The sequence below is a fragment of the Actinopolyspora lacussalsi subsp. righensis genome (assembly GCF_900116555.1).
In the GTDB taxonomy this organism is placed as follows: domain Bacteria; phylum Actinomycetota; class Actinomycetes; order Mycobacteriales; family Pseudonocardiaceae; genus Actinopolyspora; species Actinopolyspora lacussalsi.
Genome location: NZ_FPAT01000016.1, coordinates 1 through 57,671 on the forward strand (window position 1 = coordinate 1; position 57,671 = coordinate 57,671).

At 68.1% G+C, this 57,671-nt stretch carries 55 protein-coding genes and 1 pseudogene (1 of these 56 running past the window's edge); 7 read left to right on the forward strand and 49 right to left on the reverse strand.

The annotated features are described in order from the left end of the window. From BM394_RS21205 to pyrR, 12 genes are all read right to left on the reverse strand, one after another. On the reverse strand, positions 1 to 404 hold a 404-nt coding region (locus BM394_RS21205), incomplete at its 3' end, for an S-adenosylmethionine synthetase N-terminal domain-containing protein (protein WP_281246469.1). A gap of 107 nt (positions 405 to 511) precedes the next feature. Continuing rightward, entirely contained in the window at positions 512 to 1,780 is a 1,269-nt protein-coding gene (gene coaBC / locus BM394_RS21210) for a bifunctional phosphopantothenoylcysteine decarboxylase/phosphopantothenate--cysteine ligase CoaBC (protein WP_092981366.1), read from the reverse strand. After that, positions 1,777 to 2,043 carry a DNA-directed RNA polymerase subunit omega gene (gene rpoZ / locus BM394_RS21215; RefSeq protein ID WP_342752576.1) on the reverse strand — a complete coding sequence of 89 codons (267 nt, stop codon included), beginning with the start codon at positions 2,041 to 2,043 and terminating at the stop codon, positions 1,777 to 1,779. Before rpoZ ends, coaBC begins: the two co-directional genes overlap by 4 nt. A 215-nt stretch (positions 2,044 to 2,258) precedes the next feature. Further along, the gene (gene gmk / locus BM394_RS21220) at positions 2,259 to 2,846 is read right to left on the reverse strand and encodes a guanylate kinase (protein WP_092981539.1); all 588 of its coding nucleotides are present in this window, start codon (positions 2,844 to 2,846) and stop codon (positions 2,259 to 2,261) included. A gap of 38 nt (positions 2,847 to 2,884) precedes the next feature. Then, positions 2,885 to 3,202 carry an integration host factor, actinobacterial type gene (mihF, locus tag BM394_RS21225; protein WP_092628730.1) on the reverse strand — a complete coding sequence of 106 codons (318 nt, stop codon included), beginning with the start codon at positions 3,200 to 3,202 and terminating at the stop codon, positions 2,885 to 2,887. A 939-nt stretch (positions 3,203 to 4,141) separates the two neighbouring features. After that, complete coding sequence (gene pyrF / locus BM394_RS21230) at positions 4,142 to 4,987, reverse strand: orotidine-5'-phosphate decarboxylase (protein WP_092981368.1); 846 nt, start codon at positions 4,985 to 4,987, stop codon at positions 4,142 to 4,144. After that, positions 4,984 to 8,361: a carbamoyl-phosphate synthase large subunit gene (gene carB, locus BM394_RS21235; RefSeq protein WP_092981370.1), complete on the reverse strand. Its 3,378-nt coding sequence runs from the start codon at positions 8,359 to 8,361 to the stop codon at positions 4,984 to 4,986. Before carB ends, pyrF begins: the two co-directional genes overlap by 4 nt. Then, positions 8,361 to 9,482, reverse strand: coding sequence for a glutamine-hydrolyzing carbamoyl-phosphate synthase small subunit (gene carA, locus BM394_RS21240; protein ID WP_092981372.1), 1,122 nt, complete (start codon positions 9,480 to 9,482; stop codon positions 8,361 to 8,363). The genes carB and carA overlap by 1 nt, the downstream gene beginning before the upstream one ends. Next, positions 9,479 to 10,057: a PH-like domain-containing protein gene (locus tag BM394_RS21245; protein ID WP_092981374.1), complete on the reverse strand. Its 579-nt coding sequence runs from the start codon at positions 10,055 to 10,057 to the stop codon at positions 9,479 to 9,481. The genes carA and BM394_RS21245 overlap by 4 nt, the downstream gene beginning before the upstream one ends. Continuing rightward, positions 10,057 to 11,403, reverse strand: coding sequence for a dihydroorotase (locus BM394_RS21250; protein WP_092981376.1), 1,347 nt, complete (start codon positions 11,401 to 11,403; stop codon positions 10,057 to 10,059). The genes BM394_RS21245 and BM394_RS21250 overlap by 1 nt, the downstream gene beginning before the upstream one ends. Further along, positions 11,400 to 12,332, reverse strand: a complete 933-nt coding sequence (locus BM394_RS21255; protein ID WP_092981541.1) for an aspartate carbamoyltransferase catalytic subunit — start codon at positions 12,330 to 12,332, stop codon at positions 11,400 to 11,402. The genes BM394_RS21250 and BM394_RS21255 overlap by 4 nt, the downstream gene beginning before the upstream one ends. Then, positions 12,332 to 12,994, reverse strand: a complete 663-nt coding sequence (gene pyrR, locus BM394_RS21260; protein ID WP_092981378.1) for a bifunctional pyr operon transcriptional regulator/uracil phosphoribosyltransferase PyrR — start codon at positions 12,992 to 12,994, stop codon at positions 12,332 to 12,334. Before pyrR ends, BM394_RS21255 begins: the two co-directional genes overlap by 1 nt. Positions 12,995 to 13,257: 263 nt before the next feature. On the opposite strand from pyrR, the gene bldD reads away from it, so the two are divergent. Then, on the forward strand, positions 13,258 to 13,746 hold the full coding sequence (gene bldD, locus BM394_RS21265) for a transcriptional regulator BldD (protein WP_043574581.1): 489 nt from the start codon (positions 13,258 to 13,260) through the stop codon (positions 13,744 to 13,746). Positions 13,747 to 14,124: 378 nt separating this feature from the next. Here the strand turns inward: bldD and nusB are convergent. The 15 genes and pseudogenes from nusB to BM394_RS21340 form a co-directional block, all read right to left on the reverse strand. Continuing rightward, positions 14,125 to 14,565 (reverse strand): annotated as a pseudogene (nusB, locus tag BM394_RS21270) (transcription antitermination factor NusB); the annotation flags it as partial. A 75-nt stretch (positions 14,566 to 14,640) separates the two neighbouring features. Next, positions 14,641 to 15,201 (reverse strand): elongation factor P, encoded by a 561-nt coding sequence (gene efp / locus BM394_RS21275; RefSeq protein WP_092981382.1) that lies wholly within the window; start codon positions 15,199 to 15,201, stop codon positions 14,641 to 14,643. A gap of 92 nt (positions 15,202 to 15,293) precedes the next feature. Continuing rightward, positions 15,294 to 16,403 (reverse strand): M24 family metallopeptidase, encoded by a 1,110-nt coding sequence (locus BM394_RS21280; protein WP_092981384.1) that lies wholly within the window; start codon positions 16,401 to 16,403, stop codon positions 15,294 to 15,296. 198 nt (positions 16,404 to 16,601) lie between these two features. After that, positions 16,602 to 16,814 carry a DUF397 domain-containing protein gene (locus BM394_RS21285; protein ID WP_092981386.1) on the reverse strand — a complete coding sequence of 71 codons (213 nt, stop codon included), beginning with the start codon at positions 16,812 to 16,814 and terminating at the stop codon, positions 16,602 to 16,604. Then, positions 16,811 to 17,122, reverse strand: coding sequence for a Scr1 family TA system antitoxin-like transcriptional regulator (locus BM394_RS21290; RefSeq protein ID WP_092981388.1), 312 nt, complete (start codon positions 17,120 to 17,122; stop codon positions 16,811 to 16,813). Before BM394_RS21290 ends, BM394_RS21285 begins: the two co-directional genes overlap by 4 nt. Continuing rightward, complete coding sequence (locus BM394_RS21295) at positions 17,119 to 17,808, reverse strand: formylglycine-generating enzyme family protein (protein ID WP_092981545.1); 690 nt, start codon at positions 17,806 to 17,808, stop codon at positions 17,119 to 17,121. The genes BM394_RS21290 and BM394_RS21295 overlap by 4 nt, the downstream gene beginning before the upstream one ends. A gap of 205 nt (positions 17,809 to 18,013) precedes the next feature. Continuing rightward, entirely contained in the window at positions 18,014 to 19,108 is a 1,095-nt protein-coding gene (locus tag BM394_RS21300; RefSeq protein WP_092981390.1) for an ABC transporter ATP-binding protein, read from the reverse strand. 75 nt (positions 19,109 to 19,183) lie between these two features. Beyond that, positions 19,184 to 20,617: a xylulokinase gene (xylB, locus tag BM394_RS21305; protein WP_092981392.1), complete on the reverse strand. Its 1,434-nt coding sequence runs from the start codon at positions 20,615 to 20,617 to the stop codon at positions 19,184 to 19,186. Next, complete coding sequence (locus tag BM394_RS21310) at positions 20,614 to 21,639, reverse strand: zinc-dependent alcohol dehydrogenase family protein (protein ID WP_092981394.1); 1,026 nt, start codon at positions 21,637 to 21,639, stop codon at positions 20,614 to 20,616. Before BM394_RS21310 ends, xylB begins: the two co-directional genes overlap by 4 nt. Before the next feature lie 16 nt (positions 21,640 to 21,655). Then, positions 21,656 to 22,480, reverse strand: coding sequence for a DeoR/GlpR family DNA-binding transcription regulator (locus BM394_RS21315; protein ID WP_092981396.1), 825 nt, complete (start codon positions 22,478 to 22,480; stop codon positions 21,656 to 21,658). A gap of 286 nt (positions 22,481 to 22,766) precedes the next feature. Further along, positions 22,767 to 23,801, reverse strand: coding sequence for an NAD(P)-dependent alcohol dehydrogenase (locus tag BM394_RS21320; RefSeq protein WP_245780365.1), 1,035 nt, complete (start codon positions 23,799 to 23,801; stop codon positions 22,767 to 22,769). Next, the gene (locus tag BM394_RS21325) at positions 23,798 to 24,742 is read right to left on the reverse strand and encodes a carbohydrate ABC transporter permease (protein WP_092981398.1); all 945 of its coding nucleotides are present in this window, start codon (positions 24,740 to 24,742) and stop codon (positions 23,798 to 23,800) included. Before BM394_RS21325 ends, BM394_RS21320 begins: the two co-directional genes overlap by 4 nt. Further along, positions 24,739 to 25,665, reverse strand: coding sequence for a carbohydrate ABC transporter permease (locus BM394_RS21330; protein WP_092981552.1), 927 nt, complete (start codon positions 25,663 to 25,665; stop codon positions 24,739 to 24,741). Before BM394_RS21330 ends, BM394_RS21325 begins: the two co-directional genes overlap by 4 nt. Continuing rightward, positions 25,662 to 27,131 carry an extracellular solute-binding protein gene (locus BM394_RS21335; protein ID WP_092981400.1) on the reverse strand — a complete coding sequence of 490 codons (1,470 nt, stop codon included), beginning with the start codon at positions 27,129 to 27,131 and terminating at the stop codon, positions 25,662 to 25,664. Before BM394_RS21335 ends, BM394_RS21330 begins: the two co-directional genes overlap by 4 nt. Positions 27,132 to 27,401: 270 nt before the next feature. Further along, positions 27,402 to 28,028: a TetR/AcrR family transcriptional regulator gene (locus tag BM394_RS21340; protein WP_092981402.1), complete on the reverse strand. Its 627-nt coding sequence runs from the start codon at positions 28,026 to 28,028 to the stop codon at positions 27,402 to 27,404. An 80-nt stretch (positions 28,029 to 28,108) separates the two neighbouring features. Here BM394_RS21340 and BM394_RS21345 point away from each other — a divergent pair, with 80 nt between their 5' ends. Then, the gene (locus BM394_RS21345) at positions 28,109 to 28,978 is read left to right on the forward strand and encodes an alpha/beta fold hydrolase (protein WP_092981404.1); all 870 of its coding nucleotides are present in this window, start codon (positions 28,109 to 28,111) and stop codon (positions 28,976 to 28,978) included. 55 nt (positions 28,979 to 29,033) lie between these two features. Here BM394_RS21345 and aroQ read toward each other — a convergent pair whose 3' ends face one another. From aroQ to BM394_RS21380, 7 genes are all read right to left on the reverse strand, one after another. Beyond that, positions 29,034 to 29,465 carry a type II 3-dehydroquinate dehydratase gene (gene aroQ / locus BM394_RS21350; protein WP_092981406.1) on the reverse strand — a complete coding sequence of 144 codons (432 nt, stop codon included), beginning with the start codon at positions 29,463 to 29,465 and terminating at the stop codon, positions 29,034 to 29,036. Further along, positions 29,462 to 30,571, reverse strand: a complete 1,110-nt coding sequence (gene aroB / locus BM394_RS21355; RefSeq protein ID WP_092981408.1) for a 3-dehydroquinate synthase — start codon at positions 30,569 to 30,571, stop codon at positions 29,462 to 29,464. Before aroB ends, aroQ begins: the two co-directional genes overlap by 4 nt. An 80-nt stretch (positions 30,572 to 30,651) precedes the next feature. Then, positions 30,652 to 31,185, reverse strand: a complete 534-nt coding sequence (locus tag BM394_RS21360) for a shikimate kinase (protein ID WP_092981411.1) — start codon at positions 31,183 to 31,185, stop codon at positions 30,652 to 30,654. Further along, positions 31,182 to 32,390, reverse strand: coding sequence for a chorismate synthase (gene aroC / locus BM394_RS21365; RefSeq protein WP_092981415.1), 1,209 nt, complete (start codon positions 32,388 to 32,390; stop codon positions 31,182 to 31,184). Before aroC ends, BM394_RS21360 begins: the two co-directional genes overlap by 4 nt. Positions 32,391 to 32,493: 103 nt before the next feature. Next, positions 32,494 to 33,183: a prepilin peptidase gene (locus tag BM394_RS21370; RefSeq protein WP_092981421.1), complete on the reverse strand. Its 690-nt coding sequence runs from the start codon at positions 33,181 to 33,183 to the stop codon at positions 32,494 to 32,496. 129 nt (positions 33,184 to 33,312) lie between these two features. Then, on the reverse strand, positions 33,313 to 33,768 hold the full coding sequence (locus BM394_RS21375) for a PTS sugar transporter subunit IIA (RefSeq protein WP_092981424.1): 456 nt from the start codon (positions 33,766 to 33,768) through the stop codon (positions 33,313 to 33,315). After that, positions 33,765 to 34,001, reverse strand: coding sequence for a PTS sugar transporter subunit IIB (locus BM394_RS21380; protein ID WP_092628458.1), 237 nt, complete (start codon positions 33,999 to 34,001; stop codon positions 33,765 to 33,767). The genes BM394_RS21375 and BM394_RS21380 overlap by 4 nt, the downstream gene beginning before the upstream one ends. A gap of 306 nt (positions 34,002 to 34,307) precedes the next feature. Here BM394_RS21380 and BM394_RS21385 point away from each other — a divergent pair, with 306 nt between their 5' ends. Both BM394_RS21385 and BM394_RS21390 read left to right on the forward strand, forming a co-directional pair. Next, a complete protein-coding gene (locus BM394_RS21385) occupies positions 34,308 to 35,576 on the forward strand; it encodes a PTS transporter subunit EIIC (protein ID WP_092981428.1) in 1,269 nt (422 codons plus the stop codon). 51 nt (positions 35,577 to 35,627) lie between these two features. Continuing rightward, positions 35,628 to 35,900: an HPr family phosphocarrier protein gene (locus BM394_RS21390; protein ID WP_092981429.1), complete on the forward strand. Its 273-nt coding sequence runs from the start codon at positions 35,628 to 35,630 to the stop codon at positions 35,898 to 35,900. Between the two features lie 285 nt (positions 35,901 to 36,185). Here the strand turns inward: BM394_RS21390 and BM394_RS21395 are convergent, their stop codons facing one another. The 6 genes from BM394_RS21395 to BM394_RS21420 form a co-directional block, all read right to left on the reverse strand. Next, the gene (locus tag BM394_RS21395) at positions 36,186 to 37,079 is read right to left on the reverse strand and encodes a shikimate dehydrogenase (protein ID WP_092981434.1); all 894 of its coding nucleotides are present in this window, start codon (positions 37,077 to 37,079) and stop codon (positions 36,186 to 36,188) included. 66 nt (positions 37,080 to 37,145) lie between these two features. Further along, positions 37,146 to 38,357 (reverse strand): endolytic transglycosylase MltG, encoded by a 1,212-nt coding sequence (gene mltG, locus BM394_RS21400; protein WP_092981437.1) that lies wholly within the window; start codon positions 38,355 to 38,357, stop codon positions 37,146 to 37,148. Between the two features lie 12 nt (positions 38,358 to 38,369). Next, positions 38,370 to 38,867, reverse strand: a complete 498-nt coding sequence (gene ruvX, locus BM394_RS21405) for a Holliday junction resolvase RuvX (RefSeq protein WP_092981439.1) — start codon at positions 38,865 to 38,867, stop codon at positions 38,370 to 38,372. After that, positions 38,864 to 41,542 (reverse strand): alanine--tRNA ligase, encoded by a 2,679-nt coding sequence (gene alaS, locus BM394_RS21410; protein WP_092981442.1) that lies wholly within the window; start codon positions 41,540 to 41,542, stop codon positions 38,864 to 38,866. Before alaS ends, ruvX begins: the two co-directional genes overlap by 4 nt. 85 nt (positions 41,543 to 41,627) lie before the next feature. Continuing rightward, on the reverse strand, positions 41,628 to 41,984 hold the full coding sequence (locus tag BM394_RS21415; protein ID WP_092981444.1) for a hypothetical protein: 357 nt from the start codon (positions 41,982 to 41,984) through the stop codon (positions 41,628 to 41,630). Next, positions 41,981 to 42,385: a DUF948 domain-containing protein gene (locus tag BM394_RS21420; RefSeq protein ID WP_092927392.1), complete on the reverse strand. Its 405-nt coding sequence runs from the start codon at positions 42,383 to 42,385 to the stop codon at positions 41,981 to 41,983. Before BM394_RS21420 ends, BM394_RS21415 begins: the two co-directional genes overlap by 4 nt. 150 nt (positions 42,386 to 42,535) lie before the next feature. Here BM394_RS21420 and BM394_RS21425 point away from each other — a divergent pair, with 150 nt between their 5' ends. Continuing rightward, positions 42,536 to 43,792: a hypothetical protein gene (locus BM394_RS21425; RefSeq protein WP_245780366.1), complete on the forward strand. Its 1,257-nt coding sequence runs from the start codon at positions 42,536 to 42,538 to the stop codon at positions 43,790 to 43,792. A 77-nt stretch (positions 43,793 to 43,869) separates the two neighbouring features. Here BM394_RS21425 and BM394_RS21430 read toward each other — a convergent pair whose 3' ends face one another. The 5 genes from BM394_RS21430 to BM394_RS21455 form a co-directional block, all read right to left on the reverse strand. Beyond that, positions 43,870 to 44,835 (reverse strand): 2-hydroxyacid dehydrogenase, encoded by a 966-nt coding sequence (locus BM394_RS21430; RefSeq protein ID WP_092981448.1) that lies wholly within the window; start codon positions 44,833 to 44,835, stop codon positions 43,870 to 43,872. Positions 44,836 to 44,991: 156 nt separating this feature from the next. Beyond that, the gene (locus BM394_RS21435) at positions 44,992 to 46,380 is read right to left on the reverse strand and encodes a replication-associated recombination protein A (protein ID WP_092981556.1); all 1,389 of its coding nucleotides are present in this window, start codon (positions 46,378 to 46,380) and stop codon (positions 44,992 to 44,994) included. 149 nt (positions 46,381 to 46,529) lie between these two features. Continuing rightward, on the reverse strand, positions 46,530 to 48,047 hold the full coding sequence (locus BM394_RS21440) for a SulP family inorganic anion transporter (protein ID WP_092981450.1): 1,518 nt from the start codon (positions 48,045 to 48,047) through the stop codon (positions 46,530 to 46,532). Between the two features lie 440 nt (positions 48,048 to 48,487). Further along, complete coding sequence (locus BM394_RS21450; RefSeq protein WP_139235285.1) at positions 48,488 to 48,871, reverse strand: hypothetical protein; 384 nt, start codon at positions 48,869 to 48,871, stop codon at positions 48,488 to 48,490. Positions 48,872 to 49,348: 477 nt separating this feature from the next. Then, entirely contained in the window at positions 49,349 to 50,554 is a 1,206-nt protein-coding gene (locus tag BM394_RS21455; RefSeq protein ID WP_092981460.1) for a phosphotransferase family protein, read from the reverse strand. Positions 50,555 to 50,632: 78 nt separating this feature from the next. Between BM394_RS21455 and BM394_RS21460 the strand changes: the two genes are divergently transcribed. Continuing rightward, positions 50,633 to 50,848 (forward strand): hypothetical protein, encoded by a 216-nt coding sequence (locus BM394_RS21460; RefSeq protein WP_092981464.1) that lies wholly within the window; start codon positions 50,633 to 50,635, stop codon positions 50,846 to 50,848. A gap of 351 nt (positions 50,849 to 51,199) precedes the next feature. Here the strand turns inward: BM394_RS21460 and aspS are convergent, their stop codons facing one another. Beyond that, positions 51,200 to 53,008 (reverse strand): aspartate--tRNA ligase, encoded by a 1,809-nt coding sequence (gene aspS, locus BM394_RS21465; protein WP_092981469.1) that lies wholly within the window; start codon positions 53,006 to 53,008, stop codon positions 51,200 to 51,202. A gap of 427 nt (positions 53,009 to 53,435) precedes the next feature. Here aspS and BM394_RS21470 point away from each other — a divergent pair, with 427 nt between their 5' ends. Further along, the gene (locus tag BM394_RS21470; protein WP_245780367.1) at positions 53,436 to 54,428 is read left to right on the forward strand and encodes a hypothetical protein; all 993 of its coding nucleotides are present in this window, start codon (positions 53,436 to 53,438) and stop codon (positions 54,426 to 54,428) included. Positions 54,429 to 54,566: 138 nt separating this feature from the next. Here the strand turns inward: BM394_RS21470 and BM394_RS21475 are convergent, their stop codons facing one another. The 3 genes from BM394_RS21475 to BM394_RS21485 all read right to left on the reverse strand — a co-directional run. Beyond that, on the reverse strand, positions 54,567 to 55,364 hold the full coding sequence (locus BM394_RS21475) for an AfsR/SARP family transcriptional regulator (protein ID WP_245780368.1): 798 nt from the start codon (positions 55,362 to 55,364) through the stop codon (positions 54,567 to 54,569). Between the two features lie 456 nt (positions 55,365 to 55,820). Continuing rightward, positions 55,821 to 56,912: an Rv2578c family radical SAM protein gene (locus BM394_RS21480; protein WP_425427680.1), complete on the reverse strand. Its 1,092-nt coding sequence runs from the start codon at positions 56,910 to 56,912 to the stop codon at positions 55,821 to 55,823. Positions 56,913 to 57,082: 170 nt separating this feature from the next. Next, on the reverse strand, positions 57,083 to 57,671 hold the 3' portion of the coding sequence (locus BM394_RS21485) for an AfsR/SARP family transcriptional regulator (RefSeq protein WP_245780369.1). Its footprint extends 206 nt past the window's final position; only the last 589 of its 795 coding nucleotides appear in the window; the start codon falls outside the window, past its right edge — the gene reads right to left on this strand; the stop codon is at positions 57,083 to 57,085.

Sequence of the window (57,671 nt, forward strand, 5' to 3'; positions counted from 1 at the left end):
AGCCCCTGGTCACCGGCACCCTGCTGGGCGATCTCGTCGATGACACCCTCGACACGGGACTCGTGCGCACTGTCGACACCCTGACCGATGTCCGGCGACTGCGCGTCGATCGAGACGTTGATGCCGCAGGAATCGCCGTCGAAGCCCTTGACCGAGTTGTCGTACCCGATCTCCAGGACCTTCTCCCGCACGATCGCGGGCAGATCCACATAAGCCTCGGTGGTGACCTCACCGGCCAGGTGCACCTGGCCCGTGGTGATCATGGTCTCCATGGCCACACGCGAACGCGGGTCCTGCGCCAGCATCGCGTCCAGGATCGCGTCACTGATCGAGTCGGCCATCTTGTCCGGGTGGCCCTCGGTCACGGACTCACTGCTGAACAATCGACGCTGGTCGGGTCCCATCGACAAACCTCATCGCACCGCGCGGCTGGTGACGTCGGGCATCGGCCCGCGAGTTCAGGAGAGCACCCGCTCACGTGGCCGAGCGATCCGACGTCTCGGTACGAATTCTAGGCTCGGTGATCCGGGGCCGCAGCGAACTGCTCGGCAACGGCGTCCCACACCCTGGAAGCGAGCAACGTCTTGGAGCCGTGCGGCACGGGGTGCTCCGCGCCCGAGGAGGCCAGCAGCCATCCCGCGTTGTCCTCGACCTCGAAAGCACGACCGTCGCCGACCGCGTTGACCACCAGCAGGTCGCACTCCTTGCGCGCGAGCTTCTTGCGGCCGTACTCCAGCACCGTGGTGTCCGGGTCTCCGGTTTCAGCCGCGAATCCGGCGATCACCCCGGCACGCAGTCGACCGCTCGATCGCTGCTCGACCAACTCCCCCAGCACGTCCGGATTGCGCTCGAGACGGACCGATGGTGGTTCGCCCTCGTTCTTCTTGATCTTGTGCTCGGCACTCTCGGAGGGCCGGAAGTCGGCCACGGCCGCCGACATCACCACCGCGTCGGAGCCGTCGGCGACCTCGAGCAGCTCCGAGCGGAGCTCCTCGGCGGTGCCGACCCGCCGGAGTCGGACCCCGGCCGGGACCACGAGATCGGCCGTGTTCGCGGCGACCAGCGTTACATCGGCACCGCGATGCGCCGCGACTCGAGCCAGGGCGAACCCCTGTCTACCGCTGGAACGGTTGCCCAGGTAGCGCACCGGGTCCAGCGGTTCACGTGTCCCACCGGCCGAAACGACGACACGCCGACCCTCGAGATCACGGGGTAGCCCGGCGGGCTCGGCCAGCAGCAACCGCGCGAGATCGACGATCTCACCGGGATCGGGCAGGCGCCCCTTGCCCGAATCGGCCCCGGTCAGTCGCCCGCTGTCCGGTTCGGCGACCACGACTCCCCTGGAACGCAGCAGCTCGACGTTGTGCCGGGTCGCGGGATGTTCCCACATCTCGGTGTGCATGGCGGGCACCAACAGCACCGGACAGTGCGCGGTGAGCAGCGTCGAGGTGAGCAGATCGTCGGCGAGCCCGTTGGCGGCCCGGGCGAGCAGGTCAGCGGTGGCGGGAGCGACCACCGCCAGATCCGCCCGCTGACCCAGCCGCACGTGGGGCACCTCGGGCACGTCGTCGAACACGTCGGTCCGCGCCGGATGCCCGGACAGCGCCTCGAACGTGGCCGCTCCGACGAAGCGCAACGCGGCGGCGGTGGGAGCCACCCGAACGTCGTGCCCGCTCTCGGTCAGCCCGCGCAGCACTTCGCACGCCTTGTAGGCGGCGACGCCACCGCCCACCCCGAGAACGACGCGGGGCGCGTCACGCGCCCCCTGCTCGTCGCTCACGCGCCCTCGGAGTGCTGCAGCACACCCGCGTGGATCTCACGGAGCGCGATGGAAAGCGGCTTCTCCCTCGGACCCGGCTCGACCAGCGGCCCCACGTACTCCAGCAGCCCCTCGCCGAGTTGGGCGTAGTAGTCCTGGATCTGCCTGGCCCGCTTGGCGGCGAAGATGGCCAGCGCGTACTTGGAGCTGACGTTGTGCAGCAGATCGTCGATGGGCGGGTCGGTGATTCCCTCGGCCGCGCCGCTGCTCGACTGGGACTGGATGTTGGCAGACTGGCCGCCGGGGAAGGCGGTCAGCGAGTTGGGGATGCTCACGTGTGTGGCTCCTGTGCTCTCCGACGGCGATCAAATTGGTCGGTCCGAGTCCCCACGGCCCGGCGCGCGGAACCGTATCGAACCACCGGACGGCACTCGAAGGGACCGCTCGAGTGAAACACTCCGTCCCGCGGCGTCGCCGAAGCGACCGGATCGCGCGACGTCTACCGATCGTTCGAGGGCAGCGGCTGCCCGGGAGGGGGACCGACTATCAATCGTACCAACTCGTCCACCGCTTTCCGCACATCGGCGTTGACCACGGTGGCATCGAACTCGGTACGGGCGGCCAGTTCGGCACGGGCCGTTTCCAGGCGCTGGCGCACCACCTCGGAGTCCTCGGTCATCCGCCCGGTGAGCCGATGAACCAGATCGTCCCAGGAGGGTGGCAGCAGCATCACCAGCCGGGCGTCGGGCATGCTCCGCCGCACCTGACGAGCGCCCTGCAGTTCGATCTCCAGCACGGCGGGACGACCGGCCGCGAGCGCACGCTCGACCGGCGCGCGGGGAGTGCCGTAGTAGTTGCCCGCGTACCGGGCGTACTCCAACATCTCGCCCGCCGCGACCATGCGTTCGAACTCGGCACGGTCGACGAAGTGGTAGTGAACCCCGTCGATCTCCCCGGAACGGGCCGGACGGGTTGTCACGGACACGCTGAAGTAGATGTCCGGTGCCTGGTTGCGCAGCTCGTCGAGCACGCTCGACTTGCCCACACCGGAAGGTCCGGATACGACGGTGAGCCGGGGCGTACCCATCGAGGCACGCCCCGGCAGCACGCCGTCGTCCGCGTCGATCACGCCCCGTTGAACTCGGCGAGCAACGCCTTGCGCTGACGCTCACCGAGACCACGAAGCCTGCGGCTGCTAGCGATCTCCAGCCGCTCCATGATCTGTTGCGCGCGGACCTTGCCCACGCCGGGAAGGGCCTCCAACAGCGCGGAGACCTTCATCTTTCCGAGGGTCTCGTCGTTGTCGGCACTGTCCAAGACCTCGGCCAGGCTGGTCCCACCGCGCTTGAGGCGCTCCTTGAGCTCAGCGCGGGCGCGACGGGCGGCAGCCGCCTTTTCGAGTGCCGCAGCCCGCTGCTCCTCGGTCAGCTGGGGAAGGGCCACCATGTCCTCCGTGATGTGGGTTTTCTTGATCGGTGCGGCGACGGTACCGACCCAGGTCAGCTCGCTACAACGCGGGTCCGCCTTTTTCGAGTCGGTTTCATCGGTTCTCCCGTCGCCCGGCCTGTCGGGTGGCTCGCCCACGACGCTGACGACCACCGGCCGTTGCAAGTACTACCAACAACGAGGCTGAAGTGCACTAACCCGGGGCAAAACTGGCCCCAACTGTTCGATTTCCGGGCGGTTGAGCGACGCTGAGCGATTCATCGCAGGTCAGTAACCGCGACGACGGGCAGTCGGCGGAGGCTCGCGCGTGACCGCGAACACCGGAGAACGGGAACCGGCGCGGCGACCTCGAACCACCGCCGGACGGCGGTGGGCCACCCTGCCCGTTCGAGCACCTCCCACCGAAGAGTGGCCGATATCACGCCTCGTCGCGACAGTTCGCGCGACCTGCGATCGAGCGAACGAGTGACATTCACCGCCGAACGGCGGGATCCACGCCCCGGATCCACCACCAGAGCGACAGCAGCGCCACGACCGCGAGCAGCACATAACAATCCCCGATCGAATGCCGCGCCGGCGTCCAGGCCAGTTCGCGGCGTTGTCCGTGCGACAGGAAGTGACAGGGAGGAACCAGGACGAGTTCGGCACGGCCCGCGCCAACGCGCCCATGACCGACTGGTTGCTGTCGCCTCCGCCGAACAGGTAGACGAGGCACACCGCGCTCAGGGCGAGCGGCAGCACCAACGAGGCGAGCACGAGCGAGGCGCGCCGACGCCGAACCACCGGCGCACGGAGGAACTCGGCGACGCGTCGGTTCGGCTGTCGGCGCTTCTCGTTCGAGCGAAACGGTTCGTGCTGTCGAGGGATGGCTGTGTCGGAGGACACGGCCGGGATTCAATCACCACGAACCCCGGGCACGCGGGCGTCCCGCGAGATTCACTGTCCGAACACACCGGACAGATCGGCCCGCATCCGCCGGGTGGCCGCGCGGATCTCCGCGACGTCGGGGCCGTGCCGCAGCAGCTCGCGGGCGGCCGTGGGCAGCACGTTGGGCAGCATTTCACCGAAGACCGAGCGCAGCCCCTGCACGGTGGCCCCCTGCGCGCCCAGCCCGGGAGCGAGCACGGGGCCGTTCAGCGCGGTCAGATCGAGTTCGCCCGGCCGCACCGTGGCACCGGTGACCACACCGACGTGCCCCATCGGCTCCGCCCCGGCGTTGCTCTCCGCGGCGGCGTCCACGATGGACTGCGCCACCGTCTTCCCCTCCGAGGTGACCGAGCGCTGCAACCCGACCGCCTCCGGGTTGGAGGTGCGGGCGAGCACGAAGACGCCCCGACCGGTCTGCGCGGCGATGCCCAGGGCGGGCGCGAGCGATCCGTACCCCAGGTAGGGGGAGACGGTGATCGCGTCCGCCGCCAGCGGTGAGGAGTCGTCGAGGTAGGCGGTGGCGTAGGCGGTCATGGTGGACCCGATGTCGCCACGTTTGACGTCGTGGACGACCAACGTGCCCGTCTGAGCGCACTCGGCCACCACCCGTTCCAGCACCGCGAGCCCGCGGGAGCCGTAGGTCTCGAAGAAGGCGGACTGCGGCTTGACCACAGCGACCTCCTCGCCCACGGCTTCGAGCACGGTCATCGCGAACCGCTCCAACCCGGCGGGTGTCTCCTCCAATCCCCACGCGTGCAGCAGCGCGGGATGGGGATCGATCCCCACGCAGAGCGGCCCCCGAGCGTGCACGGCCTCGGCGAGCCGCTGCCCGAAGGCCGCGTGAACCACTGTCATCGGGTCTCACCACTCCGATCGCTCCGCAGCGCCGCCTGCAACCGCTGCAGCGGCCGCACGCCGATGTTGCCGCGGATGGCGGCCTCCACGCCCTGCACCGCCGCCGCGGCTCCCTGCACGGTGGTGATGCAGGGGACGTCCCGGGAGACGGCGGCGGTCCGGATCTCGTAACCGTCCACCCTGGGCCCTGGGTTGCCGTAGGGGGTGTTGAAGATCATGTCGATCTCGCCCGCCTTGATGAGGTCGATGACGTCGCGGTCCCCTTCGGGGTCGGTCCCGGAGGGCGCGGAGGCGTAGGCCGGATCCTCGTTGTGCTTGCGGACCACGCCGCAGGCGATGTCGTTGCGCCGCAGGATCTCGGCCGTTCCCGAGGTGGCGCAGATGTCGAACCCGAGGTCGGCGAGGCGCTTGACCGGGAACACCATCGAACGCTTGTCCCGGTTGGCCACCGAGACGAACACACGGCCCGAGGTGGGCAGCGAGCCGTAGGCACCGCTCTGGGACTTGGCGAACGCCTGGCCGAACGCGGTGTCGATGCCCATCACCTCGCCGGTGGACTTCATCTCCGGCCCGAGCAGCGAGTCGATGCCGTGTCCCTCCGGGGTGCGGAACCGGTGGAACGGCAGTACGGCTTCCTTGACCGCGACCGGGGCGTGCGGCGGGAGGTCCGCACCGTCGCCGTGCGGCGGCAGTATGCCCTCGGTCCGCAGGTCGGCGATCTTGGCACCGAACATGACCCTGGCAGCGGCCTTGGCCAGCGGAGCGGCCGCCGCCTTGGACACGAACGGCACGGTGCGCGAGGCACGCGGGTTGGCCTCCAGGACGTAGAGCACGTCGTCCTTGAGCGCGTACTGCACGTTGAGCAGCCCGCGCACCCCGATCCCCTCGGCCAGCGCCTCGGTGCAGCGACGGACCTTGTCGATGTCCTGGCGGCCGAGGGTGATGGGCGGCAACGCGCAGGCCGAGTCGCCGGAGTGCACCCCGGCCTCCTCGATGTGCTCCATCACGCCACCGATGTAGACGTCGGTTCCGTCGCACAACGCGTCCACGTCGATCTCGATCGCGTCGTCGAGGAAGTTGTCCACCAGCACCGGGTGTTCCGGTGTGACCTCGGTGGCCCGGGCGATGTAGTTCTCCAGCGAGGTCTCGTCGTAGACGATCTCCATGCCGCGGCCGCCGAGCACGTAGGACGGGCGCACCAGCACGGGGTAGCCGATGTCGTCGGCGATGCGCTTGGCGCCCTCGAAGGAGGTGGCGGTGCCGTAACTCGGGGCGGGCAGTCCCGCCCGGTTGAGCACCTCGCCGAACGAACCGCGGTCCTCGGCCAGGTGGATGGCCTCCGGCGCCGTTCCCACGACGGGCACCCCGGCTTCGGCGAGCTTGCTCGCCAGCCCCAGCGGTGTCTGGCCGCCGAGCTGGACCACCACCCCGGCGACGGTGCCCGATGCCTGCTCGGAGTGCACGACCTCCAGCACGTCCTCGAAGGTCAGCGGCTCGAAGTAGAGCCGGTCCGAGGTGTCGTAGTCGGTGGAGACCGTCTCCGGGTTGCAGTTGACCATGACAGTCTCGTACCCGCTGCCGCCGTTGTCGGGGGCGTCACGCAACCCCATGGCGGCGTGCACGCAGGAGTAGTCGAACTCGATGCCCTGGCCGATCCGGTTGGGGCCGGAACCGAGGATGATCACCTTCGGCTTCTCGCGCTGCCGGGCCACTTCGGACTCGGCGGCGGCATCGGACTCGTAGGCCGAGTAATGGTACGGCGTGGCCGCGGCGAATTCGGCTGCGCAGGTGTCCACGGTCTTGTAGACCGGGCGCACGCCCAGCCGGTGGCGCAGCGAGCGTACCCCGTCCTCGCCAGCGAGTTCGGGGCGCAGCGCCGCGATCTGCCGGTCGGAGATCCCGGCACGCTTGGTGCTGCGCAGCAGCTCGGCGTCCAGCACGGGAGCGGCCAGGATCTGCTCGCGCAGCTCCACCAGTGAGGCGATCTGGTCGATGAACCAGGAGTCGATCCCGGATGCCTCGTGCACCTGGGCCACCGTGGCGCCCATGCGCAACGCCCGCTCGACGGTGTAGAGCCTGCCGTCGTGCCCGTCGCCCAGTTCGTCCAGGGTGGAGTCCAGCGTCACGCCCTCGGGATCCGGGACGGTCCAGAACCCGGCGCGGGAGGACTCCAGCGAGCGCATCGCCTTGCCCAGCGCCTCGGTGAAGTTGCGCCCCAGCGACATGGCCTCGCCCACGCTCTTCATCGTGGTGGTCAGCCGGGTGTCGGCGCCGGGGAACTTCTCGAAGGCGAACCTGGGCGCCTTGACCACGACGTAGTCCAGCGTGGGTTCGAAGCTGGCCGGGGTCTGCTCGGTGATGTCGTTGGGAATCTCGTCCAGCGAGTAGCCGATGGCCAGTTTCGCCGCGATCTTGGCGATCGGGAAGCCGGTGGCCTTGGAGGCCAGCGCCGAGGAGCGCGACACCCGCGGGTTCATCTCGATGACGACCATGCGGCCGGTGCTCGGGTGGATGGCGAATTGGATGTTGCACCCACCGGTGTCCACGCCCACCTCGCGCAGCACGTCGATGCCCACGTCGCGCATGTGCTGGTACTCGCGGTCGGTCAGCGTCATCGACGGGGCCACGGTGACCGAGTCGCCGGTGTGCACGCCCATCGGGTCGACGTTCTCGATGGAGCAGATCACGACCACGTTGTCGGAGTGGTCGCGCATGAGCTCCAGCTCGTACTCCTTCCAGCCGAGCACGCTCTCCTCGATGAGCACCTCGTGCACAGGGGACTCCGTGAGCCCCAGCGAAGCCATGCGCTCCAGTTCCTCGTGGGTGTGCGCCATGCCCGAGCCGAGTCCGCCCATCGTGAAGCTGGGCCGGATCACCACCGGCAGCCCGCGCTCGGTGACGAAGTCGCGCACCTCGTCCATCGAGTTGCACACCTTGCTCTCGGGCACGCCGCCGCCCACCGAGCGCACGATATCCTTGAACCGCTGTCGGTCCTCGCCGCGCTGGATCGCGTCGACGTCGGCGCCGATCAGCTCCACGCCGTACTTCTCGAGCACACCCCGCTCGTACAGCGCCACGGCGGTGTTCAGCGCGGTCTGCCCGCCCAGCGTGGCCAGCAGGGCGTCGGGACGTTCGGCGTCGATCACCTTTTCCACGAACTCCGGGGTGATGGGTTCGATGTAGGTGGCGTCGGCGAACTCCGGATCCGTCATGATCGTGGCCGGGTTGGAGTTGACCAGGCTGACCCGGATCCCCTCGGAACGCAGCACTCGGCAGGCCTGGGTTCCGGAATAGTCGAACTCGCACGCCTGGCCGATCACGATCGGACCGGAGCCGATGACCAGAACGTGGTTGATGTCGGTCCTCTTCGGCATCAGCGTGCCTCGCTCATCAGTCGTACGAAGGAGTCGAACAGGTTTGCCGCGTCGTGCGGCCCGGCGGCGGCCTCGGGGTGGTACTGCACGCTGAACGCGGGGGCGTCCAGCAACCGCAGACCCTCGACGGCGCCGTCGTTGGCGCAGTGGTGGCTGACCACCGCGCGACCGAACTCGGTGTCGAAGTGCTCACCCGGCTCGCCGCGCACGGCGAACCCGTGGTTCTGCGCGGTGATGGCGACCCGACCGCTGTCGGAGTCGATCACCGGGATGTTGATGCCGCGGTGCCCGTAGGGCAACTTGTAGGTTCCCCTGCCGAGCGCGCGCCCCAGGATCTGGTTGCCGAAGCAGATCCCGAACAGCGGCAGGCGCCGCGCCAGGATCTCCTTGGTCACCTCCACCGCGTGGTCGGCGGTGGCCGGGTCTCCGGGACCGTTGGACAGGAACACACCGTCGGGCGCCACGGCCGTGATCTCGGACATCGAGGAGGACAGCGGCAGCACGTGCACCTCGATGCCGCGTTCGGCGAGCATCCGGGGCGTGTTGGACTTGATCCCCATGTCCAGCGCCGCGACCGTGAACCGGCGCTCCCCCACCGCGGGCACCACGTAGGGCTCGGTGGTGGTGACGTCGCCCGCGAGGTCGGCACCCAGCATCCGTTCGCCGGAGACGACCCGGTCGATCATCTCCCGGTCGTCGGCGACCTCCGTTCCGGAGAAGATGCCGGCACGCATCGCGCCCAGTTCCCGGATGTGCCGCGTCAGGGCACGGGTGTCCAGGTTGGCTATGCCCACCACACCCTGGTCGCGCAGCTCGTCCTGCAGCGAGCGGGTGGCACGCCACGAGGACGGCTTGCGCGCGGGGTCGCGTACCGCGTATCCCGCGACCCAGATCCGTCCGGACTCGTCGTCCTCGTCGTTCCAGCCGGTGTTGCCGATCTGCGGCGCGGTGGCCACCACGATCTGCCGGTGGTACGAGGGATCGGTCAACGTCTCCTGATAGCCCGTCATGCCGGTGCTGAAGACGACCTCACCGAAGCAAGAGCCCTCACTGCCGAAGGCCTCGCCGCGAAAGATCCGGCCATCCTCCAACACCAGGGCGGCGGGGGCCTGCGCGGTCATGTTTCCTCCTGCCGCTCAACCGCGGCCTCGTCGTCGTGCTCGGAATCGGAATCGGTGTTCGTGGTGGGCAGCAGCGCCCTGATCGCGTTCACCCACTCGGCGGGGTCGGTCTCGTCGCCGTGGCGGAAGCCGCTGTCGAGCGGCTCGGCCGACGAGGAATGTCCGTCCGGGCGCCACGTGATCACCAGCATGCCGACACCGGGGACCACCTTGTTGGCCAACTTGTGATCGACACGGGCGTCGTGCAGTGCCGAAACCGGTATCCAGAGCGGCTCGTCGCCGGACCTGTCCAGCAGTACCCCGGTGCGGTAGAGCCTGGCGGTGGCGCTCGCCCGGTTGCCGAGCGTCGCCGCGGTGACCCGGTTCTGCCAATCACCGGCGACGGTGGTGCCCACGTACAGCCCCACCGAGGCGGGCAACAGCTCGGGCAGCGAGTCCAGTTCCGACGGAACACCCGGCAACGACCCCGCCAGGTCGTCGTGCCCGCGTTTGCGCTTGTTCCAGCCCTTGCGCATCCCGTAGATGACCAGGACCGCGAGGGCCGCCAGTCCGATCACCCAGAGCGTTCGTGCCATCAGGACCGCCCTTCGACCGGTTCGACCTTGCCGTCGCGCGCGGTGATCCGCCCCTCGGAGATCGTGGCCAGCACGCGTCCCGGCAGCACCATCCCCTCGAAGGGCGTGTTGACCGCGGTACTCGCCAGTTCGGCGCCGCGCACCGTCCACTCGGTGTCCGGATCGACCAGGGTGAGGTTGGCCGGTTCCCCGACCTCGATCGGCCGCCCCTGCCGGGACAGTCCCGCGACACGGGCGGGCGTCTCGCTCAGGACCCGGGCCACACCCCGCCAGTCCAGCAGACCGGGACGGACCATGGTTCGTACCAGCACCGACAGCGCGGTCTGCAACCCGAGCATGCCCGGTCTGGCGGCCGACCACTCGCAGTCCTTGTCCTGGTCGGCGTGCGGTGCGTGATCGGTGGCGACGCAGTCCACGACGCCCTCGGCGAGCGCCGTGCGCAACGCGTGCACGTCCTCGTCCGTGCGCAGCGGCGGATTGACCTTGTAGAGCGGGTCGTAGGTCTCCAGCAGCTCGTCGGTCAGCAGCAGGTGGTGCGGTGTGACCTCCGCCGAGACCGAGCCCGCCGTCGAACGGGACCGCCACCACCGCAGGAACTCCGCGGTACCCGCGCTGGAGACGTGGCAGACGTGCAGCGAGCCGCCGGTGTGCTCGGCGAGCATGCAGTCCCGCGCCACCACGGACTCCTCGGCCGCCGCGGGCCAGCCCGCCAGTCCGAGCCGCGCGGCGTTCGGCCCCTCGTGGGCCTGCGAACCGGGGGTCAGCCTCGGGTCCTGGGCGTGCTGGGCCACCACACCGCCGAAGGCGCGGGTGTACTCCAGCGCCCGCCGCATCAGCAGCGGATCGTCCACGCAGTGCCCGTCGTCGGAGAACACGCGGACCTCGGCGGGGGAACGCGCCATCGAACCGATCTCGGCCAGCCGCTTACCCTCCAGCCCGGCCGTGACCGCGCCGACGGGGCGCACGTCGACCAGACCGACCTCGCGGCCACGGCGCCGCACGTGCTCGACGACCACCGCGTTGTCGGCGACCGGATCGGTGTTGGCCATGGCCAGCACCGCCGTGTAACCACCGAGCGCGGCGGCCGTCGAGCCGCTCTCGACGGTCTCGGCGTCCTCCCCGCCCGGTTCCCGCAGGTGGGTGTGCGGATCCACGAAGCCGGGAAGCAGCACCGCGCCTCCGGCGTGGACGATCTCGTCGGCGTCGGTGGCGGAGTGCTGTCCGATTCCGGCCACGACGCCGTCGTCGATCAACAGGTCCACCGGATCACCGGTGCCGTAGGGGCGTACTTCGCGCAGCAGTACCCGCCGCCCGGAATCGCCCGTGGGGTGTTCGTTCTCGGTCACGCCGTGCTCTCCTCTCCGGCAAGCAGGTGGTACAGCACGGCCATTCGCACGTGGACCCCGTTCCGAACCTGCTGTTCGACGGCAGCGCTGGGCGAGTCGGCCACTCGCGGCGCGATCTCCATTCCGCGCAGCATCGGTCCCGGGTGCAGCACGACCGCGTGCTCGGGCAGTTTCGCGGTGCGCGCGGCGTTGAGGCCGTAACCGATCGAGTACTCCCTGGCCGTCGGGAAGAACCCGCCGTTCATGCGCTCGGACTGCACCCGCAGCGCCATCACCGCGTCGAGAGTGGGCAGCTGCGGATCCAGCTCGTGCGTGACGGTGGCTCCCCAGCTCTCGATCCCGTCGGGAACCAGCGTGGGAGGCGCGATCAGCACCACCTCGGCTCCGAGGGTGCGCAGCAGGTGCACGTTGGAACGCGCCACCCGGCTGTGCAGCAGGTCACCGACGATGCCGACGCGTCTGCCGGACAGCTCGCCGAGTCGCTCCCGCAGTGTGGCGGCGTCCAGCAGCGCCTGGGTGGGGTGTTCGTGCGTCCCGTCGCCCGCGTTGACGACCCTCGTTCCGGTGTGGTCCAGCCACTCCGCGAGACGGTGCGGGGCGCCGGAGGCGCCGTGCCGCAGGATCACGCAGTCCGCGCCCGCCGCCGAGAGCGTGAGCGCGGTGTCCCGCAGCGACTCGCCCTTACCGGTGGACGAGCCCGAGGCCGACACGTTGATCACGTCGGCGCTCATCCACTTGCCCGCCACCTCGAACGAGACCCTGGTGCGGGTCGAGTTCTCGTAGAACATGGTGATCACGGTGCGACCGCGCAGGGTGGGAAGCTTACGCACCTCCCTGCCGAGCAGCGTCTGCTTGAGCGTGTCGGCGGTACCGAGCACCGTGTTCACCGTCTCGCTGTCCAGCCCGTCGGCCGTGAGCAGATGCCGTATCACTGTTTCCCTCCGGCCGAGTCGGCTGTGTCGGTTCCCGGTTCGGTGCCCGGTTCCGGCCCGGGAGTGGCACCCGACGAGGTACCGGGGCGACGCAGCAGCACCGCGTCGGTGTCGTCCACCTCGGTGAGCCGCACCGCGACGTCCTCACTGCGCGCCGTCGGCACGTTCTTTCCCACGTAGTCGGCGCGGATGGGCAGTTCGCGGTGCCCGCGATCCACCAGCACGGCCAGCTGCACCGCACGGGGACGCCCCTGGTCGCGGAGCGCGTCCAGCGCGGAACGAACGGTGCGGCCGGAGAACAGCACGTCGTCGACGAGCACGACCAGCGCGTCGTCGACACCCCCGGTGGGCACGCTGCTCGGTTCCAGCGGCCGGTTCGGTTGCTGGCGCAGGTCGTCGCGGTACAGCGTGATGTCCAACGCCCCGGTGGGAACCGTGACACCGCTGAAGGTGGCGATGCGCTCCGCGATACGTCGGGCGAGCGGCACTCCCCTGGTGGGAACCCCCAGCAGCACGACGTGTTCGGCGCCGCTGTCGAGCGCGGTCTTCTCGATGATCTGATGGGCCATTCGGGCGACGGTGCGCGCGACGTCACCGGCCGAAAGCAATTCGCGCTCTCCGGCCGGAACCGCCGCGTCCGCCGATTGGCGTGACGCCACGGAAGGACCTCCTTCCCCGCCTCACTGGACGGGCCGTTAAAGGACGCCAGGAGCCCGGCAGCTGCCGGGCTTGCCTTGTACGCTATCAGCGTCGGGGGGTCAACCGCCGGGGTGGTGTAACGGGATTCGTGCCACACTCACTCCAAGAGCAGCTTGACCTGGTGACGCTCGCGAGCGAATATTACTCTCCGTATCAATACTGAGCGTTCCTCCCCGGCAACTTGAACTAGGCTGACGGGGCGAATGAAACGGAGAACCGCCACATGGGCGACTACGCCAAGGCGCTGGGCAGCAAGCTCCGCGCTATCCGCCAGCAGCAGGGTCTTTCGCTGCACGGCGTCGAGCAGAAGTCAGGCGGGCGGTGGAAGGCCGTGGTCGTCGGGTCTTATGAACGAGGTGACCGTGCGGTCACTGTGCAGAAACTCGCCGAGCTGGCCGACTTCTACGGTGTTCCGGTAGCCGAACTGCTGCCGGAGGGGCGGGTTCCCTCCAGCGCGGAACCCGCGACGAAGGTTGTGATCAACCTCGAACGGCTGCAACAGCTTCCCGCGGAGAAGGTGGGGCCGCTGGCCCGCTATGCGGCCACGATTCAGAGCCAGCGGGGTGACTACAACGGCAAGGTGCTGTCCATCCGCACCGAGGACCTGCGTTCCCTGGCCATCATCTACGACATGTCGCCGGGGGAACTCACCGAGCAGCTCATCGACTGGGGAGTCCTGCCTCCCGAGGCCCGCCCGGCCCGCGAGGAGTGACGAACCCGTGGTCCGCACTCGTTCCGACACGGGTGCGGACCACACCGATGTCCGCCGATCGTCGGGACGGAAACGTCCACCGACCAGCCCGGTTCTCGTCGAGTGGGAGATGATCCCCGGCCGACGGGAACCGGGCTCGATCGGACGATGTGACAACACGACCCGGCCGGGGAACCATTCGGTCCCGGACCGGGTCGATTTCGTGCCCGCGCCGAGGTTGACGCCCGGTGCGAGCACCACACGACGGCCGCACCGATTGCGGTTCCGTCACTCTCCAGCAGCGGCCGGAACGGGAAAACGCGGTCAGCGCTCCGAAGTCGCGGAGGACTCCGCCTCCGGGGCGGAGTCCCGCTCGGCCGCGACCGTCTCGTCTTCCCCGGCCGAGCTCTCCGTGGAACCACGCAGCGACTCCCGCTGCTGTTCGTCGATACCGGCCAACCTGCCGAGCACCCCGTTGACGAACCGGGGAGTGTCGTCCGTGGAGAGCGCCTTGCCCAGCTGCACGGCTTCGTCGATGACCACGGCCGGGGGAATGTCGTCCCCCCACAACATCTCGAAGAAACCCAGGCGCAGCACGGCCCGGTCCACGACCGGCATCCGGGAGAGCGCCCAGCCCTGCGAGTACTCGACGATCAGCTCGTCGATCCGTTCGCGGTGTTCGGCCACCCCGGAGACGAGCGTGACGGCGTAATCACCGACGACCGGCGCCTCGGTGGAACCGACGCGCTGCCGGAGCAGCGCGTCGGGGGCAAGTTCGCGTAAATCGGCCTCGTAAAGCACTTCCACCGCGCGTTTGCGGGCCTTGCTCCGTTCGCCCAACTCACACCCTCTTTTCGGCAGCGCGCGGTCCTGGACAGCCCAACCGGACCAGCATACCGGCCGACCGTGAGCCGGTCACTTGACGCGTCCCAGATAACGCCCGTCGCGCGGATCCACCCTGATCTTCTCGCCCGACTCGATGAACAACGGGACCTGCACGGTCGCGCCGGTCTCGAGTTCGGCGGGCTTGTTGCCACCGGTGGAACGGTCCCCCTGCACACCGGGGTCGGTGTGGGCGATGGTCAGCTCCACCGAGGCGGGCAGCTCGACGTAGAGCGGCTCGCCCTCGTGGCGGGCCAGGGTGACGGTGCTGTTCTCCAGCATGTAACCGGCCGAGTCGCCCACGGTCTCGGGCGAGACGCTGACCTGGTCGTAGGTGTCGGGGTCCATGAACACGTAGTCGACGCCGTCGTTGTAGAGATAGGTCATCTCACTGCGGTCGACGTTGGCGGTCTCGACTTTGATCCCGGCGTTGAAGGTCTTGTCCACGACCTTGCCGGAGAGCACATTCTTGAGGGTGGTGCGCACGAAGGCACCCCCCTTGCCCGGCTTCACGTGCTGGAAACTCGTGACGGTCCACAGCTGCCCGTCGATGTTGAGCACGATTCCGTTTTTCAGGTCGTTCGTGGTGGCCACGGTCGGAGTCTCTCCTGTGCTAAGGCTACAGATGTTCGCCGATTCGAGCTGGCGCGCGACCGAGAAGCGGGATCGAGCGCACGTTGTCACACCTAGAGAATGACGAACTCCTTCGTCGTCAAGGTGAGCAACTCCGGCGTGTCCGCACGCGCGACCAGCGTGTCCTCGATGCGGACGCCGCCCCGCCCAGGCAGATACACACCGGGCTCGGCGGTGACCGCCATTCCGGCCTCGATGGTACCCGCTCCGCGTTGGGACAACGCCGGTGCCTCGTGGATCTCCAGTCCCACACCGTGCCCCAGACCGTGCGAGAACCGCTCCCCGTAGCCGGCCTCGGTGATGACGTCACGGGCAGCCGTGTCGGCATCGGCCACCTCGGTTCCGAGGCGGATGGCATCCCGCCCGGCCGCCTGCGCCGTCGCGACGAGCTCGTAGATCTCGCGCTGCCAGTCGGCGGGTCGGCCCAGCACGACCGTGCGGGTCATGTCGGAGTGGTAGCCGTCCACGAGCGCGCCGAAGTCCATCTTGACGAAGTCACCCGGGGCGAGTTCGGCATCGGTCGGGCGGTGGTGCGGCACGGCCGAGTTCGCCCCTGTCGCCACGATCGTCTCGAAGGAGGGGCCTGCCGCACCGTGATCGAGCATCCGGCTCTCCAGCTCGCGCGCCACGGCGAGCTCGGTACGGCCCGGACGCAGCCCACCGTGCTCGATCAGCCCGGCCAACGCGCGATCGGCCGCCGCGCACGCCATGCGCAGTGCCTCGATCTCGCTCTCGTCCTTGATCAGGCGCAGCGTTTCCACCAGGCCGGGGGCGCGGACCAGCTCCACCCCGGGGGCGGTGCGGCTCAGCTCGTCCAGCCCGTCCACCGTGACGTGCTGGCTCTCGAAGCCCACCCGCCGGTAGGTCGCGCTCCGCGACTCGGCGCGCCGGGCCAGCTCGGCGACGCTGGCCCGGTCGATGAGGTGCTCCAGCTCGGGGACCTGCGCGGCGGCCTGCGTCTCGTAGCGACCGTCGGTGCAGAACACCGTGCGGGTCTCGTCGGCCGCGGTGTCGGCCGCGTGCACCAGCAGGGCCGCGTTGGAGCCGGTGAAGCCGGTGAGGTACCTGATGTTGAGCAGGTCGCTCACCAGCATCGCGTCCACCTCGCGGTCGCGCAGGTGGCCCCGAAGGGATTCACGGCGATGTACGTGCGATTCGGGCATGCGGGCAGCTTAGTTCCCGACCGGGAACCGCCGCCCGGGCATGTGGGGTGCGGGCTGTGCCGCGAGTCCACCACTCCGCGTGTGCGCTGCCGCGTGTCGACGGCGGGTGGGTCGCGGAGCCGGTGACGAAAAATCCTCCCGGCTCCGGCGAGGGAGCGGGAGGACGTTTCCGCGTTCGAGGACCAAGCGGCCGGCTGGTCAGCCGAACTCGCCGTCCTTCACACCGGCGACGAACGCCTGCCACTCGACCGGCGTGTAGTAGTGCGCGGGCCCGCTGCGGTCCTTGGTGTCACGCAGCCAGCGACCACCGTCGGCGGCCACGGCCACCTCGACGCAAGCCTGCTGGTCAGTGCTGTAGCTACTCTTGTGGAACTCGGCGTCCGGGGGGAAGTCGAGTGGGTACTCGGTCAAGGAACTACCTCCTTCAAGGTCCGGTAGACGATTGTCCGTGACTCTTCGGGAGGTGCGGCGCGCACCCGGAGGTCATTCATGGCCCGCTCGTACAGCGTGATCTCGTCGGGATCCTCGTAATACCGTCCTTCGACGAGGAGTTCGAGGTAGACCACACCGGGATCACCGACGAACTCGGTGGGAAAACGGAGAATCTGGAAGCTGCCTTGCTGGGCAACGTGTGCACCCGCGTCCAAAGGCAGGATCTGCAATTCGATCCGTGGCTGCCGGGTGCGCTGAACGGACGGGAAGATCCGTGAAGCTCTCAACCGTTCTCGCGTTCCGGCACGGCCCCGCGAGCTACGCGGAAACCGATGTCGTCGAGCTGATTGGTGGGATGGGTGCGGCGGCGCACCGAGGCGCGGCAGCTCCAGTGCTCGTCGAACCAGCCGCCGCCGCGCAGCACCCGGTAGGTGCCGTACACCTCGGGATCGTAGAAGTCCCAGCACCACTCCCAGACGTTGCCGAGCGTGTCGTGCACGCCCCACGGGTTCGGCTGTTTGCTGCCCACCTCGTGCACGTGTTCGTCGGAGTTGTCGCGGTACCAGGCGATCTCGTCGAGCGGTCCGTACCGCGGCCCGGTGGTACCCGCGCGGCAGGCATGTTCCCATTCCGCTTCGGTCGGCAGCCGGTAGCCGTCGGCCGTGGTGTCCCATTCGACGGTGTCGTCCTGCTCGTGCAGGCGGTAGGCGGGCTCGATCCCCCGCAGCCGGGACAGCGCGTTGCAGCAGCGGACGGCGTCCCACCACGAGACGCTTTCCACGGGGAGCTGGTCACCACGTGCCGAGCTGGGCCGCAGTCCGGTGACTTCGGCGTAGCGGGCCTGCGTGATCGGGGTCGCGGCGAGGCTATAAGGAGCCAGATCGACCGACCAGCTTCGCCGCGTCCGGCGATCCGTGAGCACCGCCCGTCCCGGAGGCAGGTCGATCAGCTCGATTTCGGTACCGACAGTCACGGGCGCTCGTTTCGAGGAGTACGTTCGTTCGAAGGTGTCACCCCGCCCGGCGACTGCCGATCCCGCCCCGGTGGGAACGAGCACGGCGATTGGTGAAATCCGATGTGGCGTGGGCGACTGCTGGAGACTACCGGCTCCCGGTACCGGGACGGCAAACCGTTTTCCACCACGCGGTCACCCACGCGAATCGCTTCGGGCGAGGCTCCTAACCGGCCAACCGCTCCCCGCTGTCGGCGGAGAAGACGTGCACCTCGTCGGCGCGGAACCCCACGGTGACCCGCTCCCCCACCTTCGGCGGAGTGCGCGCGTCCAGCCGCACGATGAGCCGTTCCGAATCCCCGGCGCCCTCGCCGCCGTCGACCACGCCGTGGCACAGCGCCTCGGCGCCGAGCTCCTCCACCAGCTCCACTGTCATCGGGATTCCCTCGCCGCCCAGGTGCAGCGCTTCGGGGCGCATCCCGAGCAGCACCGTCCCGGCTCCCTCCTCGGCGGCGGCACGCAGCGCCTCCCGCGACAACGGCACCGTGGCACCGCCGAGTTCGGCGCCGTCCTCGCGCAGCATCGCCCGGGGCAGGTTCATGGCGGGAGATCCGGTGAACCCGGCCACGAACGAGTTAACCGGGTGGTCGTAGAGCGCACGCGGGGTGTCGCACTGCTGCAGCACTCCCTCGTGCAGCACCGCCACCCGATCGCCCATCGTCATCGCCTCCACCTGGTCGTGGGTGACGTAGACGGTGGTGACTCCCAGTCTGCGCTGCAACGCCGCTATCTGGGCACGTGTGGCGGAGCGAAGCTTGGCGTCGAGATTGGACAGTGGCTCGTCCATGAGGAATACCTGCGGCTGGCGCACGATGGCGCGTCCCATCGCGACGCGCTGCCGCTGGCCGCCGGACAGCGCCTTGGGTTTGCGGTCGAGGAACTCCTCGATGTCGAGCAGCCGGGCGGCATCGGTTACCCGCTCCCTGATCTCGGGTTTGCTCATCCCCGCGATCTTCAACGCGAAGCCCATGTTCTCGGCCACCGACATGTGGGGGTAGAGCGCGTAGTTCTGGAAGACCATCGCGATGTCGCGGTCCCGGGGTGCCAGTCGGGTGACCTCACGTGAGCCAATGTGGATGCCGCCCCGATCGACGTCCTCCAACCCGGCCAGCATGCGCAGGCTGGTCGACTTGCCGCAGCCGGACGGGCCGACCAGCACCAGGAACTCGCCGTCGGCGATGTCGAGGTCGAGAGCGTTGACCGCCGGGGTGTCCGCTCCGGGGTAGTGACGGGTCGCGTCGTCGTAGGTGATCGTGGCCATCTCGCACACTCCTCTGCGGGGAGAGTCCGCCCGGTGCTCGGAGGTTCCACCACCCGCGGCCCCGGGCGGTGAATTTCAACCGTGGACGTCCGGGTGCATCCGGTGCAGCGCCGAACGATGTGTCCGTCTGATTCGTGCGCTGTCCGACGCCTCGGGAACCGGCAGCTCCACTTCGGTGTCGACCGCCCATTCCGGCGGTCGGTCGGTGCCCGCCAGCGTCCAGGCGGCCTGCCGCGCCGCGCCGATGGCGACGTACTCGGCGGGGGCCGGAACGGTGACCGGCACGTCGAACACGCGCGGCGCCGCGCGGCGCACGGCCTCGGAACGGGCGGCACCGCCGATGAGCAGCACGCGGCGCACCGGAACGCGCTGTTCCCGCAGCGCGTCCAGCCCGTCGGCCAGGCCGCACAGCATCCCTTCCACCGCTGCGCGGGCCAGGTTCTCGGGGGTCATGTTGTCCCTGCGGAGCCCGTGCAGCGTCCCGGTGGCGTCCGGCAGGTTCGGGGTGCGTTCACCGTCCAGATAGGGCAGCAGCGTCAGCCCGCCCGCGCCGGGCTCGGCCGCGCAGGCGAGCCGGTCGAACCCCGCGCTGTCGGTGTCGAGCAGGTCCGCTGTGGCGGTCAGGACCCGGGCCGCGTTGAGCGTGCACACCAGCGGCAGGAATCTGCCGGTGGCGTCGGCGAACCCGGCGACCGTGCCCTCCGGATCGCTGGTGGCCGTTTCCGAGCAGGCGAACACGGTGCCGCTGGTTCCCAGCGAGACCACCACGTCACCGGGGGTGATGCCGAGGCCGAGCGCAGCGGCCATGTTGTCGCCGGTGCCCGCCGAGACGAGCCTGCCGGACGGTGTGGTCCCGGCCGCCTCCCCCGGGGCGAGCACGCGCGGGGTGTTCGGCGAACGACCGCCGAAGGCACGTGCGAGCAGGTCGTGGCGGTAGCGTTCCTCGCGCGGGGACCAGTAGCCGGTGCCGGAGGCGTCACCGCGATCGGTGACGTACTCCCCTCCGGTGAGCTTGGCCGTGAGCCAGTCGTGCGGCAGCAGCACGTCGCTGACCCGATCGGCCAGCCGCGGCTCGTGCTCGGCCATCCAGCGGAGTTTGGTGATCGTCAGGCTCGCCACGGGCACGGTTCCGGTCAGCTCGGCCGTAGCGGCGGCACCCCCGCACTCGGTGATGAGCTGCTCGGCCGCCTCCGCCGAACGGGTGTCGTTCCAGAGCAGCGCGGGACGCACCACCTCCCCGGCGGAGTCGAGCGCGACCATGCCGTGCTGCTGGGCACCGACGCCGAGGGCCGTCACTCCGTCCAGCAGGCCGTCGGTGGCGTCGCACAGGGCGTCCCACCAGACCGCCGGGTCGATCTCGGTCCCGCCGTGGTGCTCGGCGGTGCCGGTACGCAGGATCTTGCCACTCGCCGCGTCGCAGACCACTACCTTGGTGGACTGGGTGGAGGAGTCGATTCCGGCGACCAGCTCGCCGGAATCGAACGTGGGTTCGTAATCGTCGTTGTTCATCGACTGCCACCCTGCGACTGATGGGTCGAGTTCGGAAGGATCTGGAGTTTGCGACCGGTCCCGGCGCGGAACTTGCGGACCGCGTCCTCGTAGGAGTCCAGCGGGAAGGCGTCGCTGATCATGGTGTCCGCGTCGACCGCGCCGCTGCCCATGAGCTCCACGGCGCGCGAGTAGCTGTGCAGCACGGCCATGCTTCCCACGATGGTGATCTCGTCGTTGTAGACCCGGAAGGGGGAGAACGAGGCGGTGGCCTCGCCCGGGGCGACTCCGAACTGCTGGAAGGTGCCGCCGGGACGAACCCTGCTCAGCCCGTCCTCGATCGCGGCGATGACGCCGGTGCAGTCGATCACGACCTCCCAGCCGTGACGGGGGCTCAACGAGTCGGCCGTGGTCGCCGTGGCGTCGGCACCGAGCTGTTCGGCCACCTTGAGGCGCTCCTCGTTGAGGTCGACGACCGAGACCGAGGTGGCGCCGCCCCTGCGGGCGAGCTGGGCCATCAGCAGACCCATCGTTCCCGCGCCGTAGATCAGGTAGTGCTCACCGAGCTTGCGGGGCAACCGGTCGAAACCGCGCACGGCACAGGAGAGCGGCTCGATGAGCGCGGCCTGGGCGGCGGTCACGCCTTCCGGCAACCGGTGGCAGTTCGCGACGGGAGCCACCGCGTACTCGGCGCAGGCACCGTCGCGGGTGTTGCCGATGGCGTTCCAGTCCTCGCACAGGTTGCCGTGCCCCAGCGAGCAGTAGTGGCAGCTGCCGCAGAACAGCGAGGGGTCCACCGCCACCGCGTCGCCGACCCGCAGCGACGTCACCCCGTGCCCGAGGTCGGCCACCCTGCCGGCGAACTCGTGACCGGGCACGATCGGGTAAGGAGCCGGCGCGAAGTCACCGTCGACGATGTGGATGTCGGTGCCGCAGATACCGCAGGCATCGACCTCGACGACGACCTCACCGGGGCCGGGCTCGGGATCGGGCACCGTGGTGACCGACAGTTTTCCGGGTGTTTCGATAACCGCTGCGCGCACTGGAGTGCCTCGTTTCTCAATCTCGGACGGTGTCGCCGGGGAACTCCGCGGCCGGATCGGCGGGCGTGACCCGCACTTCCGTACCGAATTCCCGGATGGCCGCTATTTCTTCTTCCGGGGTGGCCTCATCGGTGACCACCAGGTCGAATGCCGCGACGGTGCCGTGGGAGTAAGTGGCCGTCTTGCCGAACTTCGAGTGGTCGACGAGCAGCACACAGCGTTCGGCCGCCGCGCACATGGCTTCCTTGATCTCGGCGAAGTCCTGCATCGGGTGGAACAGCCGCCCGTCGGTGATCGCGGTCGCCGACATGACGGCCAGGTCGGCACGCAGCCGGGAGAGCCCGCGCAACACGTCCGGTCCGGTGCAGGAGTCGAACTCGCCCCGGAACCGTCCTCCCAGCAACAGCACTTCGCGTTCGGCTCCCGACAGGGTCCGCGCCACTCCGAACGAGTTGGTCACCACCGTGAGGCTCTCGACCGCGGTAAGCCTGCGGGCGCAGGGGAACAGTGTGCTGGAGTCGTCCAGGATGACGGTGGTGTTCGGGCGTACCTCGTCGACGGCCACCGCCGCCAGGGCCTCCTTCTCCGCGACGTGCAGCCCGACGCGGAACCTGGTCGCCGTCTCCATCGTCAGTGACGGGAAGGACTCCACCCGGCCCCGCAATTTGTGCAGCAGGTGTCGTGCGGCCAGATCGTCGAGATCGCGGTGCATCGTCATGAGACTGACACCGAAGCGCTCGGCCAGCTCGTCTATGCGTGCCCTGCCGCGGTCGGCGACGAACCGCAGGACCTCCTGTCTGCGCTGCTCGACCGCTGCCTCGGACGGGCGGGCCGCTGCCATCTCCCCTCCCTCACTACTTGGTAGGACTGTGTCGAGGCGGTTTGCGTATTTGGTTCCGTGGCGGAACCTCTCGCACGGCTCCCACTGCGGGAGGCCCGACATCGGGTAGCGACCTACACAACGTCGGGCCTTCCTCGCGAGAGCCGCACGGGAGAACCCGCAGCGGTGCCGGCTGCGTAAGTCGGCTGCGCCGCTTGACCGCAGCAGGCGAGAGCGGCCCGGTCGAATCCCGGGTTCGTCTCGTCGGGAAACGACCGTGCGGGTACGCGAGACATGTCCGGAATCATCATTCCTGGGGGCGCACGACCGATTTGACCGCCGTCTCGTCGCGTGCCGAGGCGGTGAGCGCCTCCGGAACCCGGTCCAGCCCGAACCGGTGGGTGACCAGCCTGTCGAGTTCGACCGCACCGGAAGCGGCGAGTGCTATGGCGGTGGGCCAGGTGTTGGCGTAGCGGAAGGTGCCGGTCAGCTCGATCTCCCGGGTCTGCACGTGCGCCAGCGGGATCGGCAGTTCGTCACCGCCGAGTCCGACGAACACGCCGCGCCCCGCGCGGGCGAGCGTGCCGACCGCCTCGGCACCGGCCTTGGGATTGCCGGAGCACTCCAGCAGCACGTCCGGCTCGTAGCCACTGTCGGCCAGCCCGCTCGCACGGACGTCGATCGTCTCGGCCGAGGCCAGTTCGGCGGCCATCCGCAGCCTGCGCTCGGACACGTCGGTGGTCACGATCTCGGTGGCGCCGAAAGCCCGTGCGGTCTGCGCGGCGAGCAGCCCGATCGGCCCCGCTCCGGTCACCAGCACCCGACTGCCGGGCGAGACCCCTGCCTTGCGGCACGCCCACACCGCCACCGAGAGCGGTTCGACGAGTGCGGCGGCCTCGTCGGACATGTCCTCCGGTACCGGGTAGGCGAACTGCTCGTGCAGCGTGACGTACTCGCAGAACGCACCGTCGACGGGCGGGGTTGCGAAGAACCGCACCTCGGGGCACAGGTTGTAGCGCCCCGATCTGCACTCGTGGCAACTGCCGCAGGGAATGCCCGGTTCCAGCGACACCCGGGTTCCGGGAGCGTGCCCGGTCACCTCGGAGCCGCGGGCGACGACCGTGCCGGACGCCTCGTGCCCGAGGATCAGGGGCTCGCGGACCACGAACCCACCGACCCGGCCGTGTTCGTAGTAGTGGGTGTCGGAACCGCACGTCCCCACCGCGGCCACCCGTACCAGCACCTCGTGCGGGCCGGGTTCCGGCACGGGGCGGTCCTCGACGGCGATGTCGCCGACCGCGCGCAGCACGGAAGCGCGCATCGATGTCGGAAGTTCGTTCATTCTCCGGTCACTGCTCCCAGTGTCAGGCCGGTGACCAACCACCGGCGAACTGCCAGTCCCGCCAGCATCATCGGCACCACGACGAACGTGCCGATGGCGCACAGCTGTCCCCAGTCGATACCGGACTGCGTGACCAGCTGGCTGGCGGCTATCGGTAACGTCTGTGAGTGCGGGCCGCTGAACACGAGGGCGAACGCGTAGTCGTTCCAGGCGAACACCAGGCAGAGCACGAAGGTGGTCACCAGCCCGGACTTGGTCAGCGGCAACACCACGTGCCGGAAAGCCTGCCAGTTGGTGCATCCCTCCACTCTGGCCGACTCCTCCAGTGCTCGCGGGACATCGGCGAAGAAGGCGCTCAGCAGCCAGATGGCGAAGGGCAGGTTGAAGGTCAGGTAGGCCAGTATCAGCCCCGGGACGGTGTCGATCAGCCCGACCTGGCGGAACATCAGGAACAGCGGAAGCACCACCGCGGCGATGGGCGCCATCCTGGTCGAGATGATCCAGAACGACAGGTGCTTCTTGCCCCGCATCCCGCTGCGCGCGAGCCCGTAACCGGCCAGCGCTCCCAGGATCACCGAGAGCACCGCGGAGCCCCCGGCGGCGGCGACGCTGTGCCACAGGTAGGGCGCCAGTTCGTTGCCGCCGGTGAACAGCCCGGTGTAGTGCCGCAGGGTCGGGTCGAACAGCCAGCGCGGTTCGGCGGAGTTGATGGCCTCGCTCGGCTTGAGCGAGGACAGCACCATCCAGACCAGCGGGACGAGGGTCCACAGCAGTGCCAGGGCCAGGGCGATGCCGATCACGATCCTGGTTCCGGTACCGGTTCGTTCCAGCGGACTCAGTCGTGAACCGCGGGTGCCCGCGGGTCCGCCACGGTTGTCGTCCGTTCCCCCGCCGGGGGCCGATGCGGCGCGGGAGTCCGCGGTGTCGACCACGCTGCTCATCGGGCGAGCCCCTTCCTGTCCAACATGCGTACGAACGTTCGGGCGATCACGATGGAGGCCAGCAGCATGGCGAGCCCGATGACGGCGGCGTAGCCGAAGTCGAAGAACCGGAAGGCCGTCTCGTACAGCCGGACCGGAACTATCTTCGTGGCGTTGGCGGGTCCACCGTTGGTGGTGACCCAGATGATGTCGAAGTAGCGGATCGCGTCCATCGCCCTGATCAGCAGGGCCACCAGCAACACGTTGGAGATCGAGGGCAGCACGATGTGGCGCAGCGTCTGCCACCGTCCGGCCCCGTCGAGCGCCGCCGCCTCCCGCAGCGGAAGCGGCACCGAGGTGAGCCCCGCGAGCGTGATCAACGCGATCAGCGGTGTCCACTCCCAGACGTCCATGGCCACCACGGCCGCGAACGCGGAGAAGGTTCCGCCGAGCACGTCCCCGCCGTAACCGAGCTGTTCCAGCAGCCAGCTGTAGAGACCGATCGTCGGATCGACGAGGAACCTGCCGAGCAGACCGACGAGCACCGGGGCGACGAACATGGGCAGCAGCAACATGCTCAGCACCAGGTTCCGGCCACGGATCAGGCGCCACACGCACAGCGCGAGCAGCACGCCGAGCACCATCTCCAGTCCCAGGGTCAGCACGAAGTACAGCGCGGTTCGCAGCCAGAACCAGCCCATCTCGGGGTCGGTGAAGAACCGCGCCCAGTTGCTCAGCCCGGCGAAGTCCAGGCTCAGCCCGCCGAGCAGATGAACCTCGGAGAAGCTCATCACGACGATGGTGACGAACGGCAGCACCGTCAGCGCGGCGAGCAGCGCGATCCCGGGTGCCATCATGCGCCCGGTGAATCCGATGCGGCGCCGTGGCGGCGCGGGCTCCGCCGGGCGGGCCGCCGTGGTGGGTGATTCGGTGTCGGTGGTCATCGCGCTGCCACCCACCCTCTGGAGACGATGCGGTCCACCTGCTCGGTCGTGTCGCGCATGGCTTGGGCCGAGGTGGCGTCACCGGCCAGCATCCGGGACAGCTCGGTGTAGATGGCGGTGTCGCACTCGCTCCACATCGGGATCTTCGGCCGCATGCCCGAGTACTCCGGTTGCCACGCCCGCCGCACCGCCGGAGCCGTGAGCATGGTGGGCATGTCGGTGGGCCGCTGCTGGGCAGCGCGTACTTCCGGCAGCTGGTAGATGGAACTCAGGGTGGGGGTGGCCCCACCGACCTCGCCGGTGAGGTTGCGCAGCTGGGTCCGCCGGGAGGTCGCCCAGTTCAGGAACAACCAGGCGGCCTTGCGTTCGTTGGGGGCGGTGTTGCCGTTGACGGCGATACCCGCGCCGCCGTACATGTTGGCGGACTTGACCGGACCGCTCGGCAGGGCCGCGTAGCCCACCTTGCCGGGCAGCGCTCGTTCGTTGTCGGCGGCGAACTCGTGCCAGTTCGGACACATCGCCACCCTGCCCGCCGCGAAGGCGGCGCCCACACCGGTCCAGTCCCAGGTCCGTGAGGCCGGGTCGGCGACCGAGAGCAGGCGCCGGTAGAACTCCGCGGCCTCCAGTGCGGCATCGGAGTCCAGTTGGCAGGGCCCGGGGTCGACGGCGCCGTAGCGCCCGACCCGTTCCCCGTCGGGAAAGTACTGCCCGCCGTGGGCGAACAGCACGTTGGAGAAGTCGCACATCAGCGAGTCGTGCTGTTTGGCCTGGTGTCCGGTGCCGTAGGCGACCTCGTCGACGTTGTCGTTGAACCACTCGGCTATGCGGAAGTACTCCTCCCAGGTCCGTTGCGGTCCGGGGGTGGGATCGAATCCCAGATCGGCTGCCATGCGGTCGTGGTAGGTCTCGAACAGATCCTTTCGGTACTGCCAGATCATCGTGGCGCAGTCGTAGGGCAGCGCCAGGACTCGTTCCCCGTCGCCGAAGCGCCCGGAAACGTCCATCTGCAGCGGAACGAACTCGTCGAACCGCGAGGTGTCTCCGGGCAGTGACGGATCTCCCGCGGGTTCCCGCAGATCGACCAGCCCCTCGGCGTAGGGCGCGAGCACCTGGTAGGAGTCGGCGTAGAGCACCTGGTACTGCGACTGGCCGGAAGCCAGGTCCAGCGCCACCTTCTGCACGAGGGCGGACAGTTCCAGGGTCACGATGTTGATGTGGATACCGGTCAGCTCGGTGAAGCGCTGCGCGTCGGCGGCGATGGCGCTGGTGGGTGCCGTGTTCTCCGAGACGAAGTTCAGGGTGCATCCGGCGAACTGCCGCCAGGGATCGGCCGTGTCGCGGCGTCGCACGTCCTGTCGAGTGGAACAACCACTCAGCACACCGCCACCGGCTATGGCGGCCCCTCCGGCGAGTGTTCCCGTCAGCAGACGTCTTCTGCTGACGGCCGCTGGTTTCGGATCGACCATGGGCTCTCCCGCTACTCACCCGTCCGTGTGACTGGAGTCATTCTTAGCAGAGAGAACCCATCTTGTTAACACTTTCTGCGGTATCTATTGGCAGACAGTTCTCCCAGCAGCTCTTGATCACCGGAAAGAGACCCGCACTCCCGCGGCCGTCCCGAGCGGCGGCGAAAGGCCGGGTTGATCGAGGAGCCGGGGTCCGGATCATGGGCCGCCTGCCGCTTCGACGGCGGATGCGGACACGGGTTCCCTGCTGTACGTAAAGTGCGGGTTCGGCTAGCGGGAGGAGGGTTGATCGGCCAGCGGGCCGGGTAGCGCGCCGGTCACGAGCACCTTCGCGGCCGCACGAGCGGCAGCCACGGCCGAGTCGTCATTCGCGACGGCGTAGCTGATGACGGCACCTTCGTGCAGGCTCAGCAGCTGCGTGGCGAGCGCCTCGACGTCGTTCCCGTCAGCCGCGCCCGCCTCGGTGAGCAGGTCGCGAAACAGGGCGCGTAACCACGTCTTCTCCGCGACGGCGATTCGCCTGCCGGGATGATCGGCGTCGGGCAGCTCGGCGAAGGCGTTGCTGAAGCCGCAGCCTCGAGTACTCGGCGCGAGCCATTCCGGGAGAGCGTCGAACGGCACCAGCACGCGGGCCACCGGGTCGGGCGGCGCGTCGCGGAGGCGAGCGGTGACCGTGTCGCGCCAACGCCGGTCCCGGGCCTCCAGATAGGCGGCGACGAGGTTGTCCTTCGAACCGAACCGGTCGTAGAGGGTCCGCTTGGTCACGCCGGATTCGGCGGCGATGGTGTCCACCCCGACGGCGTTGATGCCGCGCCAGTAGAACAGCTCCGAGGCGACGTCGAGGATCCGCCGCGCGCCGGGCGTCAACGATTGTTCCGAGTGCGTGCCAGTGCTCATCGTCACCCCAATTGACTTCACAGACCTGTGTACCTATAGTCGTACCGGCAACTTCACAGATCAGTGTAGGAGATACAGCGATGACCTGGTCACTGGACAACGAGTTCGAAACACCGGGCGGAATGATCCGGTGGACGGCACTGGGAAGCGGGGAGCCACTCGTGCTCGTGCACGGCACCCCGTACTCGTCCTTCCTCTGGCGCGACCTCGCGCCCGCACTAGCCCGAACGCGGCGGGTCTACGCATTCGACCTGCTCGGCTTCGGCCGGTCCGAGCAACGCGAGGGACAGGACCTCAGCCTGGCCGCGCACGCCCGGAACCTGGCCCGGCTCCTCGAGCATTGGGAACTGTCGAGCCCCAGTGTCGTGGCGCACGACATCGGTGGCGCGGTCACGTTGCGCAGCATGCTGCTGGAAGGGGCGAACTTCCGAGATCTCACACTGTTCGACGCCGTGAGCGGTGGCAAGTGGGAACGCGGACTGTTCCAGCTCATCCTGGAACACGCCGAGGTGTTCCATCGGCTTCCGGGCTACGCCCACCGGGAGGTGGTCGCCGGTCACATGCGCCACGCCACGAACCTCGGCTACCCGCCCGCGGTCCTCGACGCGTTCCTGGACCCCTGGCGCGGCGAAACCGGACAGGCCGCCTTCTACCGCCAGTACAGCCAGATCAAGCAGGAGCACACGGCGGCCTACGAGCACTTGCTCGGCGAGATCACCATCCCGACGCGCCTGATCTGGGGCACCGAGGACCGCATCCTCCCGCCGCACTACGCGCGGTGGCTGCACGAGCGGATCCCGCACTCCGAGCTGCACTGGGTCGAAGGCGCGGGCCACGTGCTGCAGGAAGACGCACCGGCACAGCTGCTGGCCCAGCTCACCTCGCCCTTCGACAGCCCCTCGAACACCGCCGCGACCGCCGAGGAGGAACAGGACTCGAGCCGGCCGTAGCCCCGGGTGTGCCCACGTTCGACGTGCCCGGTGGTCACACCGGTCGAGCTTCCGTTCAGGTCGTGGTGTCGGCCAACCAGCGCAGCGCGAGCGCGTAACCGCGCACCCCGAGCCCCACCAGCACACCGGTCGCTATGTCGGAGATGTAGCTGTGTCCCCGGAACGACTCACGATTGTGCACATTGGACAGGTGCACTTCCAGTAACGGCGCGCGCAGCTGGGCGCAGGCGTCCCGCACGGCGATCGAGTAGTGCGTCCAGGCGGCGGCGTTGAGCACGACGGGACGCCGCGAATCGGCGGCCTCGTGCAGCCACCCGACCATCTCGCCCTCGTGGTCGGTCTGGCGCACCTCCGCCTCGATGCCGAGCTCGGCGGCCGTACTCCGGCACAGCTCGACGAGGTCGGCATAGGTGTCGTGACCGTACTTGTCCGGCTCACGGGTACCGAGTCGTCCCAGATTGGGGCCGTTGAGCACCAGCACGTTCAAAGCAGAACCTCTTGCCCCGACTTGGCGCCGCCCTCGGCGAGCGCGGAGTAGGCCGCCGCCAGCAACGACGGGTCCGGCCCTTCCAGCCTGCCCGGCTTGGCCAAACCGTCCAGCACCACGAAGCGCAGCACTCCAGTGCGGGTCTTCTTGTCGGTGCGCATCAGTTCGAGCAGGTCGTTGAGGGCATCCGCGTCGTAGGAGACCGGCAGCCCCAGCCGGTCCAGCACGGCACGGTGCCGATCGGCGGTCTCGTCGTCGAGACGGCCCGCCAGTCGCGCCAGCTCGGCGGCGAAGACCAGCCCGATGCTCACGGCCGCACCGTGGCGCCAGCGGTACCGCTCCCGGCGCTCGATGGCGTGACCGAGGGTGTGCCCGTAGTTGAGGATCTCGCGGTGGTGGGACTCGCGCAGGTCGGCACCGACGACAGCGGCCTTGACCCGCACCGCACGCACGACCAGCTCGGCCAGCGCGTCGCCCGCCGGGTCCAGCGCGGCGTCGGTGTCGGTCTCGATGAGCCGCAGGATCTCGGGATCGTCGATGAAACCGCACTTGACGACCTCGGCCATCCCCGCGATCAGCTCGTTGCGGTTCAGTTCATCCAGTGTGGCCAGGTCCGCGAACACCCGGGACGGCTCGTGGAATACCCCGACGAGGTTCTTGCCCGCATCGGTGTTGATCCCGGCCTTACCACCCACCGCGGCGTCGACCATGCCCAACAGCGTGGTCGGCACGTGCACCACCCGGACACCCCGCATCCAGGTGGCCGCGACGAAGCCCGCCAGATCCGTGACCGCGCCACCACCGATGGAAACGACGACACCGCCGCGGTCCATGCCGATCTTGCCGAACACGTCCCAGCAGAAGCCGGCCACGGCGAAGGTCTTGCCGTCCTCGGCGTCGGGAAGTTCCACCCGGTGGGCGTCCACCCCGGCCTCGCTCAGCTCCTCCCGAATGGTCTCCACCGTCGTGGTGAGCGTGGGTTGGTGCAGCAGCGCGACAACCGAGGCGTCGCCGAGGAACTCGACGAGCTCACCGAGAAGTCCGCGTCCGACCAGCACATCGTAGGGCTTCTCGGCATTGACGGGGATTCGCTCGGGCTCGCTCATCGTGTCCTCTCGCTCTCAACGGGCTCGTCCCGCATTGTCCCGTGTGCCGCCCTTTCCCCACGGGCAGGGGTACGTGCGGATCACTCCACGATGGCACTACCGGTGTCGGTGCCGCCGATGCGGAGCAGCAGGTCGTCGACGATCTCGGCCGGGGACGACTCGTCGGTGTCGACCTCCCAGACGGCGACCTCACGGTAGAGCGGCAGTCGCTCCCGCAACAACGCCTGGAACGTCGCCCTGGGATTCACACCGGTCAGCAACGGCCGGGGAGCGGACAGGCCGGTCCGACGAACCCCCTCGGCCAGGCCAACCGACAGGAACAGCACCGGGTGCCCCGCCAACAGCGACCGATTCCGGTCGGTCGTCACGGCTCCCCCACCCAGCGCGAGCACGCCCGAGTGCTCGGCCAGCGCGGCGGTCAGGGCACGTGTCTCCAGCTCCCGGAACGCGCGTTCCCCGTCATGGGTGAAGATCTCCGGTATGGTCCTGCCCGCCAGTTCCTCGACGTCCTCATCGGTGTCCCGGAACGGCACCCCGAGGCGTTCGGCGAGCGACTTCCCCACCTCGGTCTTGCCCGCCCCGGGTGGTCCGACGATCACCAGTCGCGGACTCATGAGTTCTCCCCCCGGGATTCGGCGCGCTCGTGCAGTGCCGTGAGGTAGCCCCGCACGTTTCGCCGGGTCTCACCGATGGAGTCACCGCCGAACTTCTCGAGCACCGCTTCGGCCAGTACCAACGCCACCATGGTCTCGGCCACCACCGCCGCGCGGGGCACGGCCGTGATGTCGGAACGCTGGTGCATGGCCTGCGCCTGCTCACCGGTGCGCACGTCGACGGTCGACAGCGCGCGGGGCAGGCTGGAGATCGGTTTCTTGGCGGCCCGCACGATCAACGGCTCCCCGTTGGTGATACCGCCTTCCAGCCCACCTGCCCGGTTACTGGCACGGTGCACCCAGTTCGGCCCGTGGGCGGGGTAGAGCTCGTCGTGGGCTGCGCTGCCCCTGCGGCGCGCGTTGGCGAAGGCCTCACCGATCTCCACGCCCTTGACGGCCTGGATGCTCATCAGCGCCCGCGCCAGTTTGGAGTCGAGCTTGCGGTCCCAGTGGACGTGCGAACCCACCCCGGGCGGTAACCCGTAGGCGACCACCTCGACCACGCCGCCCAGCGTGTCACCCTCGGACTTGGCGGCCTCGACCTCGGCCATCATCCGTTCGGTGGCATGATCGCCGAAGGCCCGTACCGGGTTCTCGTCGATGGTGGGCAGGTCGGCGGCCGTGGGCAGCGTCTCGTGCGCTGCGTCCACGTCCCCCAGCGAGACGACGTGGCTGACCAGCTCCACTCCCAGCAGCTGGTGCAGGAAGTGCCGCGCCACGGTTCCCACGGCCACTCGGGCGGCCGTTTCCCTGGCACTGGCGCGCTCCAGCACGGGCCGGGACTCGTCGAAGTCGTACTTCTGCATCCCGGGAAGATCGGCGTGACCCGGCCGTGGCCGGGTCAGTGGTTCGTTGCGGGCCAACGAGGCGAGCACCTCGGGATCGACCGGATCAGCGGCCATCACCTGCTGCCACTTGGGCCACTCGGTGTTGCCGATCCGCACGGCCACCGGGCTCCCCTGGGTGAGGCCGTGTCGGATGCCACCGATCACTTCCAGCTCGTCGGACTCGAAATTCATCCGAGGGCTACGTCCGAACCCGAGCTTGCGACGCTCGAGCTGGGCGTTGATGTCCTCGGTGGTGACCTCGACGCCGGCCACCATTCCTTCCAAAATCCCCACCAATGCGGGACCGTGTGATTCCCCGGCGGTCATCCAGCGCAGCACGCCCGCGATCCTGCCACGGCGTGCCGCGTTACGGACAGCACGGGGTGAAAAGTACGTCGGGTTCCGAGGATCACCATCGTCTCAACCGGCGGGACGTCCGGGCTCAACCCGCTGGAGCTCCGGTGAGGGACAGCATGGGAAGAGACGAGGCGGGAAGCGCCGTGACCAACCAGGCCGGCAGCAGCATCGCCGGTCCGTGCGGTATCCGCCACCGCAGGGTCAGGGCCGCGGCCAACAGGGTCAGCGACGCCGCGGCGAGCATCACGGCGGGCACGGCCAACGGATCCACCGCACCCAGCGGAAGACCGAGCACGCAGGCGAGTTTCACGTCGCCGGGACCGAGCATCGCGGGCCGGACCAGCCGCACCAGCGCGTAACAACCACCGAAGAGCAACGATCCCACCAGACCGCACCACAGTGCCGCACAACGCTGGGCCACCACTGACCAGTGGCACAGTACCGCCAGCAGTGGAACGAGGGCGGCGAACGTCAACCGGTCCGGCAACCGGGCAGCGATCAAGTCGCAGGTGGCGAGCGCGACACCGAACCAACCGACCAACATCGGAACCGGCAACCACCGGAGGTCGAGGCCGCCGTAGCACACGGCGGGGGCCAGCGAAGCCCACAGAACCGCCAGCGCCGCCCGGCACGGCAACACCCCTGTCGGTGTCGTGCCTCCCAACGCCCGGGCGGCGAGACGAGCGCACTCCGCGCCGCAGGACCACCCCAGTGGGAAGAGCACTCCGACCGCCAGGGAAACCGGTAGCGGAGCGGCGAGCGAACCGTCGAACACATCAGCAGCGTCGGCGCCTTCTCCCCGACGCGCACGCGAGTACGACGATGTCACCGGCGTGTCGGGAACCGCGACCGCCGAATCGGCCGCGACTCCCGACTCACGAACGGCGACAGCGTACGGAGCACATCACGAGTCCACGGTGAACAGCGGGTCTCCGTGATTGACCCGCACGTCGTCGGCCATGTCCGACAACGCGTCCTGCCCGGTCTGGAGTGCCACCACGGGACACACCGAGGAGTAGCCCTGCTGTTCGACCTCGGTGGGGTTCCAGGTCACGACCGGGCTACCTGCCGTGACACGTTCCCCCTTGGCCACGTGCAACGTGAAGCCCGCACCTTCTAGCTTGACGGTGTCGATCCCCAGGTGCACCAGCACGGCCTTGTCGTCGTCGATGGAAATGACGAAGGCGTGCGGGTGCAGAGTCGCCAGGATGCCTTCCACCGGCGCCACGGCCTGCGACTCTCCACCGCTCGGTTTGACCGCCACGCCGGAGCCGACCATCGACTGGGAGAAAACGGGGTCCGGTACCTCGCTCATCGGGGCCACCAGCCCCGTCACCGGACTGAGCACTTGAACACTCACAACAAATCCTCGATATCGCTCGCGATGGTGTCCGCCTCCGGCCCCACCACGACTTGGACAACCGTGCCCTGCTGCATAACGCCGTGCGCACCCGCCTTCTTCAACGCGGGCTCGTCGACCTTGGCGCCGTCCTCCAGCTCACAACGCAGTCGCGTAATGCACGGCTCGATCTCGACGACGTTGCCCTGACCGCCCAGCGCGGCCAGGATCGCCGAAGCCTTGTCATCAGCCACCGAAATCCTCCACTCTCGATCACTCGCACATCGAGTGTCCCCACACAGCTAACCACGTCGCCCCGGGCACGTCCGATGTCGAACCGGCAACGAATCGGCCACCCGCTTGACACCTGTTCACCCGGAAGCGCAAGGTTCCCTCCAACTGGTTTAGACCTTACCGTACCAACAGTCTGGCGAAGGTACGAGTGATTCGGCGGACAGTAAGCGACAGGTGATCCCACCCCGACCGGGAACACCGGGTCGAACTGGCCGCGACGTGTCGAAACCGTTCCAACGCACCGGTGTGTATCCAGGAGGTACTCGATGAGCACCAGCCCGTCCTCGGGCGGCAGCAAGACTTTCGCGCAGCTACAGCGGCTGGGCAAAAGCCTGATGCTCCCCATCGCAGTGCTGCCGGCGGCGGCACTGCTGCTCCGGCTCGGACAGGGTGACCTGATCGGCGCCATCCCCGGGCTGACCGAAGTCGGCAGCGTCATCAGCTCCGCGGGCGGGGCGTTGTTCGACAACCTGCCGCTGCTGTTCGCGATCGGCGTGGCGATCGGGTTCGCTCGAAAGGCCGACGGTTCCACCGCCCTCGCGGGCGCGGTGGGCTATCTGGTCCTGGCCGGGGTGCTGTACCAGATGACCGGCACCGAGGGCGACACCGTCTACAACAAGGGGCCCTACGGGGTGCTCGGCGGCATCATCGCCGGTCTGGTGGCCGCCACGCTGTGGCAGCGCTTCCACCGGATCAAACTGCCCTCTTACCTGGGTTTCTTCGGCGGACGTCGGTTCGTCCCGATCATCACCTCGGTGGTCATGCTGGTCATCGGCGTGGTGCTGGGCTTCGTCTTCCCCTACTTCGACCAGGCACTGACGGCGTTCAGTGACGCGGTGACCGGCAGTGTCGTCGCGGGCGGCGGGATCTACGGCGTGGTCAACCGACTGCTGCTACCGATCGGTCTGCACCACATCCCGAACGCCATCCTGTGGTTCAGCACCGGCGAGTACCAGGGCGCCCAGGGCGACATCAACCGGTTCTTCGAGGGTGACCCCAGCGCGGGAACCTTCATGACCGGGTTCTTCCCCATCTTCATGTTCGCGCTTCCCGCCGCCGCGCTGGCGATCTACCACTCGGCCAAGCCCTCCCAGCGCAAGCTGGTCGGCGGTATCATGTTCTCCACGGGGCTGACCGCCTTCCTGACCGGTGTCACCGAGCCGTTGGAGTTCTCGTTCATCTTCGTGGCCTGGCCACTGCTGATCGTGCACGCGGTTCTGACCGGGAGCTCGCTGGCGCTGGTCAACGCGCTGGACATCCACCACGGTTTCGGGTTCTCGGCAGGGGCCATCGACTACCTGCTCAACTTCGGAATCGCGCAGAAGGCACTGTGGTTGATCCCGATCGGGCTGGTCTACGCCGTCATCTACTACTTCCTGTTCCGGATCATCATCACGAAGATGAAGCTGCCCACGCCGGGCAGGGAGGACGACGCGGAAACCGAGCAGTCCGAGACCGAAACCGCTTCGGCGGCAACGGCGAGCACGGGGTCCGCGGAAACCGGTGATTCCACCACCAGCGGGAGCAAGACCTGATTCTCGACGACTCACGAGGATCGGTAGGCAACGACGAGAACGGACGAGGAGATGCCTGAACGACACGTCACCGTCGCGAGCAAGGTCGGTCTGCACGCACGGCCCGCGGCCATGCTGGCCAAGGAAGCGGCCGCGCAGTCGGTGAAGATCACCATCCGCAAGCAGGAGACGGACCCGGTGGAGGCCGCCAGCATCCTGGGGTTGATGACCCTGGGAGCCGCGTACGGCGACGAAGTCGTGCTCGCCGCCGATGGCGACGGAGCCGACGACGCGCTGGATCGGATCGCCGATATGGTCAGCAGTGAGCTGGACGGCTCCAACTAGAGGATCGTCGGCCCGGTCTCGTCAGTGGGTCGCTTGGCGGAACCTCTGGCACGGCTCTCGCTGCGGGGCCCCGACATCGGGTAGGTACTACACAACGTCGGGGCTTCCTCGCGAGAGCCGCACCGGAGAGCCCGCGGCGGTGCCGATCGCGTGAGTGGTCGGAGTTCGGCCCGCGAGGGTGGTCTGGGGTTCACCTTCGGCGAAGCGCTGCGGCGATTTCGCGAGAAATTGCCCCCCGGGGGGCGGACCGGGTCACCCCGCACGTCCACCGCGACGAACCCCCGCTCACAGCAGCGGGAGCGGCACCATCCCGCCGGTGGCCTCGGACAACGCGTCCCGCATCGCCGCTCGCGGAGCCCGTTTCCCCGTGAACGACTCGACCTGGCCGAACGACTGGTGCAACAGCATGTCGAGCCCGGTCGCCAGTCGACCGCCCGCCGCGTGCACGGCCCCGGCCAGTGGCGTGGGCCAGGGGTGGTAAACCACGTCCAGCACGCGGCCCGCCGCTGCCAGCTCCCGGACGTGGTCATCCACCGCTCCGGCAGGCAGGGTGGACACCACCACATCGGCCTCGGCGGCGGCTTTCGTCAGATCCAGCGAACCCAGCGCCCGGCTCTCGGCCCGCACACCGATGCGCTCGGCCGTGGCCAGCGCGGAACCGGCCCGGGCGGGATCGCGTACCGCCAGGGTCGCGGTACGCACCCCCAACTCGGCGAACGCGGCGATCACTGCCAGGGCGGTGCCACCGGCACCCAGCACCAGCCCGGTGCGCTCCCCCGCGTCCGCCGCGCCGTGGAATCCGCAGGCCGCACGCAGCGCCCCGGTGATGCCGTCGACATCGGTGCAGTCCGCGTACCACGCACCGTCGGAACGCCGGACCAGCGTGTTGGCGGCACCGACGGCGGCGGCGCGCTCACTGGCCTCCGATGCCAGCTCCAGCGCCACCTGCTTACCCGGCATGGTCACCGACAGTCCGCGCCAGCTGGAATCGAGCTCACCGATCAGCGCCCGCAGCCCCTCGGCGTCCCGTTCGATGCGCTGGTACGACCAGTCCCGCAGCCCCAGAGCCGCGTAAGCGGCTCCGTGCAGCACCGGGGAGAGCGAGTGCTCCACCGGTGAGCCCACCACTCCGGCTCGCACCGCACGGGACTCCACCGACCCGGCTGACTGAGCGGACATTCCCGGAAGCTCCCTTTCGAAACCGGACTCTCGTACGAACGTCGTGGGCCCGCTCACGGGCGAACGTCACACGCCGTTGTTCTCGGCCTTGTCCTGGGCTTGTCTGTGCTCCTCGAACGTCTTGGAGAAGCACGAAGTGCCGTCCTTGCGGCATTTGACGAAGTACTTCCAGTCGCCCTCGGCCGGATTGGCGGCCGCCTTGATCGCCGCCGTGCTGGGCGCGGAGATCGGTGTGGGCGGTAGCCCGGTTCTGTTGTAGGTGTTGTACGGACCCTTCTCGGCCCTGTCTTCGTCGTCGGTGTAGAGCTGCGGGTCCTCGACAACGTAGTTGATCGTCGAATCGAGCTCGAGCCGCATGTCGATGGCCAACCGGTTCTCGATCACACGCGCCACCTTGCCGAAGTCCTCGGTGATGCCCTCGCTCTGCACCAGTGAGGCGATCCGCAGCAGTTCGTAGCGCGAGTGGTCGGATTCCGAGGCCAGGTTCGACAGCCCCACGGCACGCAGCTTGTCGAAGGAGTCCGCCAGCACCGAGCGCAGCACCTCGACGGGGCCGGCGGTGGGTTGGACGTGATAGATCCCCGGCAGCAGAAGTCCCTCGAGGCGTCGCCTGGGGTGGGGAACGTCCGAGACCGCTCCGGCGGCCCAGTCGGGGAGCCCGAGTTCGGCAGCCGGGGTCTCGGTGGCGGCCCGGGTCAGTTCCTCCTTGCTGATGCATCCCTGGGAGTTCCCCTCCCCGGCGCAGGTGGCCGCGGCCAACCGGGCGAGGATGCCCTTCTTGACCTTCCCGTCGGGAAGGTTGTGATCGGCGAGCTGCATGCCCCCGCGGATCTCCACCATGCCCGCTCTGGCCTTGTCGGAGACGATGCGTTCGACGGCCGCCTGACCGGACATCCGGGAACGCATCAGGTAGAAGCCCGGCTGAATGCCCTTGATCTCACTGTTTCCCTCGGCGGCCTGGACGAAGGCGGCGGCTGAGGCCACCACGTCCCGCTCCGAGAGGGTGCCCGCGATGGCACTGGTGGTTTCACCGGGCTGGACCTCGATGACGACCTGTCCGTTACCGGTCCCCTCGTAGTCCTCGTAGCTGCCGAGCCGCAGCAACTGCAGCACGCCGTACCCGGCACCGCCGACGACGATCAGCAGTACCAGTATTCCGGAGAACGCCGTGACGATGCGTCGACGTCGTCGACGGTGCAGCCGTTCACGCTCCTCGGCACGGCCGCCACGTGGTGCGTCTCCAGCGTCATCGGTGAACAGACCGAGATCATCGTTCACGCCGGGGTCCTCTCATTCGCTCCGGCCGCGTGCGTCGAGCCAGGACTGCAGGATCTCGACCGCGGCGGCTTGATCCACCACGTCCCGTTGACGCCTACCACGAATCCCGCGATCGGACAGCACCTTGGTGGCCGTCACGGTGGTGAGTCGTTCGTCACTGAGCCGCACCGGAACATCACCGGTCCTGGCATCGAGCGCATCGGAATAGGAACGTGCCATGTCGGCCGCGGGGCCGTGCCTGCCCGCCAGGGTGACCGGCAGGCCGACCACTATCTCGACGACCTCGTACTCGCGCACCAGCTCGGCCAGTTCGTCGAGATCGGACTTGCGGGACTTGTCCCGCTTGAGCGTGGTGAGCGGGCTGGCGAGGATGGGCGCCGGGTCACTGACCGCGACACCCACCCGTGCCTGCCCCACGTCCACACAAATACGCCTGCCCGGGCCCGGGTCCTTCCGGTCACGGCCGGTGCCGCCCCGGTTCGGCTCGATTTCGGAGCGTTCGGGGTTCACGCCCGTGCCACCACCTGCTCCAGCTCCTTGCGCAACGCTTCGATCGCGGTGTCGATCCCCGAGGGATCGGTTCCCCCGCCCTGGGCCATCTCGGCCTTTCCGCCGCCCCGGCCGCCGATGTGCGCGGCGAAGGAGGGCACCAATTCGCCCGCTGCCACACCCCGGTCCTGGGCGCCCGGACTGACCGCGACGACGAAACCGACCTTGCCGGTATCCGGGTCGGTCGAGAACAGTGCCACGACCGAGGGGCGGGAGCCCAGTTTACCGCGAACCTCGCCGGACAGGGCCCGCAACGAGTTGCCGTCCACGCCGTCGGCGACCCGGACCGCCACCAGGCTGACACCGTCGATGTCGACGGCACCGCCCGCGAGCTCGCCCGCCGACTGCAGCACCTTGGCCACCCGCAGCTGCTTGAGTTCCTTCTCGGCATCCCGGAGCCGGGTGACCATGCTGTCGATGCGCTCGGGCAGGTCCTCTGCCTTGACCTTGAACCTGTCGGCGAGTTCGTTGACGAGCATGTGCTCCTTGTTGATGTAGCGCATCGCGTCCATGCCCACCAGGGCCTCGACGCGGTGCACCCCGGAACCGACCGAGGAGTCGTTGACCAGCTTGACCACACCGAGCTGCCCGATGCTGCCCACGTGGGTACCGCCGCACAGCTCCCTGGAGTAGTCGCCCATGTCGATCACGCGGACCCGGTCGCCGTACTTCTCACCGAACAGTGCGACGGCACCGAGCTCCATGGCCCGGTCCATCGAGGTGTTGTAGGAGTTCACCTCGACATCCTGCTGCAGGTACTCGTTGACCTCCTCCTCGACACCACCGAGCACCTCGGAGGAGACGGCCGAGGGAGCGGTGAAGTCGAACCGCATCCGGCCCGGGGAGTTCAACGAACCGGCCTGCGCGGCACGCTTGCCGTAGGCGTTGCGCACGGCCGCGTGCACCAGGTGGGTGGCGGAGTGGGAACGGGCGATGGCGTGCCTGCGTTCCTCGTCGACACTGGCCTCCAGTCGGGTGTCGACCGCGACCTCACCGCCCAGCACCCTGGCGCGGTGCACGGACAGGCCGGGCACCGCCTGCTGCACGTCGGTGATCTCCAGCTCCACACCGGGACCGACCAGCCTGCCGGTGTCGGCGATCTGGCCACCTCCCTCGGCGTAGAACGGGGTCCGGTCGAGAACCAGTTCGACCCGGCTTCCCTCGCCCGCGACCGGCACCGGAGCACCGTCCCGCAACAGCCCGAGCACCCGGCTGGTGGACCGCAGATCGGTGTAGCCGATGAACTCGGTGGCACCGTGTTCGTCGAGCAGGGTGCGGTAGGTGGAGAGGTCGCCGTGCGCGGTCTTGCGCGAGCGCGCGTCCTCCTTGGCGCGCTGCCGCTGCTGCTCCATGAGCTCGCGGAAACCCTGCTCGTCGACCGAGAGCCCGCGCTCGGCGGCCATCTCCAGCGTCAGGTCGATCGGGAAGCCGTAGGTGTCGTGCAGCTGGAACGCCTTCGAGCCCGGCAGCTGCGCGCCACCCTTCTCCCGGGTCTGCTCCACCGCCGTGTCGAAGATCTTGGAACCGGCCGACAGGGTGCCGAGGAAGGCTTCCTCCTCGTTGCGGATCACCGAGTCGATGCGGTCGAAATCACTGGCGAGTTCCGGGTAGCCGGGCGACATGGCGTCCCGCACCACCTTGGTGAACTCTCCCAGCACGGGCTCGTGCACACCCAACAGCCGGGTGGAGCGCACGACGCGGCGCAGCAGCCGCCGCAGCACGTAACCCCGGGTCTCGTTGCTGGGGGTGACACCGTCGGAGACCAGCATCATGCCGGAGCGCATGTGGTCGGCGATCACCCTGAACCGCACGTCGTCGGTGTGCTCGTCGCCGTAGCGCTTGCCCGAGAACTCCTCGGCCTTGGCGATCACGGGACGCACCAGGTCGGTCTCGTAGACGTTCTCCACGCCCTGCAGCAGGCAGGCTACCCGCTCGACGCCCATACCGGTGTCGATGTTCTTGGTGGGAAGCTCGCCCAGGACCGGATAACCGTCCTTGGGGCTCCCCTCCCCCCTGATGTCCTGCATGAACACCAGGTTCCATATCTCGATGTAGCGGTCCTCGTCGACGACGGGGCCGCCTTCCCTGCCGTACTCGGGGCCACGGTCGTAGTAGATCTCCGAGCAGGGGCCACCGGGGCCGGGAACGCCCATGTCCCAGTAGTTGTCGTGCGCGTCCCTGCGCTGGATCCGTTCCGGGGGCAGCCCGCTGATCCGCTGCCAGAGCCGCTCGGCCTCCGGATCGTGCTCGTAGACGGTCACCCAGATGCGGTCGGGGTCGAAGCCGAACCCACCTGAGTCCCGCGAATTGGTCACCAGGCTCCAGGCGTGCTCGATGGCCCCCTCCTTGAAGTAGTCCCCGAAGGAGAAGTTGCCCGCCATCTGGAAGAAGGTGTTGTGCCTGGTGGTCTTGCCGACCTCGTCGATGTCGGCGGTCCGCACGCACTTCTGGATGCTCGTGGCACGCGGGTAGGGAGCGGGCGCGTCACCGAGGAAGTAGGGCTTGAACTGCACCATCCCGGCGTTGACGAACAACAGGTTGGGGTCGTCCAGGATCAGCGAGGCACTGGGAACGACGGTGTGCCCCCGGCCACGGAAATGCTCGGTGAAACGGTTGTTTATCTCGTGGGTCTGCACGATGAAGTCCTTCTACGCGGATGCGGGCTACCGGCACGGAGCAGGCGGGACACCGGTCGGCGTGAGCGGAGACACGCGACGAACGTCAGCGCCCCGCCCTACGAGCTCGCCGTCCCTGCGAACCGGTCTCCTCGAGCGTCCCCGCCATCCGTGTCACCTGCCGGTTCCCATTGTCCGGCAGCGTAATGGTCCGCTGCTCACGGCCTCCGGTGACGATACCGGTGCGCTCGGCGACGTCCTCGTGGAGCTCGCGTTCGCGTTCGGTCATGCCCGCACGCACGTCCGCTCCGAACGAGCCGACCGCTTCCGCCAGTTCTCGAACGGCGTCGCCCAGCTGATCGGCCACACCCGCAGGGGTGGCCTTTCGCGCGGTCCGATTGACCTTGCGGCTCAGCGCCACGCCCGCGGCGACACCGGCGCCGAGCCAGAACAGACGGCTCACTTACGACCCCCTTTGCGCCTGCGGGAATGCTTGCCCGCGGCCTGTTCGTCGCGCTTTCGGCGGGCGCGCAGGGCTTTGCTCACGCCGTAGGTGAAGGCGGCTGACTTCACCAGCGGACTTCCCAGTGTAGCGGTGAACAGCGAAGACAGTGCCGACACATTGCTGGAGACCGACTGGGCGTTGGCCGTGATGCCGTCGACACGTTCCAACTGCGTGTTCACGTGGTCCAACGTCGTGTTCGCACCGGTGAACAGCGGGTCGGAGTTCTCCTGCGCCTTGCGGATCGCGTTGGTCGCCTCGTCCAGGGTGCGGCCGAGCTTGACCAACGGGATCGCCAGCAGCACGACCAGCAGCACGAAAGCACCTGCTGCGATCAGCGCGGCGATCTCGGTGGGCGTCACGTGTCCTCCCGGTTTCCAGCCGATTCGTGCGGCCACCGTGACGATGCCCTCGAAACGGCGGCGATGATCGCGGCCAGGCTATCGCGTCGCGGTCACCGGCTCGTGTGCGGCTTTGACAGACGTGGACGCGGCGCGGCACGGGTGGTCGGTGTGAAAGCGCGCGAGGCGCACGATAGATTGCTCTTCCGGCCGGGTTGGGCTCCGCCGGACGAGCACGAGGGGACGCGTCGAATGCGCAAGCGGGCCGTATCGGCCGCACTGAGGGCATGGGTCACCAGCCGCACGCCGCTGCTGGTGACGCTGGTGTTCACGTTTCTGGTCAGCACACTGGCCGGAATCAGCGGTGGAATACAGACCGCGACGGCACGCGACGTTCTTCGCGCCGGCGGCACACAGCGCATCGTGATCTCCTCGCTGGACAGCAAGGGCACGTTCGGAATCCTCAACAGTAAACGGATGAAGTTGATCCGCTCCGTTCCCGGCGTCGAGTACGCGATCCCGGAGCGTCCTTCGGCGATCCGGACTCCGACGGGCAACGGTATGCCGCGACTCTCGCTTGCCACGCACTCCTGGGGAAGCTACGTTCCTCCTCCGATCACTGGAGGCTCGGTGGCCGAGGGTGTGCTCCCCGGCCAGGTGGTGCTTCCCGCCCGAAGCCAGGGAGTTGACTTCACCCGTTACCTCGGGCGCACGCTGAGCTTCGGCTACAGCGACAAGACCCCGGCACCCCCGGTCTCGGAGGCCGGAATCGAAGAGGCCGGGGAAGACTCGCACCAACCCCGTACGGCCTCGGCGATCATCGAGCTCGAGGTGATCGCCACCTACGACCCCCGGTGGCACGCGGATGGACCGCAGACGGCCTACCTCGCGCCGGTGACCGCCGCACGGCTGGCCGCGGCGAACGAGGGCAAGACCGTTTCCCAGTTGCGACGCAGCAGCGACGCCGAGCGGGTCGGCGTGGTGGTCGACGAGGCGCACGAACCGAGGGCGGTGGCTTCCCGGCTACGCGAGATGGGGCTCGGCGCCTTCCGGCTGCCGCTGCGGGAGCAGAAAATGATCGCCACAGTGGACACCTGGCGCTACATCGCGCTCGGTGGGCTGCTGGGCGGCGCGGCGCTGTTCGGAGTGTTCACCGCCAGGCGGAACGGCTCCCAGGAACGGTTCGAACACAAGGCGACGACAGCGGCGGCCGTCGCACTCGCCGGGGCCGTCACCGCGACCGCGTTGGGAATCCCGGGAGCGCTGGTGTTGCGCGCTCCGTTGGAGGAGTTCCTGGGGCTGCGGATCGACCACTGGATGCTGCTGCCGAGCCCGGTGTGGGTGCTGCTCGGGATGCTGCTTCCCGCGCTCGCCGCGGCCGCGGGGGTGGTGGGTGAACGAGCGAGCGGACGGTTCCGCCGCGGTTGACGCGGGGTGCGGAACCGTACCCGCCCGCAGGCCCCGCGCTTCCGGTTTCCCGCCGCGACGGTGCCGGAAGCGACCGGTCAACCGTTGACCGGTGAAACCGGGCCACTGCCGTCGAGCACACCGACCACGTTGCGGGCGGCCAACTCGGCCATCGCCGTACGCGTCTCGGCAGTGGCCGAACCGAGGTGCGGCACCATCACCACGTTGTCCAGTTCGAGCAGCTCGGGCTCCACCGCCGGCTCGTTCTCGAACACGTCCAGTCCGGCTCCGCCGATGGTGCCGTCCCGGAGAGCGCGTGCCAGGGCACGTTCGTCGACCACGGCACCACGACTGGTGTTGAGCAGTACCGCCGAGGACTTCATGCCGGACAGGGCCGCACCGTCGATCAGGTGCCTGGTCGATTCGGTCAGCGGGCAGTGCAGCGACACCACGTCCGAGTCGCGCAGCAGCCGCGACAGCGGCAGAAAACTCGCGTCCAGCTCGCGCTCGACCTCGGACTCCACGCGATTCCGAGCGGTGTAGACGACATCCATGCCGAAGGCACGTGCTCTGCGTGCCACGGCACGGCCGATCTGGCCCATCCCGACTATTCCCAGCTTCTTGCCCTGCAAACCGCTGCCCAGCATGAACGAGAAGTTCCACGCCCAGGGGGTACCCGAGCGGATCAACCGTTCCCCCTCCGCGAGTCTGCGGGTGACCATCAACAACAGCCCGAACGTCAGGTCCGCCGTGGCATCGGTGAGCACCCCGGGCGTGTTGGTCAGCAGTACCCCACGTCGGTCCAGTGCGGGCACATCGACGTTGTCGTAGCCCACCGCGACGTTGGCGACCACGCGCAACGACGGTCCCGCCGCGTCGAGGACCTCGCCGTCGATCCGGTCGTGCAGCATGGTGACCACCGCCTCGGCACCGTGCACGGCCTCGTGCAGCTCCGCCGGGGTCATCGCTCGACTCTGACTGCAGAGCCGCACATCACCCACCGACTCCAGCAGTCGCGACGCCGACTCGGGAATCGAGCGGGTGACCAGGATCCGAGAACTCACTCATCCGTCCCTTCCGAACCCGGCCGTGACGAGCGCCGGGTCGTCGACTCGTGACCTGTCCGGCCGAATCGGCACATTACCCGAGAACAGCTCCGAAGCCGACGTTCCGGGACGACCGTGAACCACGACGGGAGGGGCCGGTGGCTTCGCCCGGCACTACTGGTGATCCCCGCGAACGATGTTGCGCAGTTTCGGCAGCCGTTCCGCCAGTGTTCGTTCCTCACCGCGCCCGTTGGGCTCGTAGTAGTTCCTGCCGACCAGCGAATCGGGCGGGTACTGCTGTTCGAGCACCCCTTCCGGGCGATCGTGCGGATAGCGGTACCCGATGGCGTTCCCCTGTCGCTCGGCACCCGCGTAGTGCCCGTCCCGCAGATGCGCGGGCACGGTTCCGGCCCTGCCGGCACGGACATCGGTCAGCGCGGCATCGATGGCCGTGATCACGGCGTTGGACTTGGGGGCGGTGGCCAGATGCACCGTGGTCTGTGCCAGCGCCAACCTGCCCTCCGGCATTCCGATGAACTGCACCGCTTGGGCGGTCGCCACGGCGCTCTGCATCGCGGTGGGATCGGCCATGCCGACATCCTCGCTGGCGTGCACCACGAGTCTGCGTGCGATGAAACGTGGATCCTCGCCCGCCTCGATCATTCTGGCCAGGTAGTGCAGCGCGGCGTCCACGTCCGAACCACGGATGGATTTGATGAACGCGCTGGCGACATCGTAGTGCTGGTCACCGTCGCGGTCGTAGCGCACGGCCGCCTTGTCCACCGTCGCCTCGACGGTGGCGAGGTCGATGGTGGTGGAGCCGGTGGCGGCCGCCGCTTCGGAAGCGGCCTCCAGCGCCGTCAGCGCGCGGCGCGCGTCTCCCCCTGCCAGCGCCACCAGATGCTGCTCGGCCTCCTCCTCCAGGCGGAACTCGCCGTCCAGCCCGCGCTGTTCGGTCACGGCGCGCAGCACCAGCTGACGGACCTCCTGTTCACCGAGCGGTCGCAGCTGCAGCACCAGCGAACGCGAAAGCAACGGTGAGACCACGGAGAACGAGGGGTTCTCGGTGGTGGCGGCCACCAGCAGCACGGTCCGGTCCTCGACCGCGGACAGCAGCGCATCCTGTTGTGTCTTGGAGAAACGGTGCACCTCGTCGATGAACAGCACGGTGGCCTCACCCGAGTGCCCGAGCCTGCGCCGTGCCTCCTCGATCACCCCGCGCACCTCTTTGACACCCGCCGAGAGCGCGGACAGCGCCACGAAACGACGTCCGGTGGCCTGTGAGACCAGCCCGGCCAGTGTGGTCTTGCCGGTACCGGGTGGCCCGTGCAGCAGCACCGAGGCGGGGGCCGCCCCCTCCACGAGACGGCGCAGCGGCGCTCCGGAACCGAGGAGATGATCCTGCCCGATGACTTCGTCGAGCGTCCGGGGACGCATCCGCACCGCCAACGGCGCGTTCTCGGCGAGTCGCTGTTCGGCGCGGTCCTCGGCATCAGCACCGAACAGGCCGCCGTCCAGCAGACCGCTGTGGAACGAACCGTTGTCGAACAGACCATCAGTCACGCTCCCGACGCTACCCGCGCCGTGCGGCACCGGTCGTGCGGGACGGCGCGGGACATCGCCACCTTCCAGCGGATCTCGCTGTGACTGATCCCGCTGGTAGCTGGTCCTCGCCGTGACAGCACGGGCGAGGACCAGTGCGCATCGAGCTGTCAGCGCGCGCCCGGCATGGCCAGCTCCACGGCACAGGAGTTCTTGCGCCGCTGCTCCGCCCAGTGCTCGATGGTCTGATGACAGGCTCGGTCCAGATGCCGCAGCGGCGTCATGTCGACATGAGCGCTACTGGTGTGCGGCAGTTGCTCCAGCCTGTCCTGCAGCTGCGGCAACCGCAGGAACGTGGCGTTGCCGTGCAACCGCACCCGGGCGTGGTTCTCGTCGTGTTCGATCTCCACGGAAAGTCCGGAAACCTCCCAAGCAGTCTTGATCACCGCGGCCGCGATGCCGGTGAGCACACCGATCAGCAGGTCGGTGGCCAGGATCGTCCCAGCGGTCAGCAGCAGGATGAACGCCTCCGAACGCTGTTCCCGGATCAAGGTGGCGACCTGGCGTACCCCGAGCAGTTTCCATCCCGCGTGCACCAACAGCGCTCCGAGGGTGGCCAGCGGAATGAAGGAGAGCAGCTGGGGAAGCAGCACCACGAACAGCAGGAGCCAGCACCCGTGCAGCACACGGGAGAGTTTGGTTCGGGCTCCCGCGTGCACGTTGGCGGTACTGCGCACGATCACCGCGGTCATCGGCAGCGCGCCGAGCACTCCGCAGACCGCGTTCCCGGTGCCCTGCGCCACCAGCTCAGCGTTGTAGCGGGTCTTGGGACCGTCGTGCATCCGATCCACCGCCGCCGCGCTGAACAGGCTCTCCGCGGAAGCGATCAGTGCGAAGGTCAGAATCGATCCGAGCACCGCGAAGCTGGTAACCGCGCCGAGGTCACCGGGGGTGGTGACATTGATGGTTTCCAGCAGCGAACCGACCCGGATCGTCTCCAGCGGAAGCCCGAACGCGTAGGTGAGCGCCGACGCGACGGTGACTCCCACCAACGGTGCGGGAACGGTCCGGAGGCGTTGGGGCAATCGACCCCACAGCACCATGGTGAGCAGCGTCACCACCGCGATGGCGACCCCGGCCCGTCCCGCGGGGGTGGTGAACACGGCCCGGAACAGTTCGGGCAGCCCGGCGAACTTCGCACCGGTGTGCGAGGGCTGGTCCAGCCCTCCGATGGGATAGATCTGGCCGAGGATCAGTACGAGCCCGATCCCGGCCAGCAGTCCCTGCACCACTGAGGGCGAGATCGCGCGGAACCAGGTACCGATTCCGGTCATCCCCATCGCGATCTGCAGCAGGCCCGCTCCGAGCACGACCACACCCAACATGGCGAGACCGTGATCGGCGATCGTGGAGGCGACCAGCACGGTCAGACCTGCCGCGGGTCCGCTGACCTGCATGGTGCTGCCCGGCATGCAGCCGACGACGATGCCGCCGACGATGCCGGTGACGATGCCCAGTTCGGCGGGCACGCCGGAGGCGACGGCGATGCCCACGCACAGTGGTAACGCCACCAGGAAGACCACGAGCGAAGCACCCAGGTCGAAGCCGAACACCGACCTGTTCCGGCGGATGTGTTCGCCGAGAGAGCCCGACCGGGTGGGCCGGGGCGATTCGAGTTGTGTCGTCACGATTCACTCCGTGAGGGTCGACAGGCCCGTGTCCGCGATCGGACACACGTGGGCCCGCAGGGGCGTCGGTCGAAATGTGTCGCTGGTACGAGTGGGAATCCGTTCCGGAAGCCCCGGTCGGGTATTCGGACTACTCGATCGGCTCGCCGTCCGTACCGCTGCTGGTTTCCCCGAACCACGCTCCCCCGGAGTGGAGAACGCTCGAAAGAACCGTGTCTCGGACGGCTTCTCGGAATGGATTTCCAACGGACTCGCGTCGATGCGAGATGAATTCGGCGAGGATGCCCGCGAGCGTTGTGCCCTGTGGACTGGAAGGTTCTACAGCTCGGCCCGGTAGTCGAACCGAACGTGGACCCGACTCCAACCGCCGCTGCCGCGAAGACGAGGCGAGGGACCTCGCGAGCAGCGCAGGTCCCCGTCGAACCGAATCGGCCGACGAATCACCTGCGGTATACCTGAAGTCTCGCCTGGGAATGGGCTGATCTGCACTTCACAGTCGAGTCGACCGCATTGCGAATGTTTCTCGCGTCTTCCGCGGTGTCGAAGCGCTGTCTGGCGGGGAGAGCCGTGCGGTTCCGTCTGCTGCACGTCCGCTCGGTGCGCCGCCCGATCCTTCTGCCCAATTCGGCCATGCTGGGGCGCTTGCGGAGTTTCTCGCTCTCGCAAGGAGCACTCTGCTCGGTTTTGTACTCCCCCGAGGCGACCCTGCCGACGTGCGCCACGGCGCCGGCGGCGTGCAGCGGGGAAAGCACGATGAGGACCACAGCGAACAGCAGGAACAACGCCGCACGCAGCGCCGAATTCATCCCGGCTTTCACTGTCACCCCCGACACTGCTACCTCCGACTACCGACCGGACGTATCGACCCGCCATCCGACGCGGACATTTCCGATACTACCCGAGAAATGTGTACTCGGAGTAAACCAAAAGTAACCCGAAAAGGTGGAAAAACACGGCAGGAGACAACGATCGCACCAAACACGAAAATTTGCTCAGGTCAGCGCGATGACAGAAAAATCAATACCACCTTCGGGTGTAAGTTATCACACAGCGCACAAGCGAGTGCTTCTCAGAGAATAGGAATACCCGAAAAGAGGATATCCCCGGCGGGCTTCCCGCTCGGTATGGAAGCGAGGCACCGGGGAACGATTCTCCAGGGACGATTCCCCGCTGGAAACGGACGAGGTGGCGAGCACGAGGCCATCGGTACGGCCGGCTCCCGTTCGGAACCGGTCCCGGACAAGGGGCCTCCCATCCGTGACGGACGAAAACGCGGCCGCTCGCCGCGTGAGTGGTCACGCTCAGCGAAAGGCCGGGTACGGCCGCAGCTCCAGCGCTCCGGAACCGAATCGTTCCACCAGCGCCTGGACCATTCGTTCCGCGTAGGAGGCGATATCCGGCATATCGTTGGCCTCGGCGTCCTTGCCCAAGCGCTGCCAGCGATCAGCGAGAGCGGTGCTTCGACGCGGCGAGGGCATGTGGGCGTCGATGGGACCGTCCAACTGCCCGTCCCGCGGTAGGAACCACCAGGTCGACACCCAGACCCAGAGCAGCTGCGCGTCCAGCAGACGGGGCATCAGCACGGCGTCGTCGTCCAGGTCCGACCACACCTCGACGATCTCCGAACGCCAGGTGGCGAGCATGTTGTCCACCAACCCCGCGGGCATGGCGTAGGAACACCACGAGGATGGGAACGGGAATTGCAGGTAGGCGGCATCCAGCGCGATGTCACGGACACACGCCCACTCGAAGTCCAGAAACCGCACTCCGTTGCCCGTCACCAGACTGTTGTCCGGGCAGATGTCGGAGGGGCTGAAGGAACGGTACTTGGTCGAGCCCAACAGCCCGGCGGCGGAATCGAGCCGTGCTCGCACCTGCTCGGGCAACGAGAGATCCAGAGTACTGGCCAGCAGTTCGGGAAGCTCCCGCAACGAGCGCCGGATGTCATCGGCGACCGGATCGGTCCACGACTCGAGCCCGAGCCTGCGCATCAGGGCGTCGAAGTCGGCCTCCCTGCCCGCCATCGAGGTGTGCAGTCTGCCCAGCGCACGTGCCCAGGCCAACAACGAGCGCTCGGCGGCGCGCGGATCGTCGGCGAACAACACATCGGCCAGGTTCGCGCCACGGCCGAGGTCCTCCAGAACCAACAGTCGCTTCTCGGTGTCCTGGGCGATCAGTTCCGGACCGACGCGCAGTTCCGGTGGAAGCGCGGTGGCCAGCTGACAGCTCGCCGCCTCGTGGGCGAACGGATCCGAATGGCCCTTGCCGGGAACCGTTCCGTAATGCTTGATCACGAGTGTGCGCGGCAACTCGAACGGTGTCTCGGCGACACGAACCCGCATCACGACAGACCGGCCACTACCGCCCAGATCCTCCGGGTCGGCAAGCCGGACGGGTGCCCCCATTCTCCGGGTGAGCACGGTCTCGGCAGTACCGAGCGTATCGGTAACCTCCGCACTCGCGGGCACACGAACCTCCGGCGGACCGGTGGTGATTTCCACGCTCATCGTCTCCAGACCCTACCGCCACCACCCGCTGCTCCACGGGCCTGACCGGTTAAGTTACACCCGACTCGGGTAACGGCCTTGCGTACCGACGGTACCCACAAGAACACCACCCTCAACGGTTACGCGGCCGCCGAGCGCTCGGCAACCCTTGCCACCGAGGTGAACTACCCGTTCCGACGACGAATCAATCACCACGGTGGTTGCACGATGTTCTCCACTCGTTACTGCCCGGCGCGCTACCTGCCGTCCGCTCGTGGGCAGCAGGACGGAGACCGACCACAGGCGGATCCGTAAGACGAATACACCCCGAAAGACGAAAGCACTCCGAACGGTGAACGGGCGGTAGTCCGCCACCGAGCGTAGACGGGCACCACGGGAGACGTAACGATTTTTCACGCGATCGGAGCGTCGGCTGACGCTGTGAAACCGCCCGGGCCGGGGAGTTCTTCCCCGACGTCACGGTGCAGGGGAGAACATCTTCCGTGGCCGGAAAGCCGAATGAGACCGTGCTCACCCCGAGCTCGACTGATCGTGTTCCAAGCGGGGTGACACGAAACGACTCACCGCTACGACCATGCACTCAGGGTAGCAACAGGCGGCCACACAGATCAACACTCCACGACCGCGTGGGCGGGCTCACCGGAGTCAGGAGCTTCGCGAGCCCGCTGCCTGGTCGGCTTCCCCGGCGCCACGACGGGCGGGTTTGGCGTCCACCCCGGCCTCCTTGCGCTGTTCCGCGGTGATCGGCGCGGGTGCCCCGGTGAGCGGGTCGAACCCGCCGCCGCTCTTCGGGAAGGCGATGACGTCACGCAGCGATTCCGCGCCGCTCAGCAGCATGCAGATGCGGTCCCAACCGAAGGCCACACCACCGTGCGGCGGCGGACCGTACCGGAATGCCTCCAGCAGGAAGCCGAACTTCTCGTCGGCCTCCTCCTTGGAGATCCCGAGCACGTCGAACACCCGCTGTTGCATCTCCCAGCGATGGATACGGACGGAACCACCGCCGATCTCGTTACCGTTGCACACGAGATCGTAGGCGCTGGCCAGAGCCTTCTCCGGGTTCTGCTCGAAGCTGTCGGACCACTCCGGTACCGGCGCGGTGAAGGGGTGGTGCACAGCGGTGTAGCGACCAGCACCGACGGCGACGTCGTCGCTGTCGGCGACGGACTCGAACATGGGGGCGTCGACGATCCACACGAACGACCAGGCGTCGTGATCGACGAGTCCGCAGTTCTCGGCGATCTCCAGCCGGACCGCGCCGAGCAGCGCACGCGAGGGAGCGGGCTGCCCGGCCGCGAAGAACACGCAGTCGCCGGGAGAAGCGCCGACTGCCTTGGCCAGCCCGTCACGCTCCTGCTCGGAGAGGTTCTTTGCCACCGGACCGGACAGCGTGCCGTCGGCACCGATCAGCACGTAGGCCAGCCCCTTCGCGCCGCGCTGCTTGGCCCACTCCTGCCAGGCATCCAGCTGCCTGCGGGGCTGGTCGGCACCACCCGGCATGACCACGGCGCCGACGTAGGGAGCCTGGAACACCCGGAAGGGGGTGTCGCGGAAGTAGTCGGTCAGCTCGGTCAACTCGACACCGAACCGCAGGTCCGGTTTGTCCGTCCCATAGCGCGCCATCGCCTCGGCGTAGGGCAACCGGGGGATCGGAGCGGGAATCTCGTGGTCGGCCAGTTCGCGCCACAGCGCACGGATCACCCGCTCGCTGATGTCGATGACGTCTTCGGCGTCGACGAAGCTCATCTCGATGTCGAGCTGGGTGAACTCCGGCTGGCGATCGGCGCGGAAGTCCTCGTCGCGGTAGCAGCGGGCGATCTGGAAGTAACGCTCCAGACCACCGACCATCAACAGCTGCTTGAACAGCTGCGGCGACTGCGGCAACGCGTACCAGCTGCCGGGCTGCAGCCGCGCCGGGATGAGGAAGTCACGGGCGCCCTCCGGAGTGGAGCGCGTCATCGTGGGGGTCTCCACCTCGACGAACTCGCGACCGTGCAGCACCTCACGCGCGATGCGGTTGGCCTCGCTGCGCATCCTGATCACCTTAGCGGGCCCGGAACGGCGCAGATCCAGGTAGCGGTGCCGCAGCCGAACGTCCTCGCCCACGTCGAGATGCTCGTCCACCGGGAAGGGCAGCGGAGCCGATTCGGAGAGGACTTCGAGGTCGGTGGCGGTCACCTCGATGGCGCCCGTCGCGATCTCCGGGTTCTCGTTGCCCTCCGGCCGGGGCGAGATCTCCCCGGTGACGCGGACGCAGAACTCGGCGCGCAACCGGTGGGCGCGCTCTGCCATCTCTCCCTCGCGGAAGACCACCTGAGCAACTCCCGAGGCATCACGCAGATCGATGAAGATCACTCCACCGTGATCACGGCGACGCGCCACCCATCCGGCGAGGGTGACGGACTGCCCGGCTTGGTCGGCACGGAGCGAGCCGGCCTCGTGCGTGCGCATCACGGCTGCTGATCTCCTTAGGGTGTGAAACGGGTGGTCGTCCGGAGCAGGACCACTCCAGGTTAGCCAACGGCGGCCGTCGACCGTGCACCAGGTTTCGGGCCGCCACCGACGGCACGGTCCGGCGAGGCGCACCCGAACACCACAACGAGCGAGACGGGACGAGGAATTCGGCGGTCATCTCCCGCACGGCGCGAACCGCGTTCCCGGCGACACCGCGGAAAACGTCACCGCCGCGACCGAATCGGTAACGTTCATCCCCGGAGGACGTCGAATTCCCGCAATCTCGTTGCACGGACGTGATCAGTGCAATTAGCGTTCCGCGGGAGGTCAGCAAGCACGAGGAGTGGTAATGGTCGTCCCCCGTACCCGAACACCCTCCACAGCGTCCCCGTTAACCGGACACGAGCACCGACAACTGTCCCCCGAATTGTCCAAGCTGCTGCGGACCGGCCCGTTCGACGTCGCGCTGCGAGCCGCGATCCGTTCGAGCAGACTCAGCCTGGAGCGCATTCAGCATCGACTGCGTGCCAGAGGCACGCCGGTGAGCATCACCGCGCTGAGTTACTGGCAATCCGGACGTCGCAGGCCGGAACGACCGGACTCGCTGGTGGCACTGCGCGAGCTGGAGGACGTGCTCGGTGTACCGGACGGCGCGCTGTCGACGCTGTTGGGACCACCGAAGCCGAGGGGCCGCAACCGGGAGGAACCCTCGGCGCCGACGCTGGCCACGCTCTGGTCCGACAACGCCTCGGCCGCCGGTCTGCTCAGCAGACTGGACACCAGCGCGGACGGTCACCTGACACGGCTGAGCCAGCACGACGTGCTCGAGATCGACTCAGCCGGCAAGCAACGGAGTCTGCGGGTACGACAGCTGGTCCAGGCGGAGCGCAACGGGGTGGATCGTTGGGTGACCGTCTTCGACAACGCGGGCAGCGGCGTGGCGCCGCCCAACATCAACGCCTCGCACGGCTGCACCCTCGGTCAAACGCTCTCGGACCACCGCAACGGGGTGGTCGCGGCGGAACTGCTGTTCGACCACTGCCTCGAGAAGGGCGAGACCGCGCTGCTGGAGTACGAGATCACCCACGGCCCGAACGGCCTGGTGGGGACCGAACAGGACCACACTTATTCGCGCAGGTTCCGGCTCCCCGTGCGGGAGTACTTGGTGGAGCTGTGGTTCGACCCGGACAATCCACCCGCACACTGCGAGAGTTTCACCGCCCGGCCGGACGGTTCGGAGCTGGGGACCGCCAAGCCGATGTCGATCGATCCGCGCGGACGTACCCATGCCGTGGCACTGGACTTCGGTCTCGGCGCGTTCTGCGTGAGATGGCAACCCGTTCAGCCGACGCCGAGACCCAACGGGGTTCCCGGTCTCGCGAGCCGACCCCCCGCGGCGCTGGCACAACGACTCAGATGAGGCGCGTAACACGCTCACGCGGCGGAGCTCCGAGTTCGTGTCGGCGATACGCTGGGCTTCCCGGCCAGAACCGCCGGGAGGCCCAGCCGAGCGGCTCGCTCCGGAAAGAAGTCGAAGAAGTCCAGCTACCGGGTTCGATTATCGAGTTCCGCGTTCGGAACGGCGACCGGACTCGTCCGCACCGTCCTCCAGCACGAACTGGACGGCACGATTGAGTTCGGCCGAGGGTTCGAGCCCGAACTCGTTGACCATCTCCGAACGGATCCTCCGAAACAGCGCGGCCGCCTCGGCACGACGTCCGGTCCTGCCGAGCGCGATGATCAACTGTTCGAACAGTCGCTCCCGGTAGGGATACTGCGCCGTCAGCGCCTTCAGACGACCGATCACCCAGTCGTAGTGACCACGTTCCAGGTTGAGTTCGACGAACTCCTCCAGAGCCAGTACATAGTGCTCCTCGGCCTGCACGGCGGCGGCGTAGAGACGTTCGCCGCGTTGTCTGACCTCGGCCAAGGCAGGGCCCCGCCAGAGCTCGATCGCCTGCTGCAGCATGTCCGTGGCTGCCGACGGGTCGGCCTCGGCGATCTGGCGTGCGGTGAGTCGTAACGTCTCGAACACCTCCAGGTCGAGTTCGCCCTGTTCGAGGCGCAGTGCGTAGCCGAGATCGCTGGTGGACAACCGGCAGGCTCCGTTTCCCGCACCGAAGCAACGGTCCATATCGCGGCGCAGCCGCGCGATGTGTGCTTGCAGCGCGTTCGTCTCTCCCCTCGGCGGACCGTCGGGCCAGAGCTGTTCGACGAGTTGCTCACGAGGAACCACCTGCCCGGAGCTGAGCAGCAACACCGCCAGTACGGTTCTTCGCTGCAGTCCGGGAACCTCCGTCGGCCGATTATCATCGTCGTACATCCGTACCCGCCCGAGGACTCGGAATCGGATCATCGGCTCACTCCGATCGAAGGTAATCAACGGGCCACGACCACACCGTTGGCCGCGGATTTTGCCGAAGTGACGACACCACGGCACCTGAACTCCGAGGTGAGCTTGGCGACTGTGCCCAGGACAGCGGTGGGTATTGGGGTGCCTCTTCACCGCGGGAATCCGTTTTGGACTGTCCACGCAGATAGCGCGGTAATGCAGATATTTTACTCTAACCGGACATCGAGCGAAATGAATACTACGAACGGAACGACCAAAGGACCATCCCCCAAATGCGTGAGGCAAAACCCTGCGGAATATTCCGTCACGCCTGGAATATTCCACCAAGTGGATGGTATTATGTCGGGAAAATCCAAGCTGGAACCGGGATGACGCCGCGCCGACGACCGACGCTGTCGAGGATCCGTTTCCGTACCGGCAAAACAGCTACTGTGACGCCGGTATTCGCGGGTTGGAAACTCAAAGCAACGAAAGCTGCTCGTTCGCGGTTTCGGAAGCGGTGCGTTTCGGGGTGTCGCGCGCCCCGTTGGAGGATTCGCGGTGCATCCCGTGCGCGCGGCAGGCCCGCTCCACCAGCTCCACCACTTCTCGCCGGTAGGACTCGGGGGCGTAGGAGCTGTCGCGGTACAGCCGCGCGTAGAGCGGGACCAACGACGGGTGCTCGCGTTGCAACCAGGCGCGGTACCACTCGCGGGCACCGGGGCGCAGATGGAGCGGCAACGGAGTGATGCTCTTCGCACCGGCCTCGACCAGCGCCCCCACCGTACGGTCGATGTGCTCCCAGGAGTCGCTGAGCCCCGGAAGGATCGGGGCCAGCAACACCGAACAACCGATCCCGGCCTCGGCGAACCGCCGGACCACTTCCAACCGTCGGGCGGGGGCGGGAGTACCCGGCTCGACCGTTCGCCAGAGCCCTTCGTCCAGCGAGCCGATGGATACCGCGATCGAAACGTCGGTCACCGCGGCCGCCGACTCGATGAGATCGAGGTCGCGCAGAATCAGCGTCGATTTCGTGAGGATCGAGAACGGGTTGGCACGCTCGGTCAGCGCGGTGAGGATGTCCCGCATCAATGCGTAACGCCCTTCGGCACGCTGATAGGGATCGGTGTTGGTTCCCATCGCCACCGGGTGACCGCGCCACTTCGGATTCGCCAGCTCACGGCGCAGCAGCTGCCCCGCGTTGACCTTGACCACGATCTTGCTGTCGAAGTCGTGCCCGCTGTCCAGGTCGAGATAGGTGTGAGTGTTGCGCGCGAAGCAGTAACGACACGCGTGACCACACCCCCGGTAGGGGTTCAGAGTCCACTCGAACGGGACACCGGACTCACCCGGCACCTGGTTGAGGATCGACTTCGCCCGGATCTCGATGGCGTAGGCGTCCTCCGTACCCGCCTCGATCGGCACCGGCTCGGGCAGCCGCAGGCCCGCACCGATCCGGTGGTCACCGCTCCTCGGGGCTTCCGGTGACACCCCCAGGTCCAGCTCGGCCGTCTCGCCTGCGATGTCGGCGGCGGCACCCGCTTCCCCCGAAGGACTGTTCGGCGGAGTGATCCGCTGTTTCTCCCAACGCACAGCCTCATTCGAACACTTATTCGAACAGCTGTCCAGTCGGCGGGCCCCGCCCGGCGCACCGGAACGAGCCCCGACACCGTCGGAACCGGGAGCACGCCCCCTCGGGACGACATATGTGATCAGCTCGGCGACCGCTGAGCACCCGACGATCACAGTTCGACGGAACGGAAGCCCCCCTCGACAACAAGATCATCCTCCAGCATGCGTTGAACGGCCCTGCTGAGCCTGGGTGAAGGATCCACCCCGAACTGCTCCACCATCTCTGATCGCATTCTGCGGAACAGGGAAGCGGCCTCGACCTTGCGCCCGGTTCGACCAAGAGCGACGATCAGCTGTTCGAAGAATTTCTCACGGTAGGGATACCGCTCGGTCAGCGCTTTCAACCAGCCGATCAGCTGTTCATGTTTTCCCTGCCCGAGGTCGAGTTCCACCAACTCCTCAAGCGTCAGAGCATAGTGCTCCTCCTCCTGCAGCGCGGCGGCGTAAAGACAGGAGGTACGGTCGCGAACGTCGTACAGAGCCGGACCACGCCACAGGGCCAGAGCCCGTCGCAGCATGTCGGCCGCTTCGGCCGGATCGCTTTCGGAGATCTCCCGCGCCCCGGAACGCAGCGTATTGAAAACTTCCAGATCGAGCTCACCCGGATCGACGTGAACCGAATATCCGGAACGACTTCCGGGAAGTCGAAGCGCGGCCTCCTCGGCACCGAAACAACGCTCCAGGTCACGACGCAACCGC

What these genes read in the sequence shown, in the direction of transcription:
- BM394_RS21360 (WP_092981411.1), bottom strand. Translation starts at nt 31,185, where the DNA reads ATGAGTCCGCGACTGGTGATCGTCGGACCACCCGGGGCGGGCAAGACC.
- carB (WP_092981370.1), bottom strand. Translation starts at nt 8,361, where the DNA reads ATGCCGAAGAGGACCGACATCAACCACGTTCTGGTCATCGGCTCCGGT.
- aroB (WP_092981408.1), bottom strand. Translation starts at nt 30,571, where the DNA reads ATGAGCGAGCCCGAGCGAATCCCCGTCAATGCCGAGAAGCCCTACGAT.
- BM394_RS21345 (WP_092981404.1), top strand. Translation starts at nt 28,109, where the DNA reads ATGACCTGGTCACTGGACAACGAGTTCGAAACACCGGGCGGAATGATC.
- BM394_RS21340 (WP_092981402.1), bottom strand. Translation starts at nt 28,028, where the DNA reads ATGAGCACTGGCACGCACTCGGAACAATCGTTGACGCCCGGCGCGCGG.
- BM394_RS21300 (WP_092981390.1), bottom strand. Translation starts at nt 19,108, where the DNA reads ATGGCCACGATCACCTACGACGACGCGACCCGTCACTACCCCGGAGCG.
- BM394_RS21330 (WP_092981552.1), bottom strand. Translation starts at nt 25,665, where the DNA reads ATGACCACCGACACCGAATCACCCACCACGGCGGCCCGCCCGGCGGAG.
- BM394_RS21315 (WP_092981396.1), bottom strand. Translation starts at nt 22,480, where the DNA reads ATGGCAGCGGCCCGCCCGTCCGAGGCAGCGGTCGAGCAGCGCAGACAG.
- gmk (WP_092981539.1), bottom strand. Translation starts at nt 2,846, where the DNA reads ATGGGTACGCCCCGGCTCACCGTCGTATCCGGACCTTCCGGTGTGGGC.
- BM394_RS21325 (WP_092981398.1), bottom strand. Translation starts at nt 24,742, where the DNA reads ATGAGCAGCGTGGTCGACACCGCGGACTCCCGCGCCGCATCGGCCCCC.
- BM394_RS21475 (WP_245780368.1), bottom strand. Translation starts at nt 55,364, where the DNA reads ATGATCCGATTCCGAGTCCTCGGGCGGGTACGGATGTACGACGATGAT.
- BM394_RS21395 (WP_092981434.1), bottom strand. Translation starts at nt 37,079, where the DNA reads ATGTCCGCTCAGTCAGCCGGGTCGGTGGAGTCCCGTGCGGTGCGAGCC.
- pyrF (WP_092981368.1), bottom strand. Translation starts at nt 4,987, where the DNA reads ATGACAGTGGTTCACGCGGCCTTCGGGCAGCGGCTCGCCGAGGCCGTG.
- BM394_RS21390 (WP_092981429.1), top strand. Translation starts at nt 35,628, where the DNA reads ATGCCTGAACGACACGTCACCGTCGCGAGCAAGGTCGGTCTGCACGCA.
- BM394_RS21320 (WP_245780365.1), bottom strand. Translation starts at nt 23,801, where the DNA reads ATGAACGAACTTCCGACATCGATGCGCGCTTCCGTGCTGCGCGCGGTC.
- carA (WP_092981372.1), bottom strand. Translation starts at nt 9,482, where the DNA reads ATGACCGCGCAGGCCCCCGCCGCCCTGGTGTTGGAGGATGGCCGGATC.
- BM394_RS21335 (WP_092981400.1), bottom strand. Translation starts at nt 27,131, where the DNA reads ATGGTCGATCCGAAACCAGCGGCCGTCAGCAGAAGACGTCTGCTGACG.
- xylB (WP_092981392.1), bottom strand. Translation starts at nt 20,617, where the DNA reads ATGAACAACGACGATTACGAACCCACGTTCGATTCCGGCGAGCTGGTC.
- bldD (WP_043574581.1), top strand. Translation starts at nt 13,258, where the DNA reads ATGGGCGACTACGCCAAGGCGCTGGGCAGCAAGCTCCGCGCTATCCGC.
- BM394_RS21280 (WP_092981384.1), bottom strand. Translation starts at nt 16,403, where the DNA reads ATGCCCGAATCGCACGTACATCGCCGTGAATCCCTTCGGGGCCACCTG.
- BM394_RS21455 (WP_092981460.1), bottom strand. Translation starts at nt 50,554, where the DNA reads ATGAGCGTGGAAATCACCACCGGTCCGCCGGAGGTTCGTGTGCCCGCG.
- BM394_RS21385 (WP_092981428.1), top strand. Translation starts at nt 34,308, where the DNA reads ATGAGCACCAGCCCGTCCTCGGGCGGCAGCAAGACTTTCGCGCAGCTA.
- BM394_RS21245 (WP_092981374.1), bottom strand. Translation starts at nt 10,057, where the DNA reads ATGGCACGAACGCTCTGGGTGATCGGACTGGCGGCCCTCGCGGTCCTG.